The 57,671-nt window shown below is 70.3% G+C and carries 47 protein-coding genes and 2 pseudogenes (2 of these 49 running past the window's edge); 30 read left to right on the top strand and 19 right to left on the bottom strand.

The window, feature by feature from the left end; translation table 11 throughout:
* The 9 genes from C4B68_RS18615 to kynU all read left to right on the top strand — a co-directional run.
* Window positions 1–1,242, top strand: partial view of a polyamine aminopropyltransferase gene (locus C4B68_RS18615; RefSeq protein WP_099504857.1) — the 3' portion only. It extends 405 nt beyond the left edge of the window; the window shows 1,242 of its 1,647 coding nt (coding positions 406–1,647); its start codon lies off the left edge, out of view; its stop codon occupies window positions 1,240–1,242.
* A 67-nt stretch (window positions 1,243–1,309) separates the two neighbouring features.
* Entirely contained in the window at window positions 1,310–2,173 is an 864-nt protein-coding gene (locus C4B68_RS18610; RefSeq protein ID WP_099504856.1) for an SRPBCC family protein, read from the top strand.
* A gap of 231 nt (window positions 2,174–2,404) precedes the next feature.
* Window positions 2,405–3,193 (top strand): aldose epimerase family protein, encoded by a 789-nt coding sequence (locus C4B68_RS18605; RefSeq protein WP_099504855.1) that lies wholly within the window; start codon window positions 2,405–2,407, stop codon window positions 3,191–3,193.
* Window positions 3,194–3,477: 284 nt separating this feature from the next.
* Window positions 3,478–4,026: an orotate phosphoribosyltransferase gene (gene pyrE / locus C4B68_RS18600; protein ID WP_099504854.1), complete on the top strand. Its 549-nt coding sequence runs from the start codon at window positions 3,478–3,480 to the stop codon at window positions 4,024–4,026.
* Between the two features lie 185 nt (window positions 4,027–4,211).
* The gene (gene fbaA / locus C4B68_RS18595; RefSeq protein WP_099504853.1) at window positions 4,212–5,234 is read left to right on the top strand and encodes a class II fructose-bisphosphate aldolase; all 1,023 of its coding nucleotides are present in this window, start codon (window positions 4,212–4,214) and stop codon (window positions 5,232–5,234) included.
* Window positions 5,235–5,335: 101 nt separating this feature from the next.
* Entirely contained in the window at window positions 5,336–6,943 is a 1,608-nt protein-coding gene (locus tag C4B68_RS18590; RefSeq protein WP_099504852.1) for an MFS transporter, read from the top strand.
* A gap of 129 nt (window positions 6,944–7,072) precedes the next feature.
* Window positions 7,073–7,486, top strand: coding sequence for a DUF3151 domain-containing protein (locus C4B68_RS18585; protein ID WP_099504851.1), 414 nt, complete (start codon window positions 7,073–7,075; stop codon window positions 7,484–7,486).
* 154 nt (window positions 7,487–7,640) lie between these two features.
* Complete coding sequence (locus C4B68_RS18580; RefSeq protein ID WP_099504850.1) at window positions 7,641–8,513, top strand: tryptophan 2,3-dioxygenase family protein; 873 nt, start codon at window positions 7,641–7,643, stop codon at window positions 8,511–8,513.
* On the top strand, window positions 8,506–9,723 hold the full coding sequence (kynU, locus tag C4B68_RS18575) for a kynureninase (protein WP_099504849.1): 1,218 nt from the start codon (window positions 8,506–8,508) through the stop codon (window positions 9,721–9,723). Before C4B68_RS18580 ends, kynU begins: the two co-directional genes overlap by 8 nt.
* A 447-nt stretch (window positions 9,724–10,170) precedes the next feature.
* Here the strand turns inward: kynU and C4B68_RS18570 are convergent, their stop codons facing one another.
* Window positions 10,171–11,061 (bottom strand): alpha/beta hydrolase, encoded by an 891-nt coding sequence (locus C4B68_RS18570; RefSeq protein WP_099504848.1) that lies wholly within the window; start codon window positions 11,059–11,061, stop codon window positions 10,171–10,173.
* A gap of 185 nt (window positions 11,062–11,246) precedes the next feature.
* Between C4B68_RS18570 and C4B68_RS18565 the strand changes: the two genes are divergently transcribed.
* The 5 genes and pseudogenes from C4B68_RS18565 (at window position 11,247) to C4B68_RS18545 (ending at window position 15,602) form a co-directional block, all read left to right on the top strand.
* A complete protein-coding gene (locus C4B68_RS18565; protein WP_099504847.1) occupies window positions 11,247–11,852 on the top strand; it encodes a TetR/AcrR family transcriptional regulator in 606 nt (201 codons plus the stop codon).
* Window positions 11,853–12,624: 772 nt separating this feature from the next.
* Window positions 12,625–12,819: pseudogene (locus C4B68_RS18560) on the top strand (ATP-binding protein); the annotation flags it as partial.
* On the top strand, window positions 12,816–13,583 hold the full coding sequence (locus C4B68_RS18555) for a response regulator (RefSeq protein ID WP_257217460.1): 768 nt from the start codon (window positions 12,816–12,818) through the stop codon (window positions 13,581–13,583). The pseudogene C4B68_RS18560 and the gene C4B68_RS18555, both read left to right, overlap by 4 nt.
* Window positions 13,584–13,710: 127 nt before the next feature.
* The gene (locus C4B68_RS18550) at window positions 13,711–14,916 is read left to right on the top strand and encodes a cytochrome P450 (RefSeq protein ID WP_099504846.1); all 1,206 of its coding nucleotides are present in this window, start codon (window positions 13,711–13,713) and stop codon (window positions 14,914–14,916) included.
* An 89-nt stretch (window positions 14,917–15,005) separates the two neighbouring features.
* Window positions 15,006–15,602 carry a Uma2 family endonuclease gene (locus C4B68_RS18545; protein ID WP_099504845.1) on the top strand — a complete coding sequence of 199 codons (597 nt, stop codon included), beginning with the start codon at window positions 15,006–15,008 and terminating at the stop codon, window positions 15,600–15,602.
* Window positions 15,603–15,710: 108 nt separating this feature from the next.
* Here the strand turns inward: C4B68_RS18545 and C4B68_RS18540 are convergent.
* Together C4B68_RS18540 and C4B68_RS18535 are read right to left on the bottom strand one after the other, a co-directional pair.
* A pseudogene (locus C4B68_RS18540) lies at window positions 15,711–17,326 on the bottom strand (ABC transporter permease).
* Window positions 17,323–18,246 (bottom strand): ABC transporter ATP-binding protein, encoded by a 924-nt coding sequence (locus tag C4B68_RS18535; protein ID WP_099504844.1) that lies wholly within the window; start codon window positions 18,244–18,246, stop codon window positions 17,323–17,325. Before C4B68_RS18535 ends, C4B68_RS18540 begins: the two are co-directional and overlap by 4 nt.
* 104 nt (window positions 18,247–18,350) lie before the next feature.
* On the opposite strand from C4B68_RS18535, the gene C4B68_RS18530 reads away from it, so the two are divergent.
* Window positions 18,351–18,848, top strand: a complete 498-nt coding sequence (locus C4B68_RS18530; RefSeq protein ID WP_099504843.1) for a GbsR/MarR family transcriptional regulator — start codon at window positions 18,351–18,353, stop codon at window positions 18,846–18,848.
* Between the two features lie 131 nt (window positions 18,849–18,979).
* Here C4B68_RS18530 and C4B68_RS18525 read toward each other — a convergent pair whose 3' ends face one another.
* Complete coding sequence (locus C4B68_RS18525; protein WP_099504842.1) at window positions 18,980–19,816, bottom strand: diacylglycerol kinase family protein; 837 nt, start codon at window positions 19,814–19,816, stop codon at window positions 18,980–18,982.
* A gap of 191 nt (window positions 19,817–20,007) precedes the next feature.
* Between C4B68_RS18525 and C4B68_RS18520 the strand changes: the two genes are divergently transcribed.
* A complete protein-coding gene (locus C4B68_RS18520) occupies window positions 20,008–21,291 on the top strand; it encodes an adenylosuccinate synthase (RefSeq protein ID WP_099504841.1) in 1,284 nt (427 codons plus the stop codon).
* A gap of 150 nt (window positions 21,292–21,441) precedes the next feature.
* Here C4B68_RS18520 and C4B68_RS18515 read toward each other — a convergent pair whose 3' ends face one another.
* The 3 genes from C4B68_RS18515 to C4B68_RS18505 form a co-directional block, all read right to left on the bottom strand.
* Window positions 21,442–22,092, bottom strand: coding sequence for a hypothetical protein (locus C4B68_RS18515; protein WP_099504840.1), 651 nt, complete (start codon window positions 22,090–22,092; stop codon window positions 21,442–21,444).
* A 246-nt stretch (window positions 22,093–22,338) separates the two neighbouring features.
* The gene (locus tag C4B68_RS18510; protein ID WP_099504839.1) at window positions 22,339–23,034 is read right to left on the bottom strand and encodes a GntR family transcriptional regulator; all 696 of its coding nucleotides are present in this window, start codon (window positions 23,032–23,034) and stop codon (window positions 22,339–22,341) included.
* Window positions 23,035–23,234: 200 nt separating this feature from the next.
* Window positions 23,235–24,590: an aspartate aminotransferase family protein gene (locus tag C4B68_RS18505; protein WP_099504838.1), complete on the bottom strand. Its 1,356-nt coding sequence runs from the start codon at window positions 24,588–24,590 to the stop codon at window positions 23,235–23,237.
* Window positions 24,591–24,806: 216 nt separating this feature from the next.
* On the opposite strand from C4B68_RS18505, the gene C4B68_RS18500 reads away from it, so the two are divergent.
* Window positions 24,807–26,897 (top strand): serine/threonine-protein kinase, encoded by a 2,091-nt coding sequence (locus C4B68_RS18500; protein ID WP_099504837.1) that lies wholly within the window; start codon window positions 24,807–24,809, stop codon window positions 26,895–26,897.
* A gap of 142 nt (window positions 26,898–27,039) precedes the next feature.
* Window positions 27,040–28,572, top strand: coding sequence for a substrate-binding domain-containing protein (locus C4B68_RS18495; protein ID WP_099504836.1), 1,533 nt, complete (start codon window positions 27,040–27,042; stop codon window positions 28,570–28,572).
* Window positions 28,573–28,884: 312 nt separating this feature from the next.
* Here the strand turns inward: C4B68_RS18495 and C4B68_RS18490 are convergent, their stop codons facing one another.
* Complete coding sequence (locus C4B68_RS18490) at window positions 28,885–29,625, bottom strand: SLATT domain-containing protein (RefSeq protein ID WP_099504835.1); 741 nt, start codon at window positions 29,623–29,625, stop codon at window positions 28,885–28,887.
* Between the two features lie 289 nt (window positions 29,626–29,914).
* Between C4B68_RS18490 and C4B68_RS18485 the strand changes: the two genes are divergently transcribed.
* From C4B68_RS18485 to C4B68_RS18455, 7 genes are all read left to right on the top strand, one after another.
* Window positions 29,915–30,259: a YbaB/EbfC family nucleoid-associated protein gene (locus C4B68_RS18485; RefSeq protein WP_099504834.1), complete on the top strand. Its 345-nt coding sequence runs from the start codon at window positions 29,915–29,917 to the stop codon at window positions 30,257–30,259.
* Window positions 30,260–30,437: 178 nt separating this feature from the next.
* Window positions 30,438–31,037: a recombination mediator RecR gene (recR, locus tag C4B68_RS18480; RefSeq protein WP_099504833.1), complete on the top strand. Its 600-nt coding sequence runs from the start codon at window positions 30,438–30,440 to the stop codon at window positions 31,035–31,037.
* Window positions 31,030–31,689, top strand: a complete 660-nt coding sequence (locus C4B68_RS18475) for a DUF5063 domain-containing protein (protein ID WP_099504832.1) — start codon at window positions 31,030–31,032, stop codon at window positions 31,687–31,689. Before recR ends, C4B68_RS18475 begins: the two co-directional genes overlap by 8 nt.
* Window positions 31,690–31,968: 279 nt before the next feature.
* Window positions 31,969–33,243 carry an aspartate kinase gene (locus tag C4B68_RS18470; protein WP_099504831.1) on the top strand — a complete coding sequence of 425 codons (1,275 nt, stop codon included), beginning with the start codon at window positions 31,969–31,971 and terminating at the stop codon, window positions 33,241–33,243.
* Window positions 33,243–34,307, top strand: a complete 1,065-nt coding sequence (locus tag C4B68_RS18465; RefSeq protein ID WP_099504830.1) for an aspartate-semialdehyde dehydrogenase — start codon at window positions 33,243–33,245, stop codon at window positions 34,305–34,307. The genes C4B68_RS18470 and C4B68_RS18465 overlap by 1 nt, the downstream gene beginning before the upstream one ends.
* 462 nt (window positions 34,308–34,769) lie before the next feature.
* Entirely contained in the window at window positions 34,770–35,438 is a 669-nt protein-coding gene (locus tag C4B68_RS18460) for a SigE family RNA polymerase sigma factor (RefSeq protein WP_099504829.1), read from the top strand.
* Between the two features lie 83 nt (window positions 35,439–35,521).
* Window positions 35,522–36,568, top strand: a complete 1,047-nt coding sequence (locus C4B68_RS18455) for a hypothetical protein (RefSeq protein WP_099504828.1) — start codon at window positions 35,522–35,524, stop codon at window positions 36,566–36,568.
* A 181-nt stretch (window positions 36,569–36,749) separates the two neighbouring features.
* Here the strand turns inward: C4B68_RS18455 and C4B68_RS18450 are convergent, their stop codons facing one another.
* The 5 genes from C4B68_RS18450 to C4B68_RS18430 all read right to left on the bottom strand — a co-directional run bounded on the left by C4B68_RS18450 (window position 36,750) and on the right by C4B68_RS18430 (window position 45,750).
* Window positions 36,750–39,755: a glycoside hydrolase family 2 TIM barrel-domain containing protein gene (locus C4B68_RS18450; RefSeq protein WP_099504827.1), complete on the bottom strand. Its 3,006-nt coding sequence runs from the start codon at window positions 39,753–39,755 to the stop codon at window positions 36,750–36,752.
* 61 nt (window positions 39,756–39,816) lie between these two features.
* Complete coding sequence (locus C4B68_RS18445; RefSeq protein WP_099504826.1) at window positions 39,817–42,546, bottom strand: glycoside hydrolase family 38 N-terminal domain-containing protein; 2,730 nt, start codon at window positions 42,544–42,546, stop codon at window positions 39,817–39,819.
* Window positions 42,547–42,603: 57 nt separating this feature from the next.
* Complete coding sequence (locus C4B68_RS18440; protein ID WP_099504825.1) at window positions 42,604–43,461, bottom strand: carbohydrate ABC transporter permease; 858 nt, start codon at window positions 43,459–43,461, stop codon at window positions 42,604–42,606.
* Window positions 43,458–44,408, bottom strand: coding sequence for a carbohydrate ABC transporter permease (locus C4B68_RS18435; RefSeq protein ID WP_099504824.1), 951 nt, complete (start codon window positions 44,406–44,408; stop codon window positions 43,458–43,460). The genes C4B68_RS18440 and C4B68_RS18435 overlap by 4 nt, the downstream gene beginning before the upstream one ends.
* Before the next feature lie 7 nt (window positions 44,409–44,415).
* Complete coding sequence (locus C4B68_RS18430) at window positions 44,416–45,750, bottom strand: ABC transporter substrate-binding protein (protein ID WP_099504823.1); 1,335 nt, start codon at window positions 45,748–45,750, stop codon at window positions 44,416–44,418.
* Between the two features lie 323 nt (window positions 45,751–46,073).
* On the opposite strand from C4B68_RS18430, the gene C4B68_RS18425 reads away from it, so the two are divergent.
* Complete coding sequence (locus C4B68_RS18425; RefSeq protein WP_099504822.1) at window positions 46,074–47,075, top strand: LacI family DNA-binding transcriptional regulator; 1,002 nt, start codon at window positions 46,074–46,076, stop codon at window positions 47,073–47,075.
* A gap of 391 nt (window positions 47,076–47,466) precedes the next feature.
* On the opposite strand, the gene C4B68_RS18420 is transcribed toward C4B68_RS18425, so the two are convergent.
* Both C4B68_RS18420 and C4B68_RS18415 read right to left on the bottom strand, forming a co-directional pair.
* Window positions 47,467–48,288, bottom strand: a complete 822-nt coding sequence (locus tag C4B68_RS18420; protein WP_180289342.1) for an SURF1 family protein — start codon at window positions 48,286–48,288, stop codon at window positions 47,467–47,469.
* A 76-nt stretch (window positions 48,289–48,364) separates the two neighbouring features.
* Window positions 48,365–48,739, bottom strand: coding sequence for a nuclear transport factor 2 family protein (locus C4B68_RS18415; RefSeq protein ID WP_099504821.1), 375 nt, complete (start codon window positions 48,737–48,739; stop codon window positions 48,365–48,367).
* 129 nt (window positions 48,740–48,868) lie between these two features.
* Here C4B68_RS18415 and C4B68_RS18410 point away from each other — a divergent pair, with 129 nt between their 5' ends.
* The gene (locus C4B68_RS18410) at window positions 48,869–50,698 is read left to right on the top strand and encodes a S9 family peptidase (RefSeq protein WP_099504820.1); all 1,830 of its coding nucleotides are present in this window, start codon (window positions 48,869–48,871) and stop codon (window positions 50,696–50,698) included.
* A gap of 233 nt (window positions 50,699–50,931) precedes the next feature.
* Here the strand turns inward: C4B68_RS18410 and C4B68_RS18400 are convergent, their stop codons facing one another.
* Window positions 50,932–51,336: a hypothetical protein gene (locus C4B68_RS18400; protein WP_099504819.1), complete on the bottom strand. Its 405-nt coding sequence runs from the start codon at window positions 51,334–51,336 to the stop codon at window positions 50,932–50,934.
* Between the two features lie 531 nt (window positions 51,337–51,867).
* On the opposite strand from C4B68_RS18400, the gene C4B68_RS18395 reads away from it, so the two are divergent.
* Window positions 51,868–52,164 carry a hypothetical protein gene (locus C4B68_RS18395; RefSeq protein WP_099504818.1) on the top strand — a complete coding sequence of 99 codons (297 nt, stop codon included), beginning with the start codon at window positions 51,868–51,870 and terminating at the stop codon, window positions 52,162–52,164.
* 224 nt (window positions 52,165–52,388) lie between these two features.
* Here C4B68_RS18395 and C4B68_RS18390 read toward each other — a convergent pair whose 3' ends face one another.
* Window positions 52,389–54,299, bottom strand: a complete 1,911-nt coding sequence (locus C4B68_RS18390) for a potassium channel protein (protein ID WP_099504817.1) — start codon at window positions 54,297–54,299, stop codon at window positions 52,389–52,391.
* 389 nt (window positions 54,300–54,688) lie between these two features.
* Here C4B68_RS18390 and C4B68_RS18385 point away from each other — a divergent pair, with 389 nt between their 5' ends.
* A complete protein-coding gene (locus C4B68_RS18385; RefSeq protein WP_143674409.1) occupies window positions 54,689–55,189 on the top strand; it encodes a hypothetical protein in 501 nt (166 codons plus the stop codon).
* Between the two features lie 199 nt (window positions 55,190–55,388).
* Complete coding sequence (locus tag C4B68_RS18380; protein ID WP_099504815.1) at window positions 55,389–56,120, top strand: flavodoxin family protein; 732 nt, start codon at window positions 55,389–55,391, stop codon at window positions 56,118–56,120.
* Window positions 56,121–56,171: 51 nt separating this feature from the next.
* Here the strand turns inward: C4B68_RS18380 and C4B68_RS41925 are convergent, their stop codons facing one another.
* On the bottom strand, window positions 56,172–57,023 hold the full coding sequence (locus tag C4B68_RS41925) for an SCO2400 family protein (RefSeq protein WP_420824027.1): 852 nt from the start codon (window positions 57,021–57,023) through the stop codon (window positions 56,172–56,174).
* Window positions 57,024–57,377: 354 nt separating this feature from the next.
* Window positions 57,378–57,671: the 3' portion of a serine/threonine-protein kinase gene (locus C4B68_RS18370; protein ID WP_180289341.1), read on the bottom strand. Its footprint extends 1,017 nt past the window's final position; the window shows 294 of its 1,311 coding nt (coding positions 1,018–1,311); its start codon lies beyond the right edge, outside the window — the gene reads right to left on this strand; it ends in the stop codon at window positions 57,378–57,380.

Genomic DNA, 57,671 nt, shown 5'->3' with positions numbered 1-57,671 from the left:
CTGCTGGTGGCCTTCTCCCTCACCATCGGCCTGCTGATCGGCGCCGAAATCCCCCTCCTCATGGAACTGATACAGCGCATCCGCCGCCAGGACCCGGGTGGAGCGGTGGCGGACCTGTTCGCGGCGGACTACGTGGGCGCCCTGGTCGGAGGGCTGGCCTTCCCCTTCCTCCTGCTGCCGACTTTCGGCCAGCTGACGGGCGCGCTGCTCACCGGCGCGGTGAACGCGGTGGCGGGCGGCGCCCTCGTACTGGGCCTGTTCCGCCGGGACGTGACCCGCCGCGTCCGCTGGATCCTGCTCGTCGCCAATCTCCTCGTCCTCGGACTCCTCGCCTCGGCCGCGGTGCTGGTCGACGACTTCGAACGGGCCGCGCGGCGCGCGGTGTACGGGGCGGACGTACGGGTCGCGCTCCAGACCGAGGTCCAGGAGGTCGTCCTGACCGGCGGCACCCACGGCCGGCCGCTCAACCTCTTCCTCGACGGCCGCCTCCGGGTCAGCGGCCGCGACGAGGACCGCTACCACGAGGCGCTCGTGCACCCCGCGATGAACGGCCCCCACGCACGCGTGATCATCCTCGGCGGCGGCGACGGCCTCGCGGCGCGCGAGGTCCTGCGCTACCCCGGGGTGCGCAGTGTCGACGTGGTCGAACTGGACGCGGGCGTCGTGCGGTTGGCGCGCCGCGACCAGGCGCTGGCGGAGCTGAACGGCCATGCGTACGACGACCAACGCGTGCACGTCGTGACGTCCGACGCCTTCCGCTGGATGCGCGGCGCCCCGTCGACGTACGACGTGGTGATCTGCGATCTCCCCGACCCGGGCATCACCGCGAGCGCGAAGCTGTACTCGCAGGAGTTCTACGGCCTCGCGCTCCGTGCCCTCGCCCCCGACGGCCGTCTGGCCGTGCACGCGGGCCCGGTCTCCTCCCGGCCGCGGGTCTTCTGGACGGTGGACGCGACGATCCGGGCGGCCGGTCTGTTCACCGCCCCCTACCGCGCGGGCGGCCGGCACTCCGGCTTCGGGGCGGGCCCCGACCGCACGGCGGGCGGCGCGTCGAAGGCGCCGGGCGACTGGGGTTTCGTCCTGGCCTCGCGTACGGGCGTTCGCCTGGGCCTTCCGCCGCACGGACCGCGCCCGCGCACGCTGACCGCCGAGGCCCTGGCGGCGGCCGCCCGGGAGACCGCCCGCACCCGCGTTCCGGACCTTCCGCCCTCCACACTGGTGCATCCGCGGTACGCCGACTGAGGCGGAGGCGGGGGAATCCCGTGATACGAGGGTGCGGTTCGGGCCATGCTGGGTAGGCTCGGCAGACATGGAGCATGAGGTGTTCGTTCCGGTTCCGTCCGAGCGGCTGCGGGAGGCGCTGGCCGATCCTGTACGGGTGGCCCGGGCGGTTCCCGGCCTCCAGCAGGACGCGGGGACGCCGCCCGTCTCCGGACGCCTGAAGGTCCGCGTCGACGGCCATACGATCACCTACCGCGGCGCGCTCCACGTCACCGCCCAGGACGACGGCACCTACGCCGTCGAGGGCGACGCCACCGAGGCCCGCGGCGCCGGCTCCGTGAAACTCGCCCTCGCACTCCGCCTCCTCCCCGCCGACGGCGGCACCACCCTCACCTTCGGCGGCACGGCGTCCGGCGACGGGCGGGTGGCCGAACTGCCGACGGAGGCGGTGGCCTCGGCGGGGGCGCGGCTGCTGAGCCGGTTTGCGGAGAACTTGGGGGTGGGGGTGGTGGCGGAGCCTGGGGCTCCTCAGGAGGTGAAGTCCGTGTCTGAGACGGAGCCCGCCTCGGAAACCGAGCCCGCCTCGGAAACCGAGTCCGTCTCGGAGAGCGAGACCGAGTCCGAGACCGAGTCCGCGTCTGTGTTCGACGCCGAGGTGCCGCCTCCGTCGCTCGATCCGCTGGTGGATGACGAGCTCGTGCGGGAGGAGTTCGTGATGGAGGGGGAGCCGGACGGGGAGGATGCGATGGCTGAGGCGGCGCATGCGCGGCGGACGATGATCGGGCGCAGTGCGGAGGAGGTGGACCACGCTCCTCCGCGTGGCCGCTACGCTCCCGTGCCGCCGCCGGAGGCCACCGCCGCCCGGGCCACCCTGCGCTGGGCTGCGCCGGCGGCCGCCCTGGCCCTCGCGTCGGCCATCGCCCTGACGCGGGCCCTGCGTAAGCGCCGCTGAGTGTTTTCGCCCCCTCCGCCCCTACCCTCCCCCATTCTCGGCTTCTCCCCCAGTGCCTCAAGGGCCTGGGAGGTACCCCCAGAGCGGGGGGACCCCCATCGTGCCTGGGGGCTGCCGCCCCCAGACCTCCGCTGTCGCGCTGACGCGCTCGTCCTCAAACGCCGGACGGGCTGCAACTTTCCAGCCCCGGCCGGCGGAGCTCCAGGTGACCGCCGCAGTAGGGTCAACTCCGTGAGTAACGAAGAGATCACGCTGACCGCGGGCGACGCGGAGGCGACCGTGGCGCCGGCCAACGGCGGTCGGATCAGAAGTCTGCGCATCGGCGGCGTCGAACTGCTGCGGCAGGGCGTCAAGTTCGGCTGCTTCCCGATGGTCCCCTGGTGCGGAAGGATCCGCGACGGCCGGTTCCTCGACGGCGCCACCGTCCAGCAGATGCCGCTCAACTCCCCGCCGAACGCCATCCACGGCACGGCGAGGGACGGCGCCTGGAACACGGCCCGCGTCACCAAGGACGAGGCCGCGATCACGTACGACCTCGTGGCCCCCTGGCCCCACCCCGCCCGCGTCACCCAGGTCCTCACCCTCACCGAGGACGGCCTCACGCTCACGATGTCCGTGGAGACGTACGAGGACTCGTTCCCCGCCCAGATCGGCTGGCACCCCTGGTTCAACAGGAACCTGGGCGGCGAGGACGTGCGCGTCTCCTTCGACCCCGCCTGGCAGGAGGAACGCGGCGACGACCACCTGCCCACCGGGCGGCGCACCGAGCCGAAGCCCGGCCCCTGGGACGACTGCTTCGGCATGCCGGACGGCGTCGACGTGACGCTGACCTGGCCGGGGCAGCTCGAGCTGAAGGTGGCCAGCCGCGAGGAGTGGGTCGTCGTGTACGACGAGCAGGAGGCCGCCGTGTGCGTGGAGCCCCAGACCGGGCCGCCCAACGGACTGAACTCCCAGCCCCGCCTGGTCACCCCCATCGAGCCCCTGGAGGCATCCACGACCTGGAGCTGGCGGCGCATCTAGCTATAGCTAGGCCCTGTCGTCAAACTCCCTCCCCCACTGCCTTATGGGCGTGGGAGGTGCCCCCAGCCCCGCGACGCCCTGCACGCTCCCCCACTGCCTTGAGGGCGTGGGAGGTGCCCCCACTCGCCGCACCGGGCCCAGGCCCGAGTACATCCAGTACGAGGGCCAGGCCCGGCACGCCGAGAGCACGCACCTACAGCGACATCAGCCGCTCCGCGGCGGGCGCGAGGCCCGCCCTCCGGGCGGACGACGGGAGTGTGACGACAGGACCTAGGCTGGCTGACATGAGTGACGTACGTGGCGCGCTGCTGCAGCAGATCAAGGACAAGGCCGTGGTGCACGGCAAGGTGACCCTTTCCTCGGGTCTTGAGGCCGATTATTACGTGGACCTTCGCCGGATCACGCTGGACGGCGAGGCCGCTCCGCTCGTCGGGCAGGTACTGCTCGACCTCACGGACGAGCTGGACTTCGACGCGGTGGGCGGGCTGACCATGGGCGCCGACCCGGTGGCCGCGGCCATGCTGCACGCGGCCGCCGCGTGCGGACAGCGCCTCGACGCCTTCGTCGTCCGCAAGGCCGCCAAGGCGCACGGCCTGCAGCGTCGCGTCGAGGGTCCGGACATCAAGGGCCGGCGCGTCCTCGTCGTCGAGGACACCTCGACCACCGGCGGCTCCCCGCTCACCGCCGTGGAGGCGGTCCGCGAGGCCGGCGCGGAGGTCGTGGCCGTCGCGACGATCGTCGACCGTGCCACCGGCGCCGCCGAGAAGATCGAGGCGGGAGCCGGAGTGCCGTACCTCTTCGCGTACACGAAGGACGAGCTGGGACTCGACTGACGGCACCCTCCGGGACCCCGCCGGACACGGGGTCCCGTAACCCGGACACGGTGTCTGGAGCATCCGGCCAAGTCTGGAAAGATGGGGACGACGATGACGTCGCCCCCCTAGGTCAGGGCCGAAAGCACCAGTCCCGTCGTACCGCATGAGCGGTACGCAGACCCGCACATACAAGGAGCGGACAGATGCCCATCGCAACCCCCGAGGTCTACAACGAGATGCTCGACCGGGCGAAGGCAGGCAAGTTCGCCTACCCGGCCATCAACGTGACTTCGTCCCAGACCTTGAACGCTGCGCTGCGCGGCTTCGCGGAGGCCGAGAGCGACGGCATCATCCAGATCTCCACCGGTGGTGCGGAGTTCCTGGGCGGCCAGTACAACAAGGACATGGTGACCGGCGCCGTCGCCCTCGCCGAGTACGCGCACGTCATCGCCGCGAAGTACGACGTCACGGTCGCGCTGCACACCGACCACTGCCCCAAGGACAAGCTGGACGGCTACGTACGTCCGCTGCTCGACATCTCCGCCGAGCGCGTCGCCAAGGGCGAGAACCCGCTGTTCCAGTCGCACATGTGGGACGGCTCCGCCGAGACCCTCGCCGACAACCTGGAGATCGCCCAGGAGCTGCTCGCCAAGGCCGCCGCCGCGAAGATCATCCTCGAGGTGGAGATCACCCCGACGGGCGGCGAGGAGGACGGCGTCAGCCACGAGATCAACGACGAGCTGTACACCACCGTCGAGGACGCCCTGCGCACCGCCGAGGCCCTCGGCCTGGGCGACAAGGGCCGCTACCTGCTCGCCGCGTCCTTCGGCAACGTGCACGGCGTCTACAAGCCGGGCAACGTCGTGCTCCGCCCCGAGCTCCTCAAGGACCTCCAGGAGGGCGTCGCCGCCAAGTACGGCAAGGCGAACCCGTTCGACTTCGTCTTCCACGGCGGCTCCGGCTCCACGGCCCAGGAGATCGCCACCGCGCTGGAGAACGGCGTCGTGAAGATGAACCTCGACACCGACACGCAGTACGCCTTCACGCGTCCCGTCGCGGACCACATGTTCCGCCACTACGACGGCGTCCTGAAGGTCGACGGCGAGGTCGGCTCGAAGAAGATGTACGACCCGCGGACCTGGGGCAAGCTCGCCGAGGCGAGCATGGCCACGCGTGTGGCGGAGGCGTGCGCGGCGCTGCGTTCCACGGGCACCAAGCTCAAGTAGGAACCGCCCGAGCGGTCACCATCTGCGTGAGGGCCTGGCACCACGTGGTGCCAGGCCCTTTCCGTATGCTCCGGGATCCGTCCCTCCGTATGCTCCGAGGTATGGCTGCCGCTCCGCAGGAGACACCGCAGGAGAGACCAGGCGGGCAACCGGACGTACGGATCGCTTCGCGCAAGGGCAAGTGGATCCTGCTGACCACCGTCCTCGGCTCCAGCATGGCCCTGCTCGACTCGACGGTCGTCAACGTCGCGCTGCCGCGCATCGGCCGTGACCTGGACGCGAGCCTCGCGGCCCTCCAGTGGACCGTGAACGCGTACATGCTGACGCTGGCCGGTCTGATCCTGCTCGGCGGGTCGCTCGGCGACCGCTTCGGGCGGCGCAAGGTCTTCGTCGTGGGGGTCGTGTGGTTCGCCGCGGCCTCGCTGCTGTGCGGGCTCGCGCCGAACGGCGGTGTACTGATCGCGGCGCGCGCCCTGCAGGGCATCGGCGGCGCACTGCTCACACCCGGTTCGCTCGCGCTCATCCAGGCGTCCTTCCATCCCGACGACCGGGCACGGGGCGTCGGCCTGTGGTCGGGCTTCGGGGGCATCGGCGCGGCGGTCGGCCCGTTCCTGGGCGGCTGGCTGGTGGACGGCCCCGGCTGGCGCTGGGTCTTCCTGCTGAACATCCCGGTCGCGGCGCTGTGCGTCCCGATCGCGATCCGGCACGTCCCCGAGTCGGCGGAAGGGCGGGCGCACGGCCGGGGCTTCGACGTGCTCGGCGCGGTGCTCGGCGCGCTCTCGCTCGCGTTGGTGACGTACGCGCTGATCGAGGCGCCCAGCGGCTCGGTGCTCGTCTGGGTGACGGCGGTCGCGGGTGTCGCCGCGGGGGTCGCGTTCGTGTACGTCGAACGGCACCGGTCCGATCCGATGATGCCGCTCGACATCTTCGCGTCGCGCCAGTTCACGGTCGTGAACCTGGTGACCGTGTGCGTGTACGCGGCCTTCGGCGGGTTCTTCTTCCTGACCGCACTCCAGCTCCAGGTGGTCTCGGGCTATTCGGCTCTGGGGGCGGGTACGGCGCTGCTGCCCACGACGGTGTTGATGCTGCTGTTCTCCGCCCGCTCGGGCGCGCTCTCCCAGCGCATCGGGCCGCGCATCCCGCTCACGGTGGGCCCGCTGCTGTGCGCGGCGGCGATGCTGCTGATGCTGCGGGTGGGCCCGGACGCCTCGTACGTCATGGACGCCCTGCCCGCGATCGTGGTGATGGGGGCGGGCATGGTGACGCTGGTCGCGCCCCTGACCGCGACCGTCCTCGGCTCCGTGGACACCGCGCGGGCGGGCCTGGCCAGCGGGATCAACAACGCGGCGGCCCGCGCGGCCGGGCTCATCGCCGTGGCCGCGCTGCCGCTGCTCGCCGGGATGGGCCCGGAGGCGTACCGCTCGCCGGCCGCCTTCGGCTCCGCCTTCCATCGGGCGATGCTGTGGTGCGCGGGCATCCTGGTGATCGGAGCGGCGCTGGCCTTCGCGACGGTACGCCGTCTGCCACCGGACTGCCGGCGCCCCGAGTGCCGGATACACGGCTGCGTGACGGCGCCGCCGCTGGAGGGCGGCCGGCCGGCTGCGGCTTCCGGCGCGGGGCCGGGTTCTTCGGGCTCTGCAGGTTCTGGTTCCACGGGTTCCACGGGTTCTACGGGTTCTACGGCTTCCGGTGGTGGGCCGGCTTCGTGATCGTGCCGGTGCTGTCAGCTGCCGATGTCGCGGCCGACGCCGGCGGGGGCGCTGCCGCGGAACCGGTCGTTCCATGAGAGCCGCGGGCAACCGTTACCGATCACGCCCACTTGCAGCAGACTGGAACCCATGACGATTCACGAGAACCTCCTCGGGGGACCGCCCCCGACCCACCTGCCCGACGACCCGGAGCCACGCGAGCTCCTCGCGAACGGCACGGCGCCCGCCGATGTCGCCGCGAAGTACCCGACGTCCTCGCTGGCCTGGGCCCAGCTGGCCGACGACGCGTTCGAGCGGGGCGCGGCAGTGGAGTCGTACGCCTACGCCCGTACGGGCTACCACCGCGGCCTGGACGCCCTGCGCCGCAACGGTTGGAAGGGCCACGGCCCGGTGCCTTGGGAGCACGAGCCGAACCGCGGTTTCCTGCGCGCCCTGCACGCCCTCGCCCGCGCCGCGCAGGCGATCGGTGAGCAGGAAGAGTACGAGCGCTGCAGCCAGTTCCTGAAGGACTCCTCGCCCACGGCGGCCCAGACGCTGGGCTAGCTTTCGCGTGTGTCCGCGCAGGTCCGCTTGGTGTGACCAGGCGGACCTTGCGGTTTCAGGGGACGATGTAGAGGATGCCGGGTGGGGACCGGGGCCCCCGTGTCGGCATCGGCAGGGGCGGACCGCTACCCGGAGCACATTGCAGGAGACAGCGATGTCCCACCAGGCTCAGCCCGCATCGGCTCAGGAGCCCGAGACCCCGCATCTCGATCAAGGGCCCGAGACCCCGCATCTCGACTTCGCAGGTACGACGCCGTACGAGGACTACGTCCAGGCGGACGTCCTGACCCACCTCCAGCACACCCTCTCCGACGACCCCGGAGAGATGGTCTTCCTGGTGACCACCCAGGTCATGGAGCTGTGGTTCACCGTCATCGTGCACGAGTGGGAGACCGCGGCGCGCGCTCTGCGGGCGGACCGGGTGCCGGTCGCGATCGACGCGCTGAAGCGGTCCGTACGGGAGCTGGAGGCGCTGAACGCCTCCTGGAAGCCGCTCGGCCAGCTCACGCCGGCCCAGTTCAACTCGTACCGCTCCGCCCTCGGCGAGGGCTCCGGCTTCCAGTCGGCCATGTACCGCCGGATGGAGTTCCTGCTCGGCGAGAAGTCCGCGTCCATGCTGGTCCCGCACCGGGGCGCGCCGCGCGTGCACGCCGAGCTGGAGAAGGCCCTGCACGAACCGAGCCTGTACGACGAGGTGCTGCGGCTGCTCGCCCGGCGCGGGCACGCGATCCCGGAGTCCGTCCTCGGGCGTGACGTGTCCTTGCGCTATGAGCCGTCGGCGGAGGTCGAGGCGGTGTGGACCGCCCTCTACTCCGGTGACGCGAGCGATGAACTCGCCCGTCTCGGTGAGGCGTTGACCGACGTCGCCGAACTGGTCTGGCGCTGGCGCAACGATCATCTCGTCGCGACGCGTCGTGCGATGGGCGCGAAGGCGGGCACGGGTGGCTCCGCCGGGGTGGCCTGGCTGGAGAAGCGCGCGCAGAAGAACGTGTTCCCCGAGCTGTGGACGGCGAGGTCGCATGTCTGAGGTGGCGGTGAGTCCGTCCGCCAAGGCGGAGAAGCTGGACGCGGCCGATGAACTGGCCGCGCTGTGCTCGGAGTTCGTGCTTGACGATGTCGTGTACCTGGACGGGAACTCGCTCGGCGCGCTGCCGGTGGGGGTGCCCGGGCGGGTCGACGACGTGGTGCGCCACCAGTGGGGTGAGCTGCGGATCCGCTCCTGGGAGGAGAGCGGATGGTGGACGGCGCCGGAGCGGGTCGGCGACCGGATCGCGCCGTTGGTCGGTGCGGCGCCGGGGCAGATCGTGGTGGGCGACTCGACGAGTGTGAACGTCTTCAAGGCGCTGGTGGGGGCGGTACGGCTGGCCGGGGGCGGGGGCGGGGGCGGGGGCGGGGGCCGGGACGAGATCCTGGTGGATGCCACCACCTTCCCGACGGACGGGTATATCGCCGGGTCGGCGGCGCGGTTGACGGGGTGTGAGCTGCGGCCGGTGGCCCCGGCGGAGGTGCCGGGGGCGGTGGGTCCGCGTACGGCGGCGGTGCTGCTGAACCACGTCGACTACCGCACCGGGCGGCTGCACGATCTGCCGTCGCTGACGTCGGCGATTCATGCGGCGGGGGCGCTGTCGGTGTGGGACCTGTGCCATAGCGCGGGGGCGCTGCCGGTGGGGCTGGACGAGCACGGGGTCGACCTGGCGGTCGGCTGCACGTACAAGTACCTGAACGGCGGCCCGGGTTCACCGGCGTACCTGTACGTCCGCAGCGACCTGCAGGAACGCTTCGACTCGCCGCTTCCCGGCTGGAACTCGCACGCGGACCCCTTCGGTATGAGTCCGTCGTACGCTCCTGCTCCGGGCGCGCTGCGGGGGCGTGTGGGTACGCCGGACATTCTGTCGATGCTGGCCCTGGAAGCGGCGCTGGAGGTGTGGGAGGGCGTCTCGATCGACTCCGTCCGTAGGAAGTCCCTCGCCCTCACCGACTTCTTCCTGGAGTGCGTGTCCGCGTACGTCCCCGAGGGCCGGGTGGAGTCCCTGACGCCGGCTGCCCACGCGGAACGCGGGAGCCAGGTCGCGTTGCGCTGTGCTGACGCGGGCAGCGTGATGAAGCGCCTCATCGAGCGGGGGGTGGTGGGCGACTTCCGTCATCCTGACGTGCTGCGGTTTGGGTTCACTCCGTTGTATGTGGGGTTCGGGGATGTGGAGCGGGCTGCGAGGGTGCTGGGGGAGACGCTGGGGTAGTTCTCTCTGCCCGCGGTTCGCTGTCCGCCGGTGGGTGGGTCGGGGCCGTGCCGGTACATCCGCCCGTCGTGGCCGGTGGATCAGACGTTGGATTACAGGAGCCGTCTCCAGATCCGGACGGGGCGACGGGCATGTGATGTACCGGCACGGCCCCTCCCGTGCGCTGGCGACCGCGGGTGCGTGGGGGCGTGCCACCTCCAAACCCCGTCCGGCGAAGCCCCTCCACTCGTCCGGCGAAGCCCCTCCACTCGTCCGGCGAAGCCCCTCCACTCGTCCGGCGAAGCCCCTCCACCCGTCCGGCGAAGCCCCTCCACCCGTCCGGCGAAGCCCCTCCACCCGTCCGGCGAAGCCCCTCCACCCGTCCGGCGAAGCCTCTCCGCCCGTCCTGCATGCGAGGCGGCGGCAGCGGCGGATTCCCGCTCAGCACTGTCCAGCGCGGCTGATGGATCACCAGGCCAGCTGGGCGATCTCCTCGGCCACCACCGCGCACGCGTCCGCCGCCGGGTCGATCAGGGGGAAGTGGCCGACATCCTCCAGGAGCGTCAGGCCGACCACCTCACCCGCCTTGGCGGCGGCGTCGGCGTACGCCTCGGCGACCGCCTGCGGGACGACGATGTCGGTGCGGCCCTGTACAAGGGTGGTGGCGATGCCGGTGGGGAGGAGCTGAACCGGGTCGGCGTACGGCAGGCGCTCCGCGAACGCACCGTCCCCGCCCAGGAGTTGACGGGCCGCCCCGCTGCAGACGTCGAGCTTGTCCGCGAGCTGGAAGTCCGCGATGGGGGCGAGGGCGACGACGCCGCGCAGGAGGGCGGGCCGGTCGGTGCGCCAGGGGGCGTTGGCGGGCAGGACATGCCGGGCGGCGGCCCACAGGGCGAGGTGGCCGCCCGCCGAGTGGCCCGTGACCACCGTGCGGCGGGGGTCGGCCTGCGGGAGGCTCTCGCGTACGAGGGCGGGCAGCGCGTCGAGCGCGGCCGCGACGTCGTCGAAGGTGTCCGGCCAGCGGCCCGCGACCGGGCCCGCGCCGGTGTCCTCAGCGCCACGGCGGTACTCGACGTTCGCCACGGCGAAACCACGGCGGGCCAGGAAATCCGCGAACGGGGTGACGTGGCGGCGGTCGTACGGGGCACGCCAGGCGCCGCCGTGCAGGATGACTACGAGGGGGGCGAGGACCGCGGGGTCGGGCTCGCGCGGGGCGTAGAAGTCGATGATCTGGTCGGGGTGGTCGCCGTACGCGACGGTGACGTCGGGGTCGACGGGCGGGTGCGAGAAGGCTGACGCCTCTTCCGCCGCGTCGCGCTGTACGGCGTCGTCGTGCCGGGCTGCGGCGTCGTCCTGCATGCTCCAACCTCTCAGCGGTGAAACGGATTTGGCGGACCAGGGAAGAGTTCGGCCGTTGGCAGGGGACGGTATCAGGCCTGTGACGTGCGTCTACACGGGGTTGTCACGCTCGGTGAGGGTTAAACGGTTCTGTCGTCTCGTTACGCTGAAGGTAGCGTCCGCATACCCGGCCGAAGGAGGTCGTCATGTCCGCCGAACCCGGCACCGTACGTCCTGGGGGCCGTACTGCGCGTGTCCGTACGGCCGTGTTGCGGGCTGCCGGGGATGTGCTCGCCGAACAGGGGTTCGCGCATCTCGATCTGGCCGATGTGGCACGGCGGGCCGAGGTGGGGAAGACGACGGTGTACCGGCGGTGGGGGTCGGTGACGGGGCTGGTCGCCGATCTGCTCAGCGATATGGCCGAGCAGTCGGTTCCCCGTACGGAGACGGGGAGCGTGCTCGGGGATCTTCGGGCCAATGCCGCGCTGGTGCGGCGGACGCTGGCCGATCCTCGGCAGGGGGCCTTGTTCCGGGCGGTCATCGCCGCGGCGACGTCCGACTCTCGTACGGCGGAGGCCTTGCGGCGGTTCTATGAGGTGCGGGTCGCTGAGTGGGTGCCGTGTGTGGAACAGGGGGTCGCTCGCGGGGAGTTGCCGGTGGGGACCGATGCCGCGCTCGTCGTTCGGGCGGTTTCGGCTCCCCTCTACTACACCCTGCTCACCACCGGGGTGGCTCCGGATGCCGCCGCCGCCGACCGTGCGGCCGAGGCCGCCGTTGCCGCCGCGGCGGCTGGGGTGTACGTCGTCGGGTGACCCTGCGCGGCGGTATGGGCCAGCCGGGTTTTCGCCCCCTCCGCCCCTACCCTCCCCCACTCTCGGCTTCTCCCCCAGTGTCTTAAGGGCCTGGGAGGTACCCCCAGAGCGGGGGGGGACCCCCACCGTCCCTGGGGGCTGCCGCCCCCAGACCCCCGCTTCGGCCTGAACGGCCTCGTCCTCGAACGCCGGACGGGCTAAAGAAGACCACCTTCGCCGGCCAGGGTGGAGGCGCGGCGGGGTGGGCGGGAGAGGCGGAGGAGTCGGGGTGGGTGGGGGGTGCGGTTCGTCGTCTCGTCCTCGAACGCCGGAAGGGCTGAAAAACCACCTTCGCCGGCCGGGGTGGGTGGGGGCGCGGCTGGTTGCGCCGCCCGCGAACGCCGGACGGGCTAAAAGGTCTGGGCGCGCGCCCCTACGCACCCGCAGTCGCCAGCGCACGGGAGGGGCCGTGCCGGTACATCACATGCCCGTCGCCCCGTTCGGATCTGGAGACGGTTCCTGTAATCCCACGTCTGATCCACCGGCCACGACGGGCGGATGTACCGGCACGGCCCCGACCCACCCACCGGCGGACAGCGAAAGGACGCCCGCCCCCTACCCGTAGTACCTGAGACGGATCCACAAGGACCCTCCTCGCAGGTGACGACCAGGACCCCCACGACGCCCTACCTTCGTGAGCGTGACCGAGACGACCCAGACGCAGACCGCACCCCCGGGCGGGCGCTCCAAGCCGCGCAGCCCGGAGTACCGGCTCGCCGCAGACGCCCTGCGCGGTCTGCGCCAGGACAACGGCCCGGCGCCGGCGACGAGCCTGACGAAGTCCACGCACGGCGCGGGGCACGGCATCACGGGCATGCGTGAGCGGGTCACGATGCTGGACGGCGAGATGACGGCGGGCGAGACGGACGACGGGGGATACGAGGTGGCGGTCTTCCTGCCGGTACCGGCAGCGGAGGAGTCCGGATGACGAACGGCACGAACGGTACGACCGGCGGCTCGACGGACGGCACAACGGGCCGGACGACGGACGGGACAACGGACGGGACGACGGACGGGACAACGGACGCCACCATCCGCGTCCTGATCGCCGACGACCAGGTCATGGTCCGTGAGGGCTTCTCCGTACTGCTCGGCGCGATGCCGGACATCGAGGTTGTCGGCGAGGCGGTGAACGGCCGGGACGCGGTCGAGCGGATCCGCGAACTCGCCCCGGACGTCGTCCTGATGGACATCCGTATGCCGGAGATGAACGGGATCGAGGCGACCCGGGAGATCGTCGCCGCGGACGGTGCCGCGAAGGTGCTGGTGCTGACGACGTTCGACCTCGACGAGTACGTGTACCAGGCGCTGCGCGCGGGAGCCTCCGGCTTCCTGCTCAAGGATGCCTCGGCGCGCCAACTCGCCGACGGGGTCAGGGTGGTGGCGGCCGGCGAGGCGCTCCTCGCGCCCTCCGTCACCAGGCGACTGATCACCGAGTTCTCCAAGCTGGCGGACGCGCCCCGGCTCCCGGCCACGGCGCGGGCGGCGTACGGCGACCTGACCGAGCGGGAGACCGAGGTGCTGGTCCTCATCGCCCAGGGGCTGTCGAACGCGGAGATCGCGGGGCGTCTCGTCGTCGCCGAGTCCACGATCAAGACCCATGTGAGCCGCATCCTGGTGAAGCTGGGCCTGCGGGACCGCACGCAGGCGGCGGTGTTCGCGTACGAGGCGCGGCTGGTGACGCCGAGGTGACGGGGGAAGGGGACTCACGGTGAGACCCCCTGGCCGGACCCCCTGGCCGGACCCCCAGGCCGATGAAGGGGCAGTCGCGGTGAGACCCCCCTGGTCAGAGACGGGGACGCCGGGCTAGCGTCCCGGCATGGCAGCCTTCGACCCCTGGGACCCGGCGTTCGTCGCGGACCCCTACCCCGCTTACGGCGAGCTGCGCGGTCGCGGTCGCGTGCACTACTACGAGCCCAGCAACCAGTGGCTGGTCCCGCGCCACGCGGACGTCTCGGCGCTGCTGCGGGACCGCCGCCTCGGCCGGACGTACCAGCACCGCTTCGCGCACGAGGACTTCGGGCGCACGGCGCCGCCGCCCGAGCACGAGCCGTTCCACGTCCTGAACGACCACGGAATGCTCGACCTGGAGCCGCCCGACCACACCCGTATCCGGCGCTTGGTGTCGAAGGCGTTCACTCCGCGCACGGTGGAGCGGCTCAAGCCGTACGTGCACGGCCTGGCGGACGACCTGGTGTCGGCTCTGGTGGAGGCGGGCGGCGGCGATCTGCTCACGGACGTGGCGGAGCCGCTCCCGGTGGCGGTGATCGCGGAGATGCTCGGCATCCCGGAGACGGACCGCGATCAGCTCCGCCCCTGGTCGGCGGACATCTGCGGGATGTACGAGCTGAACCCGTCGGAGGAGACGGCGGCGAAGGCGGTGCGTGCGTCGGTCGGGTTCACGGAGTATCTGCGGGAGCTGATCGCGGCCCGCCGTACGGCACCCGGTGACGACCTGATCTCCGGTCTGATCGCGGCGTACGACGAGGGCGACCGGCTGACGGAGCAGGAGATGATCTCGACCTGCGTGCTGCTGCTGAACGCGGGGCACGAGGCGACGGTGAACGCGACGGTGAACGGCTGGTGGGCGCTGTTCCGCCACCCCGAGCAGCTGGCGGCCCTGCGTGCGGACCACTCCCTGATCCCCAGGGCTGTCGAAGAGCTGATGCGCTACGACACGCCCCTCCAGCTCTTCGAGCGCTGGGTCCTGGAGGAGATCGAGATCGACGGTACGACCATCCCCCGGGGCGCGGAGATCGCCCTGCTCTTCGGCTCCGCCAACCACGACCCGGAGGTCTTCGCCGAGCCGGGGCAGCTGGATCTGACGCGCGAGGACAACCCGCACATCTCCTTCAGCGCCGGCATCCACTACTGCATCGGCGCGCCGCTGGCCCGGATCGAGCTGGCGGCGTCGATGGCGGCGTTGCTTGAGAGGGCGCCGACGCTGCGGCTGGTCGCGGAGCCGAAGCGGAAGCCGAACTTCGTCATCCGGGGGTTGGAGGGGGTGAGCGTGGAGGTGGGGTGATCAGCCGTTCGGCTGATCGCCGAGCGATTCCGACCGATCGTCGCGAGTGGCTTGCCAAGCTGGTGCCTGCCTGTGATGGGGGGGGCACCATGACGGTTATGGCAGAGCGCACGTCGTCTCAGATGTCCGTGGCAATGTTCGAGCGGATCGCCGAATTCGCCGCCCATGAGGACGAGACCGTCAGTTTCGAGTTCATCGGCGGACGGATCGGGGTCAAGAAGGTGACGAATGGCAACCACGGCGAGATCGCGATGTGGTTGGTCTTCCAGTGCAAGCAGGCGCGGCCCGAGCTCACCCTCAACACGACGAATCAGGGGCTGAAGGTCGAGGCGTACCGCAGGGGGCGCGCCCGGCCCGACGCCCTGCTCGCACCAGTGGGTCACTTCGGTGGACAGGGCGACTGGGCCGACGCCAAGGGCGTGCTGATGGCGGTCGAGATCACGTCGTACGACGCGGACACCCACAACCGCGACCGGCTGGAGAAGCCCCGGACCTACGCGGAGGCAGGCATCCCGGTCTACTTGCTGATCGACCGCGACAACCTCTCGATCCTCGTGCACAGCGACCCCGACATGGAAGACGGATACCGGGACATCCACGTGGTCCGGCTCGGCGGCAAGGTGACTCTCCCCGACCCTGTCGGCATCGAACTCGACACCGAGGACCTCAAGCAGTACGTCGACTGAACTCCGACGGCGGCCTGCGCGCGTTGTCCCATGGTGGGAGCTGACCCGCACAGGGCGCCGGGAGGGTTCCCTCCAGATGGTGATGACGACATTGTCCGGGCGGTGATGTCAGCCGGTGGTGATGTCCCGCCGCCGCAGTCCCGCGAGCCCCGCGGCCGTCAGCGCGACGGCGATGGCCGTCAGAACCACCACCGGCATCCACGCCATCTCGCCGCCCGGCAGCTTGGGAAGGTGACCGAAGGGCGAGAGGTTCATGACGGTCTGGGGGACGTTGAGGGCGGGGCCGATTTCCAGCCGAGGAGGAGGGCGAGGCCCGCCGCGGCCCAGGAAGCGGGGGCGAGCTGAGGGGAGACCCCGTACAGCAGTAGCGCCAGCGCGCCCAGCGCCCAGATCGCCGGCAGCTGGACGAGGCAGGCGCCGAGGATGGCCCCGAAGTCGTCGCCGTAGCCGAGGGCCAGACCGAGGCCGCCGAGCAGCATGATGAGGACGGTGCCGCCGAAGGCGATGGCGAGATGCCCGGAGGCCCAGCTCAGCCGGCCGACCGCGTTCGCCAGGACGGGTTCGGCCCGCTGGGAGGTCTCCTCGCCGTGCAGCCGCAGCACGGAGGACACCACGTACAGCGCGGCGACCATGCCCAGCATCCCCACCATCGTGGCGAGGAAGGCGTCCGTGACCCCGGACTGCCCGCCCATCCGCTCGATGATCTCGCGGGTCTTGTCGTTGTCCCCGACCAGGTCCGAGGCCCCCTTCGTCATCCCGCCGAACGCGGCCCCGGCGGCAAGGAACCCGAGGCTCCAGCCGAGCACGGCACCCCGTTGCAGCCGCCAGGCCAGCGCCCCGGCCGTACCGAGCCGCCCGGCGGCGGGTCCCGGCCGGGTCGGCAGGAAGCTCATGCCGATATCGCGCCGCCCGGCGAGCTCGTAGGCGGCCGCGCCCTGCACGGCGACCGCCGCGATGAACAGGAGCAGCACCCACCAGCGTTCGTCGGCGAAGGACCGCATCTCCTCCAGCCATCCCACCGGGGAGATCCAGGTCAGGGGCGACGATCCGTCGGTCGTCGCGGAGTCGCCGACCGCCTTCAGGACGAAGGCCGCGCCGAGCAGCCCGCCCGTCAGCCCCTTCGCGAGCCGCGCGCTCTCCGTCAGCTGGGCGACGATCGCCGCCATCGTGGCGAAGACCATGCCGACCCCGGCGGTGGCGAGACCAAGCGCCAGTGCCCCGGAACCGCCCTGCCCGGCGAGCCCGCCCGCGATCAGCAGCGCGAGGGCGCCGTTCGCGACGAACGCCGCCAGCAGCGCGGCCGTCAGCGGGGCCCGGCGTCCCACCATGGCCGACGAGATGAGTTCCTGCCGCCCGCTCTCCTCCTCGTCCCGGGTGTGCCGTACGACGATGAGCAGGCTCATGATCGCGGCGAACACCCCGGCGTAGGCGCCGATGCGCCAGGCGGTGAGTCCGCCGAGCGAGTCGCTGAACACCGGTCCGTACATGGCGCGCAGGGAGCTGTTGCCGAGCATCTGCTGTGCCACGTCGGCGCGTTCGGCCGGGGTGCTGTAGATGGTCTCCAGCGAGTTCGGCATGGAGACCACCATCAGGCCGATCACGCCGGCCCAGAGCGGCATCATCAGGCGGTCGCGCCGCAGCGCGAACCTCAAGAGCGTCCCGGTTCCGGCCAGTTGGCGGGATCCCCGGGGCTCCGCCCGTACGGCCGAGGTCGCGGCGGTCATCGGGCCATCGCCCCTTCCGAGGGGGCCGCGGCCCGTACGTCCTCCTGGTAGTGCCGCAGGAAAAGCTCATCCAGCGTCGGCGGCGTCGAGGTCAGCGACCGTACGCCCGACTCGGTGAGGGAGCGCAGTACGGCGTCCAGCTTGTCCGTGTCGACCTGCAGCCGCACCCGCTGTCCCCGTACGTCGAGGTCGTGCACGCCGGGCAGCGACGCCAGCCCGTTGGGCGGGCCCTCAAGTTCGGCGGTGACGCTCGTACGGGTCAGGTGGCGCAGGTCGGCCAGGGAGCCCGTCTCCACCGTGACGCCCTTGCGGATGATGCTCACGCGGTCGCAGAGTTCCTCGACCTCGCTCAGGATGTGGCTCGACAGCAGGATCGTGCGGCCGCGCTGCCGCTCCTCCTCCACGCACCGCTGGAAGACCTCCTCCATCAGCGGGTCGAGGCCCGAGGTGGGCTCGTCGAGGATGAGCAGGTCGACGTCCGACGCGAAGGCGGCGACGAGGGCGACCTTCTGGCGGTTGCCCTTCGAGTACGTGCGCCCCTTCTTGGTGGGGTCGAGCTCGAAGCGTTCGATCAGGTCGGCGCGCCGGGCCTTGTCCAGGCCCCCGCGCAGACGGCCGTACAGGTCGATGACCTCGCCTCCGGAGAGGTTGCGCCACAAGGTCACGTCACCGGGGACGTAGGCGACCCGGCGATGCAGTTCCACCGCGTCCGCCCACGGGTCCCGGCCCAGCAGTTGCGCCGCGCCCGAGTCGGCGCGCAGCAGGCCCAGCAGGACCCGGATGGTGGTGGACTTCCCGGCGCCGTTCGGGCCGAGGAAGCCGTGGACCTCGCCGGTCTCGACGTCCAGGTCGAGACCGTCCAGAGCGTGCGTCTTGCCGAACGACTTGTGCAGTCCGGAGACGGTGATTGCCTTCGTCATGGTTCAGAACGTACGTTACGTTCAGAAATTTGTGAAGTTAAGGAAGCATATAAAAGCAGGGATAGACTTGAGAACGGCGTACGACCAGGGGAGATGATCGAGGGATGGCAGAGCCGACGGCGGCGGGGCGGGACGCGGAAGCGGTCTCGCGGTTCGTCGAGCACTTCGCGGCGCAGATGGTCGAGGCCGGGATGCCACGGATGGCGTCCCGGGTCTTCGGGGCGCTGCTCGCCTCCGACACGGGCGCCCTGACCTCGGTCGAGCTCGGCGAACAGCTGCAGATCAGCCCGGCGGCGGTCTCCGGCGCGGTGCGCTATCTGGCACAGGTGCACATGGTGTCGCGCGAGCGGGAGCCCGGTTCGCGCCGGGAGCGGTACCGCGTGCACAGCGACCAGTGGTACGAGGCGCTCACCAACCGCGAGGCGATCATGAAACGCTGGGAGGACGCGCTGCGCGAGGGGGTCGCCAGCCTGGGCGCGGACACCCCGGCGGGCGCCCGGATCGCGGAGACCCTCGCCTTCTTCGAGTTCATGGAGGGGGAGGTCGAGGCCATGATGGAGCGCTGGCGGGCGCACCGCGCGGAGACATTCGGGGGGAACTGAAGGGGTTTCAGCCCGTCCGGCGTTTGAGGACGAGTGCGAAGCGCGACAGGGGGTCTGGGGGCGGCAGCCCCCAGATACGGGACGGGCAGGGGCGGAGGGGGCGAAAACCCGCGGCGCTCACCCCCCGCCGCTCACCCCGCCGGCAGCGTCAGCCCCCACGCCCCCTCCCGCACCGTCCACGTCCGCGTCCGTACGGGCCCGCCCACCACCGCATCCGCCCGGTACCGGAAGTCCGCCCCGGACACGGTGACCCGCCGCCCCACGACCCGCAGGGGCGCGGCCTCGGCCCCCACGGACACCGGCCGGACCTCCACGTCCGCCGCCCCCGACACCCCGGGCGCCACGGACACCCCCGCGACCGGCTGATCCAGGTCCACCACCAGCACCCCGTCCACCTCCACCCGCAGCCGCGCGGGCCCGGGCCCCGGCACGGAGGCCAGGCGGGCGGGACGCGCGGCGAGGGTGCGGACCAGGGTCTGGCACGTGCGCAGCCAGGGGTTGGCCGACGCCGCGGCAGGCGCCGCTGGGGACGGTGCCGACGGGATGCGGAGCGCGCGCAGCACCACCCCGTCGCTGTCGTCCACGAGCAGGTCGAGCCGCCGCTCGGCCCCGTCGAGGACGGCCCGGGCCGCCGCCACGGCCCCCGTCGGCACGCCGAGGGAACGGGCAAGGGACAGCACACCCCCCACCGGCACCAGCGACAGCGCGCACGCGGCGAGCTCCCGCTGCCGGTGGAGGAGCGACACCGCGCGCAGCAGGGCCCGGTCGTCGCCGACCACGACCGGTCGGCGGGACCCTCTTCGGGTCAGCGCCCGGGCGAATTCCTCGGGCCCGTCCGGCAGGCACACTTTCGTCGCCGCACCCGCGCTGAGCACGTCTTTCGCGATCCGTACAGACTCGCCGTCCGTCCGTCGGGCGACCGGGTCGATGACCACCAGGAGCTGGTCGGAAGCCGCCACCTCGGTCATGCCTCGCTTCCTCGGGTAGCATCTTTGTGCAAGAGCCCCTTGCGCTATTGCGCCAGGGGCTTCGTCTATTCCGGGGCATCCGGTGGGACGGTCGCGGCCAAAGGAGGTCGCCGGCGTACGCAGCCGTATCGAAAACCAGCCGCGTACGTCCCCGACCTTGGACATGCCCCGCCCGGAAGGGGTGTACGCCTGTGCCCGCACTTGTGCTGCTCGGTGCTCAGTGGGGTGACGAAGGCAAGGGAAAGGCCACCGACCTGCTCGGTGGATCCGTGGACTATGTGGTGCGCTACCAGGGCGGCAACAACGCCGGCCACACGGTAGTCGTGGGCGACCAGAAGTACGCCCTCCACCTCCTCCCTTCCGGGATCCTCACTCCGGAGTGCACTCCGGTGATCGGAAACGGAGTCGTCGTCGACCCGTCGGTCCTGTTCTCCGAGCTGAACGGACTGGGCGAGCGCGGCGTCGACACCTCCAAGCTTCTGATCAGCGGAAACGCGCACATCATCACGCCGTACAACGTGACGGTGGACAAGGTCACCGAGCGCTTCCTCGGCAAGCGCAAGATCGGTACGACCGGGCGCGGCATCGGTCCGACGTACGCGGACAAGATCAACCGCGTCGGCATCCGCATCCAGGACCTGTACGACGAGTCGATCCTGACGCAGAAGGTCGAAGCGGCCCTCGACGTCAAGAACCAGCTGCTCACCAAGCTCTACAACCGTCGCGCCATCGAGGCGGGCCAGGTCGTCGAGGAGCTGCTGACCTACGCGGACCGGCTGAAGCCGTACGTCGCCGACACCACCCTGATCCTCAACGACGCGCTCGACGACGACAAGGTCGTGCTCTTCGAGGGCGGTCAGGGCACGCTGCTGGACATCGACCACGGTACGTATCCGTTCGTCACGTCCAGCAACCCGACCGCCGGTGGTGCCTGCACCGGCGCGGGCGTCGGCCCGACGAAGATCAGCCGGGTCATCGGCATCCTCAAGGCGTACACGACCCGCGTCGGCGCGGGCCCGTTCCCGACGGAGCTGTTCGACGAGGACGGTGAGGCGCTGCGCCGCATCGGCGGCGAGCGGGGCGTGACGACCGGCCGTGACCGCCGCTGTGGCTGGTTCGACGCGGTGATCGCCCGCTATGCGACCCGCGTGAACGGTCTGACCGACTTCTTCCTCACCAAGCTGGACGTGCTGACCGGCTGGGAGGAGATCCCGGTCTGCGTGGCGTACGAGATCGACGGCAAGCGCGTCGAGGAACTCCCGTACTCCCAGACCGACTTCCACCACGCGAAGCCGGTCTACGAGAACCTCCCCGGCTGGTCCGAGGACATCACCAAGGCCAAGACCTTCGAGGACCTTCCGAAGAACGCCCAGGCGTACGTCAAGGCGCTCGAGGACATGTCCGGCGCGCCGATCTCGGCGATCGGGGTCGGCCCGGGGCGTGACGAGACGATCGAGATCAACTCGTTCATCTAGTCAACCCGGCCGTCTGATACGGCGGTTCAGCACCTCCTCGCATGAGTACGCCCCCGGAGACATCCGGGGGCGTACTCATATCCGGGGATACGGCCTCCGTCCCATGATCGGTGCCGTTGCTTCTCTGCGACCTGATCCGCCGGACAGGCCCTAGCTGAAGATGATCATCGAGCCCTGGGCGAGGCTCCGGGTCGCCGCCGCGTGGAGGCCCAGCCAGACATGGCGTTCGCGGGCGAAGGGGCTGGCGTCGTAGGGAGCGGGGGCGGCCGGTTCCTCCAGCTCCGTGGGTGCCATGGGAGGGTGCGGGGCAGCCGGGGGGTTGGCCGGATCGATGCCGATCGACGGGGCGACGAACTCGAGTTCGCGCAGCAGGGTCTGGGAGGAGCCCAAGGGGCCGCCGCCCGCGAGGAGTTCGTCGTTGGCGAGCGGGTGCGGGAAGTCGACGGGGACGTACGCGCCCGCGTGGTCGTAGTGCCAGACCAGGTGCGACTTCTGGGCGTTCGACTCGAACATCTCGAGAAGCTGCTCGTAGTCGCCGCCCAGTTCGTCCACCGGCGTCACCGCGAGCCCGCACATCTGGAGCAGATACGCGCGGCGCAGGAAGTGCAGCGCGTCGTAGTCGAACCCGGCGACCGGGGCCACGTCGCCCGACAGCCCCGGCATGTACGCGTACACCGGGACCGGTGGGAGTCCGGCCTCGCCCAGCACCTTGTCGTAGAGCGCGAGTTCCTCGGCGAAGGGGTTGTCGGGGGTGTGGCACAGCACGTCGACGAGTGGGACCAACCACAGGTCACAGGCCAACAGACGGCTCCTCTGGCTCCTTGGGGTGCAGGGTGGTCAGGGCAGCGTAGTGCGCGCGGCGGTCTTGGGAAGGCTCGGTGCGCAACTCTCGGTTCCCGGTGGCCGGGGGTGTGGGTGCCGCCTCCGGGGCTCCGCCCCCGAACCCCCCGATCGCCCGAAAGGCTCGTCCTCAAACGCCGGACGGGCTGAGGCCCTGCCCCACCGGCTGAAAACGCGCGGCCCTCACTCGGTGGCCACGTGCCGCCCTCACTCCGCGGCCAGGCGCTCGATGAGGGCCAGTGCGTGGGCGTTGTACTCCGCGACGATCGCGCGGGCCGCCGCATGGTCGCGGAGGGCGAGGACATCCACGAGTTCCGTGTGGCCCGACCACAGGTAGCCCTTCAGGTCGTCGACCTGGCGCAGGTGCTGGACCGTGCAGACCCAGGTCTGGACGCGCAGCCGGTGCAGGAAGTCGGTGAGGTAGGGGTTGTCGAAGAGCCCGCTGAGCTCGCGCCAGAAGCGGAGGTCGTAGCCGATGAGGATGTTCAGCTCGCCGGCGGTGGCGGCGCGCTGGGCCTCCTCGCCCCGGCGGCGGACGGCCGCGAGGGCCGCGGCGGCGCGGGGGGCGCTGAGCTGCTTCATGCCGCTCGCGGCGAGGCTGTGGAACATGCCGTCCGTGACCAGGCCGCGGGCCTCGATCATGCCGCGGTAGTCGGCGGGGGAGTACTCGTGCACGCGGAAGCCGCGGTGCTGGTCCGCCTCCAGCAGGCCCTGCGCCGACAGGTCGACCAGGGCCTCGCGGACGGGGGTCGCGGAGACGCCGTACTGCTCGGCGATCTCCTTCACCGTGAACTCCTGGCCCGGCTGGAGACGGCCTGCGAGCACCTCGTCGCGGAGCGCGTCCGCGATCTGCTGCCGCAGGGTGCTGCGGGTCACCACCCCATTGCCGCCGCTGCCGGACATGGCGTCTCGCTTTCCCCATTCCGTGGGTACATGGTCCTGCTCGCGTATCTCTCCGAGCAGGCCACCATACGCGGTGGGGGGAGAATTCAGCCCGTCCGGCGTTTGAGGACGAGCGCGCAGCGCGATACGGGGGGTCTGGGGGGCGGAGCCCTCCAGGTACGGGACGGGTAGGGGCGGAGGGGGCGAAACCCCCTCCGGCCTCACGCCACGTACTCGTCCGCCACGGACAGCGCCGCGTCCAGAGCCGCCAGGCCTTCCTTCAGCTCGGTCTCGGACACATTGCACGGCGGCACCACATGGGTCCGGTTCATGTTGATGAACGGCCACAGACCGTGCGCCTTCGCGGCAGCCCCGAACGCGGCCATCGGCGCGTTCGCCTCACCGGCCGCGTTGTAGGGCACCAGCGGCTCCCGGGTCTCCCGGTCCTTCACCAGCTCCAGCGCCCAGAAGACCCCCGTACCGCGCACCTCACCCACACTCGGGTGCCGCGCGGCGAGCTCCCGCAGCCCGGGCCCGAGCACGGTCTCACCGATGCGCGCGGCGTTCTCGACGACGCCCTCCTCCGCCATGACGTTGATCGTCGCGACGGCGGCGGCACAGGCCAGCGGATGCCCGGAGTACGTCAGCCCGCCCGGGTACGGCCGCTTCCCGAAGGTCTCCGCGATCTCCCCGGAGATGGCGACACCGCCCAGCGGCACGTACCCGGAGTTCACACCCTTCGCGAAGGTCATCAGGTCCGGCACCACGCCGAACAGATCCGCCGCGAACCACTCACCGGTCCGCCCGAACCCGGCCATGACCTCGTCGAGGATGAACACGATCCCGTACTTGTCGCACAGCTCACGCACCCCGGCCAGATAGCCCGGCGGCGGCACCATGATCCCCGCGGTTCCCGGAATGGTCTCCAGGATGATCGCGGCGACGGTCGACGGCCCCTCGAAGGCGATGGTCGTCTCCAGGTGCTCAAGGGCGCGCGCGCACTCCTGTTCCTCGGTCTCGGCGTAGAACCGCGACCGGTACAGGTACGGCGCCCAGAAGTGCACGACGCCGGCGGTGGCGCTGTCGGAGGCCCAGCGGCGCGGGTCGCCGGTGATGTTGACGGCCTGCTGCGTACCACCGTGGTACGAGCGGTACGCCGACAGCACCTTCGGGCGGCCCGTGTGCAGCCGCGCCATGCGCACGGCGTGCTCCACGGCGTCGGCGCCGCCGTTGGTGAAGAAGATCTTGTCCAGGTCGCCGGGCGTCCGCTCGGCGATCAGCCGGGCCGCCTCCGAGCGCGCCTCGACGGCGAAGGCGGGCGCGAACGTGGTCAGGGTCGCGGCCTGCTCCTGGATCGCGGCGACGACCTTCGGGTGCTGGTATCCGATGTTGGTGAAGACGAGCCCGCTGGAGAAGTCCAGATACCGCTTGCCTTCGTAGTCCCAGAAGTACGACCCCTCCGCGCCGGCGACGGCGAGCGGGTCGACGAGCTCCTGCGCGGACCAGGAGTGGAACACATGCGCACGGTCCGCGGCCTTCACGGCGGCGCCGACCTGAGGGTTGGGCTGAGGGGTCATGGGCCGCAGCGTAAATGTCCACGGAGCGGACGCGACATGGGCGTCCTGTCTGTGGACAGGTGGTTTCCGCGACAGTCTGTCGTGCTTACCCGCCGTGCTTACGCGCGCGGAGCGCGGCACACCCGTTGCTGAACTGTGCAGAACTCCCGGTTCCACCGTCGTGACCGCGCACTATTCTCGATCTGTTGCACACGTACGGGGGAGGGTGGTGCAGCCATGGAGAAGCTGGGGTCCGGGGATCCACAGAGGATCGGGGCGTATCGGCTGTTGGCACGCCTGGGTGCCGGCGGGATGGGGCAGGTGTATCTCGCACGGTCCGACCGGGGGCGTACCGTCGCCGTCAAGCTGGTGCGCGAGGAGCTCGCCGCGCAGGAGGAGTTCCGGGCCCGCTTCCGGCAGGAGGTGCAGGCCGCGCGGCGGGTCGGCGGGTACTGGACCGCGCCCGTCCTCGACGCGGACACGGAGGCCCGGATCCCGTGGGTGGCCACCGGTTACGTCGCCGGACCGTCCCTGCAGACGGTCGTCGGCCACGACCACGGCGCGCTCCCCGAGCGTTCCGTCCGCATCCTCGCCGCCGGGCTCGCGCACGCGCTCCAGGACATCCACGTCGCGGGGCTCATCCACCGCGACCTCAAGCCCTCGAACGTGCTCGTCACCATCGACGGCCCGCGCGTCATCGACTTCGGGATCGCGCGCGCCCTGGAGACGGTGACCGACGGCGGCCTCACGCGCACCGGCGCGCTCGTGGGCTCGCCCGGTTTCATGGCCCCCGAGCAGGTCCGCGGCGACCGCATCACGCCCGCGTGCGACGTCTTCTGCCTCGGCTCGGTCCTGTCGTACGCCGCCACGGGCGCCCTTCCCTTCGGGACGGCCAACAGCGGTGTGCACGCGATGATGTTCCGCATCGCGCAGGAGGAACCCGACCTGGAGGGCCTGCCCGAGGGCCTCGCCGACCTCGTACGCGACTGTCTGCGTAAGGTCCCCGCCGCCCGGCCCAGCCTCGCCGAGATCCTGGAGCGCACCGGCGCGGAGGACACCGTCCTGGACGGGCGCACGCGTGATCCATGGCTGCCGAGCACACTGGTGGCCCAACTCGGGCGGCACGCGGTGCAGTTGCTGGACACGGAGGACCCTGACGAGACGCCGGGCATGACTCCTGCGCCGCCGGCCGTTCCCGCGCCGGGTGGTGCCGCTGGGCCTGCGCCGGGTGTCGCTCCCGCGCCGGGTGCCGCCGCTGTTCCCGCGCCGGGCATTCCCGCCGTGCCGCCGGCCCCGGCCGGACCGCCCGCCGTACCCCCGGCCCTGGCCGCCACGCCGAACCTCTCCAAGCCCCCTGCCGCACCTGCCCCGACCGATCCCCCCACCCCCGAAGCCTCCCCCGAACACGCTCCCGCCTCGGTCGAGGACAGCCCCGCCCCGCCCGCACCCGGGCAGCCCGCCCCCCTCAACCACCTCCCCACGATGATCGCGGGAGCGGGCGCGGGCCAGACGCCCCCTCCGGCCGCCCCGCCCGCCGCGTACGGCTATCCCCAACACCACGCGCAACAGCACCCCCAGCCCGGCGCCCCGGGCGCGGCCCACCCCGCCTACGGCTACCCCCAGCAGGGCGGCTGGGGCGCGCAGCAGCCGCCGTACGGCTCGACACCCCCGTACGGCCCGACACCCCCGTACGGCCCCGGAGTCGCCCCGCTCCCCCCGCAAGCCGAACCCCCGCGGCGAAGCGGCCGCTCCACCGCTCTTCTGGTCGTCGTGGCCCTGGTCGTCGCGCTCGCCGCGGGCGGCAGTGTGTACACGCTGATGAAGGGCAGCGGGAGCGACGACAAGAAGAACGCCGGTGCGTCCACGTCGCCCAGCGCGTCCACGCCACCGGGCGCGAGCGCGAGTACGCCGGAGCCATCCCCGACCTCCGAGTCGCCGAGCCCGCAGACGTCCCAGGCCGGCGCGATCCCGGAGGAGTTCCTCGGTACCTGGAACACCAGCATCGACAACGCGACGGGCCACAACACCCGCCAACTGACCATCCAGCAGGGCGAGGTGGGCGACACCGTCCTCTCGCTCGTCGCGGACGGACCGGCGGGCAGCGGCACCTACCACTGCGTCTTCAAGGCCGAGCTGGCCGGGGCCCCGGTCGCCGGCGGCCCCCTGGAGATCGGCCCCTCCAAGGTCACCGTCGGCGAACCGGCCTCCTCCTGCTCCCCGGGCGCCGCCTCCGAGGTCACCGTCCTCCCGGACGGCAGCCTGCGCCGCGTGAACACGGACTCGGGCGAGGCACTGACGTACACGAGGGGGAGCACGGACCCGCAGTGACAAGGCGGTAGCCGCCCGGGAGAGGTAGCTGACGAGACGTCAATTACCGTGAAAGGCTGATGGATTTCACCCGGCGTACGCGGGGCGTTCCCGTCCCGGGCCGTACGGTGACCCCCCACCGTAGGGCTCGGGGGAGTGCCAAGTGGAATGGCTCAGCGCAGAGAACGTCGTGGCCGTCGGGACCGCTGTGATCGGTATCGTCGCGTCCGCCGTGATGGTCTGGTACGAGCGCCGGGTGCCACGGCGCAAGCGGATCGGGTACCGCGTACAGATGGACAACCCGATCGGTGAGAACGTGAGTTCCGGGCGGGCCAATGTGCGGCTCGGCTGGTTCGACGAGGCGCCGGGCATGGCGGACGCCACCTTCGTGCTGCTGCGGATCGAGAACGACGGATCGCAGAGCATCGCGGACAACGACTACACGGGACGTGAACTCCACGGCCTGACCGCCGTGTTCGCGGGCCGCACGATCCGCGGTGTCTCGGTGACCCAGCCGACCGGCACCGACCACCTCATGGACCACTTCACCCCGTCCGCGGGCCTCGACTACGACGACGGCACCCTGCGCATCCCGCGCGTCCCGCTCAACCGGGGCGAGCACTTCAAGCTGCTCGTGCTGCTGTCGGGCGGCCATGTGGGCAGCGAGGTACGGCTCATAGGCGGCATCCGGGACGGTGAGGTCAGCCCCAACCGCAGTACGACACCGGACGAACAGCCGCCGCTGTTCAGCCGGGCGGCCCGGCTGATCACCGTGATGCTGACCGTGTGCGTCGTCACGCTCGCGCTGATCGTCGTGCTGCGCGACGATGCCCGGCCCCCGATCGGCTGCCAGAAGGGCGAGTTGAAGGTCATCGGCTCGACGGCTTTCGCGCCCGTCGTGCGGGAGCTGGCCGACAAGTACGAGAAGGACTGCGAGGGCGCCACCATCACGGTGGACGCGCACGGCAGCACGGCCGGTGTGCGTGAACTGCGCACCTCCGGAGGCGCGTCCAAGAAGGGCTCCCCGCCCGTCGTCGCGCTGTCCGACGGGCCCAAGCCGGGCGGCTTCCCGGAGCTGCGCGAAAGCCGGGTCGCCGTCTCGGTCTTCACGCTGGTCGTCAACAACAAGAACCCCGTCTACAACCTCTCGCTCGAAGACGTGCGCCGTATCTACCGCGGCGAGATCAGGAACTGGAAGCAGCTCGGCGGCCCCGACCTGCCCGTCCTGCTGGTCAGCCGGGACGCCAACTCCGGTACCCGGCAGGTCTTCCAGCGGGAAGTCCTGGGCCGCGGCGAGATAGCGAACTCCTCGCTGGACTGCATCCACAAGGACGACCCCACGGCGCCCGTGGTGCGCTGCGAACTCGACTCCACCGACCAGGTGCTGGCCACGGTGGCCAAGCTGCCGGGCGCGATCGGCTACAGCGAACTCAACCTCGCCACCGGCAACAAGGGGCTGCACCGGCTCACCCTCGACGGCCACGAGCCGTCGGTCGAGCAGCTCGAACACGGCGTGGCCGACTATCCGTACCGGGAGATCGAGTACGCCTACACCTACGGCGACCCGCCCGCCGACTCCCTCGCCTCCAGTTTCCTCACCTACGTCAGCCGGGGCAGCGGCCAGCAAGTGATCCGCACGCACGGACATCTGCCGTGCGGGACGCCGGTGGGCCTGAAGATCTGCGGTGAGGGCTGAGCCTCATCTCCAGCAGGGCGGGCCCTGCGCTTCCTTCAGTGTTGCGCTCTTGCCCATGGGTTGTCGCGTACACAACCATTGCTGGAGTCTTCGACGTGTCCAAGGACAACGTGTTCTTCGGGGTACGAGCGGTGAAGAGGTCGGGGGAGCGAAGCCCGGTGGCGTTTCCGGTGCCGGCGCGGTGAAATGTCCAGCCCCTCCGGCGTTTGAAATGTCCAGCCCCTCCGGCGTTTGAGGAGCGAGGTCTGGGGCGGAGCCCCAGGTACGGGACGGGTAGGGGCGGAGGGGGCGAAAAAGACGCACGCGAACCCCCTACCGGGGCTCAGGCGGCCGCTGCCGGGGCATGTTCGGCCGCGCCCCCGGCGGCAGCGCCGCCCGCCCGGGCGGCATCCCCTCCCCCCGAGGAGGGGAGGACAGCGACGACTGAATCCCCAATGGCGCGGCCCCGGTCCGGAACTCCACCATCCAGTCCACGGTCTCGGCCCGCACCAACTCCGTCACGTCCTCGGAGAAGCGCCGCAGCAGCCCAAGGCAGCGCTCAGCCGCCTCACTGGCCGTCCCCTCCGCAGGCCCCAGAACATCCCGCACACTCTCCGATGCCCAGTCGAACTGCAGCACCAGCAGCCGCCGCTGCACAGCCTGGGCGGTGGCCACATCCCTTATCCACCCCGAGGTCACCCCGAAGAACCGGTCCCCGGCCACACAGGCGACCCCGAGCAGCAACGCCAGATATCCCCAGGGAGCGACCCCGCCCACCACCCCGGTGAGGTCGAGCAACGGAAGCGCGGCCCCGCACACGGCCCCCACCGCCGCCCCGCCCCGCAGCGCCCGCGACCCCCACCGCTTCCCCACCCGGTCGGCGAGATACCAGGCCGCCGTGTCGAGTGCCCCCCGCTCCACCCACCGGTACAGCTCATGGAGCCGCTCCGCGGGCTCCCCCCAGTCGCCGAGCGGGAACGGCCGACCGGTCAGGTCACCCGGTCGCAGCCCCGCCGCCCCGTCGCTCCGCCCGTCCTGGGGCGGCCCCTCGGGCTGCATCTCCGGCTGGGTCACCCGGCACTCCCTAACTGACGACAGTGATGACGCTGATGACATGGCAGGTGGCATTGCGTGACGCCGTGTGACGCGTGGTGCGAAAGCGCCGCTCCCTTCCTACCGCCCAATGGGTGGCGATGGCCCGGGTTTCCATGCTTTTCCACCTGGAAAGGGGTCTTGATCAGGTATAGGCGCCTCTTGGGTCTCACTCGAAAGAGTGCTTGGGCGACGGGCCCGCCAACCACGTAGGCTCGAGCTGGACAGGAAAAACGGTCTACACAGCCGTACTCGAAACCAGGAGCTGATCGTGATTCCCGGTGGTGGCCAGCCCAACATGCAGCAGCTGCTCCAGCAGGCCCAGAAGATGCAGCAGGACCTCGCGAACGCGCAGGAGGAGCTGGCGCGGACGGAGGTCGACGGCCAGGCGGGCGGCGGTCTCGTGAAGGCGACCGTGACGGGCTCCGGAGAGCTCCGCGCCCTGGTGATCGACCCGAAGGCGGTCGACCCCGAGGACACGGAAACCCTCGCCGACCTGATCGTCGCGGCGGTCCAGGCGGCGAACGAGAACGCGCAGACGCTCCAGCAGCAGAAGCTCGGTCCGCTCGCCCAGGGCCTCGGCGGCGGCAGCGGCATCCCCGGCCTGCCGTTCTGAGACTCGGCCCTCGCGTTCCGCCGGTCCGGGACGCGGCCTGTAGATCCGAGGTTCGGCCTGCAGTTCTGAGGCCTGTAGTTCTGATGCCTGTAGTTCTGAGGCCCTGCCTGCCTTTCTAAGACGGGCGGCGGCCAACTACCGTACGAGCTGAAAGCTTCCAGAAAGGGCGGGCAGTCCGTTGTACGAAGGCGTGGTCCAGGACCTCATCGACGAACTGGGGCGGCTGCCCGGCGTCGGTCCCAAGAGCGCGCAGCGGATCGCCTTCCACATCCTGCAGGCCGAGCCGACGGACGTCCGCCGTCTCGCGCAGGCGCTCATCGAGGTCAAGGCGAAGGTCCGCTTCTGCGCGACCTGCGGCAATGTCGCGCAGGAGGAGCTGTGCAACATCTGCCGGGACCCGCGCCGCGACGTCTCGGTGATCTGCGCGGTGGAGGAGCCCAAGGACGTCGTCGCGATCGAACGCACCCGGGAGTTCCGCGGCAAGTACCACGTACTGGGCGGGGCGATCAGCCCGATCGAGGGCGTGGGCCCGGACGACCTGCGCATACGGGAACTGCTCGCCCGCCTGGCCGACGGCACGGTCACGGAACTGATCCTGGCCACGGATCCGAATCTCGAAGGCGAGGCCACGGCCACGTACCTCGCCCGCATGATCAAGCCCATGGGCCTCAAGGTCACCCGCCTGGCCAGCGGCCTCCCGGTGGGTGGCGACCTGGAATACGCGGACGAGGTCACGCTCGGCCGCGCCTTCGAGGGGAGACGACTCCTAGATGTCTGACGCCACGCTGCACGCGACCAGCCAGGACCCGGACGACTTCGTGGTCCAGATCGCGGACCAGGTAGAGAGCTTCCTGGTCGCCGTCACCGAGGTGGCCAAGGGCGACGAGCCGGACTCGGCCGTGCCCTTCCTCCTTCTGGAGGTCTCCCAGCTCCTCCTGGCCGGCGGCCGCCTCGGCGCCCACGAGGACATCGTCCCCGACGAGCGCTACGAGCCGGACCTGGGCCCGGAACCGGACGTGGACGAACTCCGTGAACGCCTCGCGGTGATGCTGGACCCGGTCGACGTGTACTCGGAGGTCTTCGACCCGTACGAGCCCCGCAGGGCCCCGGTGGCCTGCCGTATCTCCGACGACCTCGCCGACGTCATCACCGACCTTCGCCACGGCATGGCCCACTACCGCGCCGGCCGCACCACGGAAGCCCTCTGGTGGTGGCAGTTCTCCTACTTCTCCAACTGGGGCCCCACAGCCTCGGCGGCCCTCCGCGCCCTCCAGTCCCTGGTCGCCCACGTGAGGCTGAACCAGCCCCTCGACGACCTGAACGGCCTGGACACCGACCAGGACATCGGCGAGGAAGTCCTCGCGGAGGAGGCGGGCAGGGTGATGGCGGAGGAGATCGCGGGGCCGTTGGGGCTGCGGAAGGTGAAGTAGGCGGTCGGTGCGGTGTGGTGGCCGTACGCCGCCCGCGGGCCGGCGGGAGAAGTGAGGCGCGGTGGCCCCGTGTGACACGGCGCACTTTCCCGAGTGGCCGGGGCTTCGGCGGGCAGGTGCCGTTCTGGAGCGGGCCGGAATTCCCGCAGAAAAACCGAGTGATCGCGCCGTGAGCGGGACATCTCACGATGTGGTATTTGGGAAGGGAATTCCGGCCGCTCGTTAGACTGAGCCGACCGCAGTTGTGCGGTACAGAGACAGATTGAGCGAGGAGCGCACGTGGGCCTTGTCGTGCAGAAGTACGGAGGCTCCTCCGTAGCCGATGCCGAGGGCATCAAGCGCGTCGCCAAGCGGATCGTGGAAGCGAAGAAGAACGGCCACCAGGTGGTCGTGGTCGTTTCCGCGATGGGCGACACGACGGACGAGCTGATCGATCTCGCCGAGCAGGTATCCCCGATTCCTGCCGGGCGTGAGTTCGACATGCTGCTGACCGCCGGAGAGCGGATCTCCATGGCTCTGCTGGCGATGGCGATCAAAAACCTGGGTCACGAGGCCCAGAGCTTCACCGGTAGCCAAGCGGGTGTCATCACCGACTCGGTCCACAACAAAGCGCGGATCATCGACGTCACGCCCGGTCGTATTCGTACGGCGCTGGACGAGGGCAACATCGCCATCGTCGCCGGGTTCCAGGGCGTCTCGGCGGACTCCAAGGACATCACCACCCTCGGGCGCGGCGGCTCCGACACCACGGCGGTGGCCCTCGCGGCGGCGCTGGACGCCGAGGTGTGCGAGATCTACACCGACGTGGACGGCGTGTTCACCGCCGACCCGCGCGTGGTGAAGAAGGCCCGGAAGATCGACTGGATCTCCTCCGAGGACATGCTGGAGCTGGCCGCCTCCGGCTCCAAGGTGCTGCTGCACCGCTGTGTGGAGTACGCGCGCCGATACAACATCCCGATCCACGTCCGCTCGTCCTTCTCCGGACTGCGCGGCACCTGGGTCAGCAACGAGAAGCCTCAAGGGGACGAGCAGGTGGAGCACGCCATCATCTCCGGAGTCGCCCACGACGTCTCCGAAGCCAAGGTCACGGTCGTCGGCGTTCCGGACAAGCCGGGTGAGGCCGCGGCGATCTTCCGCGCCATCGCGGACGCCGAGATCAACATCGACATGATCGTGCAGAACGTCTCGGCCGCCTCCACGGGCCTGACGGACATCTCCTTCACCCTCCCCAAGACCGAGGGCGCCAAGGCCATCGACGCCCTGGAGAAGGCGAAGGCCTCGATCGGCTTCGAGTCCCTGCGCTACGACGACCAGATCGGCAAGATCTCCCTGGTCGGCGCGGGCATGAAGACCAACCCGGGCGTCACCGCGGCCTTCTTCCAAGCGCTGTCCGACGCGGGCGTGAACATCGAGCTGATCTCGACCTCCGAGATCCGTATCTCGGTGGTCACCCGCCAGGACGACGTCAACGAAGCCGTCCGCGCGGTCCACACCGCCTTCGGACTCGACTCCGACAGCGACGAGGCCGTCGTCTACGGAGGCACTGGCCGCTGATGGCCAAGTCCGTGGGACCGACGCTCGCGGTCGTGGGAGCGACCGGAGCCGTCGGCACGGTCATGCTCCAGATCCTGTCCCAGCACGCGGACATCTGGGGCGAGATCCGTCTGATCGCCTCCCCGCGCTCGGCCGGCCGCAAGCTGGCCGTGCGCGGCGAGGAGGTCGAGGTCGTGGCCCTGTCGGAGGATGCCTTCGACGGGGTCGACATCGCCATGTTCGACGTACCGGACGAGGTGGCTCTGGAATGGGCGCCGGTCGCGGCCACCAAGGGCGTGGTCGTCGTCGACAACTCCGGCGCCTTCCGGATGGACCCGGACGTGCCCCTCGTCGTCCCCGAGGTCAATCCGCACGCGGCGCGCGTCCGCCCGCGCGGGATCATCTCCAGCCCGAACTGCACGACCCTCTCCATGATCGTGGCCCTCGGCGCGCTGCACGCCGAGTTCGGGCTGCGCGAGCTGGTGGTGTCCTCGTACCAAGCCGTCAGCGGCGCGGGCCGCGGGGGCGTCGACACCCTGCGCCAGCAGCTGTCCCTCGTCGCCGGTACGGAACTGGGGACCAAGCCCGGTGACGTACGACGTGCCGTGGGCGACAACACGGGACCGTTCCCGGAGCCGGTGGCCCTGAACGTGGTGCCGTGGGCCGGGTCCCTCGCCGAGGACGGCTGGTCCTCGGAGGAGATGAAGGTACGGAACGAGTCCCGCAAGATCCTCGGGCTGCCCGAGCTGAAGGTCGCCGTGACGTGCGTACGCGTCCCCGTCGTCACCACGCACTCCCTGACCGTCCACGCCCGCTTCGAGGGCGAGGTCACCGTCGCCAAGGCGCGCGAGATCCTCGCCACCGCGCCGGGAGTCGTGCTGTTCGACGACCCCGCCGCCGGTGAATTCCCCACGCCCGCCGATGTGGTGGGCACCGACCCGACCTGGGTGGGCCGGGTGCGCCGGGCGCTCGACGACCCGACGGCACTCGAACTGTTCGTGTGCGGGGACAATCTGCGCAAGGGTGCCGCGCTGAACACCGCCCAGATCGCGGAGATGGTGGCGGCGGAGATCACCGGGGCGTAGGTTCCCCGGCCCGGGGTGCCGGTTCCGGAAGGGGATTCTCCGGTCCGGCGGTCCGGCAGCAGGAATCTCGCTGGCCATCGGGGGATTCGTTTGTAGGATCTGTGTGAGTCGTGTGGCCGAGGTGATAGTTCGGGTCACTTGAAACAGACCTCGTCGGCGTTCGAAGATTCTCCTCCCCGCTCTCCGCAACCGCGCGGAGGGCGGGGAGCGTCTTGTCGGTCGCCATTCAGGGTCGTCGGGGGCGGAACGGCATATGGGCATAGGGGAAGAGCTGGTACGCATGAGGGCATTTGATGCACTGTCAGGTACGGGGCCTGGCACGCTGACGGGCGTTCCAGCGGGTGCTCCGGAGGGCGGTCCCGTGGCAGCTCCGGGGGGTGGCCTTTCGGCCGGCGTGCCGTCTGACACGAATGTGGCGGCTGTCGCGTACAACCCTGCCGGGGGGACGCGTGTCCAACTGGCGTGGCAGAGGTACTCGAATTCACCGCGGTCCAGACGAGGGGCACGGCCCCGCGTCCACCCCGCCGACTCCGCAGCCCCGGCGCGCCCGGCGGCATGCCGGTGATCGCGCCCATGCCCGCAGCGCGGCCCGCCCGCATACCGAACCAGCGCGACGGCTCCGACGAGACGATGGCCGCGGGCACTACCGTCGACCATCTGACCGAGACCTACCGCGCCCACTACCGGTCGCTCCTCGGCCTCGCGGCGCTCCTGCTCGACGACACCGCGTCCTGCGAGGACGTCGTCCAGGAGGCCTTCATCCGGGTGCACTCGGCGCGCAAACGCGTCCGCGACCCCGAGAAGACGCTCGCGTATCTGCGCCAGACCGTCGTGAACCTCTCGCGCTCCGCCCTGCGCCGGCGCATCCTCGGCCTCAAGCTCCTCTCGAAGCCGATGCCCGACATGGCGAGCGCCGAGGAAGGCGCGTACGACCAGTTGGAGCGGGACGCGCTGATCAAGGCGATGAAGGGACTCCAGCGCCGCCAGCGCGAGGTCCTGGTCCTGCGCTACTTCGCGGACATGACCGAGGCCCAGGTCGCCGAGACGCTCGGCATATCGCTGGGATCGGTGAAGGCGTACGGTTCACGCGGCATCGCGGCACTCCGCATCGCCATGGAGGCCCCGGCATGAGCGGGCACGACGAGCGGCGACGCCCCGAGGACGATCGGCGCCCAGAGCACGAGCACAAGCAATCGCACGCTGGGAACGAAACTGTGAGCCACGGCCCCAACGGACAGCCCGACGGACAGGGACCCGAAGGGCCCGACGGTCTCGACGTGCTCGGTTCGGACGAGCTGGCGCTGCGCCGGCTGCTGCACCAGGCCGTCCAGGAGATCGAACCCGCCGACGGCACCCTGGACCACCTGCGCCGCGCGGTACCGGCCAGACGGGCCCGCAAGCGCCAGGCCATGGTCGGCATGGCGGCCGCCGCGCTCTTCATCGGCACGGCCGTCCCGGCCCTCGTGCACGTCTCGAACTCGACGGGCTCGAACCCCGACCCGTCCATAGCGGGCAGCAGCTCGCACGCGCAGGGCGGCCAGGGCGAGGGCAAGAGCCCGGACGGCGGCGACGGGAAGGCCGCGGGCGGTTCCTCCGGCGCGTCCAACGGCAAGGGCAAGGACGACCAGAAGGACACCCCGGACCAGGGCAAGGGCAATGACAAGGGCAGCGGGGCGGCCACGGGCGGCGGAACCGACCCGACGCCTTCGGCCGAGACCGCCACCGCGTGTACGGCGGCGCAGCTCGGCGGTGCCACCAGCGCCATCGCCGATCCGGACTCCACCGGCGCGGTCTACGGCTCCTTCACCGTCTCCAATGTCTCCACGGTCACCTGTACGGTCACGAGTGCCGGCACGGTGGGCGCCACCGCGCAGGGCGCGGCGGACCCCGCCAAGATCGGCGTGGCGACCCATGTGCCGGGCGACGCGGCCACCGGACTGCCCGACCCCTCCACGGAGGTCACCTCGATGGTGCTCCAGCCGGGCGCCTCGTACGTGGTGAAGTTCGCCTGGGTGCCCTCGGAGACCTGCCCGACCGTCTCGGAGCCCTCGCCGGACCCGTCCCCCACGGAGGGCACCGGGGACGGCACCACCAGCGAACCGGAGGGCACCACGCCGCAGCTCGCCACGGAGGAGGGTGTGGCCGACGGCAGCGTGGTCGTCTCGAACACGGCGGAGACGGGCTCGGCCACGGCGACGGCGACGGTGTCCAACGCGTGCGCGGGCACGGTGTATCACACGGGGATCCTGGCGGCTTCCTGAGCGGAGGCACAGTGCCTTGGGCGTGGCGGTTTCCTGAGCGGAGGCGCAGTGCCTTGGTCTTGTCGGCCAGCCAGGGGCGAGGTAACGCTGCGAGCGTCGGCATGCGCAGCGTCGCCTGACGTCAGGCGCTCGGGCGTCACCGTGTACCCTGCGCCACCGAAAATGCCCCGCATATCCGCGGTCAATGCGCTCGGCCCGCTGTCATGCGAAGCCTGATGGTGCGTGCTTCGGGGCGAAGCGCGAACTCGGGCGACACATCCGGGCCGCAGGCCCGTGAGCCGAGGCCGTGCTGGGCCGCATCAATGATCAGGTGACTTGTTGCTGTGCCGGGAAGCTCGAAGGGATGCTTGGCTTGTGCGAGCTGCTGAGGGGTGTGCCGGCTGAGGGTGAAACCGGGGCGACGGCCGTGAATGTCGGGGATGGCTACGACGTGAAGCACATCGGTGTCCCTGCCCGTCAGCGTCAGCCATCGCAGTTGGGAGCGGTGCCCGGTCTCCTGGGGGCGTGCGTAGTCGACCGAGAGTCCGCCGATGGTGGAGGAGAAGCGGCCGGCGCGGGCCGCTCGCAAGCTGTCCGGGTAGGACTCGAGGGGGCCAAGACCGAACCACTCGGCGCCGTCGACTGGAGCCGCGTCATCAGGCAGCTCGAAGTGGATTCCGATCCGGGGCCACACCGTCCGCCAGCCACTGGAAGGCTCGATCTCCACACGCAGTTCCAGATCGCCGTCTTCGAGCGACCAGACGGACTCAACCGTCACTGACAAGGCGGAGTCTGCCGCGGAGACCCTGTCGACGGAGCGCAGGGCGCCCGCGGCCTGTTCAACCGAAATGCGCCTGGTGATCAGCCGGTCGAGACCGTCGCGACGCCACAGCTCGGCGTCGGACGCCCCTGCAATATCGGCCTCGCTGTTCTCGCCTCCCTCCGAGGGACTCTCGTCGTTGTCGGTCGGCGCGCGGAACAGCTGCAGCCGTGGTCCTGTGACGGCGCGGCCGGCCAGCCGGACCAGAGATCCATCGATGAATTCGGCGATGCCGAGCGTCAGCGGTCCGTCGCCCGGCCGCCAGTCGCTTCGGGGCCGGACGGCTGGAACCACACGATGTGTTGAGCAGTCCTGCTGGGCAGTTGCGATCACATGCCCATCGGGCGCCCACTTGGTTGCGGCTGCCAGCACGGCGTCGACGGTGAGCCAGGTTTCGGCGTCAGGGGCCACCACGATCCGCGGCAGCGGCACCCTTCCTGACTCGCCCGCCGTGAGGACGGGAACTTCCAGTTCCCCGGAATCCACGAGTGTTCCGTCGTGTTCGACGCGCCATGGGAAGCGCAGGTCGGATGTGTCCGCCGAGTGCCGCAGGTTGGTGATGGTGACGCCGTCGGTGTCGAAGCCGAAACGGACCGGCTCTACGACCGCCTTGAACTCGTAGAGGCTGGGCGTCGGGACATCGCTGCTCAACAGCATGCCGTCCATCACGAAGTTGCCGTCATGCACGACCTCTCCGAAGTCGCCGCCATAGGCGTAGTACGGCGTGCCGTCCGGGGCCGTGGCCAGGATGCCGTGGTCGCGCCACTCCCAGACGAAACCGCCGTGCAGCCGCGGATGCGCATGGACCAGGGCTTCGTACTGGTCGAGCGCTCCTGGGCCGTTGCCCATCGCGTGGGCGTACTCGCAGAGCAGGAACGGCTTGGAGCGCTGCCGGACGCTCTGTGCGGGGGTGCAGTTGAGCAGCGCGGAACGTGCGCCGTCGGTGCCGATCTGCTCGGTCTCCGGCACCGAGGCGTACATGCGCGAGTAGATGTCGGTGTACTCGCCGGTGTAGTCACCTTCGTAGTGCACGGGGCGTTCGGCGTCGCGGGCGTGGACCCATGCCGACATGGCGGCGAGGTTGCTGCCTGTTCCCGCTTCGTTGCCGAGTGACCAGATCACGATGCTGGGATGGTTCTTGTCGCGTTCGACGGTGCGCTGGACGCGGTCGAGATATGCCGCACGCCACGCCGGGTCGTCGCTCGGATTGCCGACCCAGTCGACTTTGTCGAAGCCGTGCGTTTCGAGATCGCATTCGAGGATGACCCAGAAGCCGAGTTCGTCGGCGAGGTCGAGCAGCCGCGGATGCGGTGGGTAGTGGCTGGTGCGGATCGCGTTGACGTTGAACCGCTTCATACGGGCCAGGTCCTCGCGGGCGTGTTCCTCGTCGAAGACGCGGCCGCGCTGGGGATGCGTCTCGTGGCGGTTGACTCCGTGGAACACGACGCGGCGGCCGTTCACCAGAAATCGATCGCCGCGGATCTCGACCGTGCGGAAGCCCACACGCAGGGAGATGCTCTCCGCGGCCGTCGACACGGTGGCGTCGTACAGGCGAGGCCGCTCGGCCGACCAGGGCTCCACCTCGGCGACGTCCAGGGGGGCGACGTCGTTCGCCGTGGCCCAGACCTGCTCGATGCCCAGTTCGGGGATGCGCAGGGTGAGGGGGAACGCCGCCGCGTCGGCGGTGACCTCCGGGACGATGCGCCCGCGGCCGTCGTCGAAACCGGTCCGCAGCCAGACGTCCTCGATACCCGCGGCCGGCCGGGCGAGCAGGGTGACGTCGCGGAAGATGCCCGGCAGCCACCACTGGTCCTGGTCCTCGACATAACTGGCCGCCGACCACTGGTGCACCCGCACGGCGACGACATTGTCGCCCGTGCGTACCGCGGACGTGAGGTCGAATTCGTGAGCGAGCCGGCTGCCACTGGCACTGCCGATCTCGACACCGTTGACCCACACCTTGAAGAGTGATTCGACACCGTCGAACCGCAGCACGATGCGCTCGGTGTCCGACCAGCCGGCGGGGATGTCGAAGTGACGGCGGTAGTCGCCGGTGGGGTTCTCGTCCGGGACGTGGGGCGGGTCGATCGGGAACGGGAACCGAATGTTCGTGTAGATCGGCCGGCCGTAGGCTCCGTCACCCTGGAGCACCCAGTGCGAGGGCACCGGAATGCTGTCCCAGCCGCGGTCGTCGAAGTCTTCGGCCGCGAAGTCCTCCGCCATCGAAGCCACGGGTGAGTGACGAAAAAGCCAGGGCCCGTTCAGTGAACGTGCGGGTGCGTCGGAGTGCAGCCACGAGCGCGCCGGGCGCAGCGCACCACGTCCGGGTGTGGTGTCCGAAACGTACGCGGTCGTAGACGAAACATACGCGGAAAGCTCGGATGACAAGGAGTCACAACTTTCGTGGTTGCAAGGAGGGAAGGTCGTTCTGCCCGTGCGGGGAAGGGTGCTACCGGAGCACGACGGTTCGGATCTCCCACGGACCGAGGACGAGGTCGAGCCCGTCCCGCACGGCCGTCAGGGACAGTGGCCGGCCGAGCAGGTCGACCGTGGTGGCTTCGGTGAACGCGCCGGTCACGCGGACGGTCGACGTGGTATCGCTCATCGCGACCATGCGGACCTCGGTGCTGGCGTCGCGATCGTCGTCGGCGACACGGCGGATGCTCGAGACGAGGACGTTGTCGCCGTCCACCCGCACTCCAGTCGCGTCGGGCGGCAACTGGCCCGCTGTGGGCGCCTTTCCTCGGGCGACGAGTACGCCATTGCGGAACTCCTCGGCAAGAGCGACCGCGTTGCCCCCCTGCCAGTCGGCTGCCGACGGCACGACAGCGAAACGGTTCTCGATCCGCATGCCGAGATCCTGCGCCCCCGGTGCGGGGATCTCGCTCGCCGCGGGCTCGTCACGGAGAGGGTGGATGTTGACGCTGATCGATCCGATCGCGCGCAGAAGCGTGATGGCGAGTGCGGAGCCCTCCTCGACGAGTTCGTACTCGCTGGAGTGGTCGAGCAGGACGTTGGCGGCGCCGGCCGACACGAACGAACTCGCGGGGAAGGTCGGGATCGGGTACTCGCCCCAGCCGCCCTCGGCGGTGAGCCCACGCTCGGTGACGGCGAACTGCCCCGCGGACGCCGACTTGGCGACGGGCTCGGGCAGTGGCACGTGGAAGCGCAGCCGGTGATCGGCGCACTGGTTCAGGAACGATGTGGAGATCCGGACGAACGGCTCGCCCGCGCGTACTTCCACCAGCATGTCCACCGGCGTCGGCACGGTCTGGCCGCTGCGCAGGTCACGGTCGTCGGAGAGTGCGGCGGGCCACTCGTAGACGCGGGTGACGCGCAGTCTGGAACGCAGCGGTCCGCTCTCAAGGAGTTCGACGGTGACCTGTGTCGGTTCCGATACGAGCACGTCCAGAGCCGGGGGAGCGTAGTTGTAGCTGTCGCCGCGGTCACCGCCGTCGACGAGACGGCCGACTCCACGCAGTGCGGTGCCGTCGGCGCCTGTCACGTCGAGGGTCCCGTCGGCGGCGACCGCGACCGCGACCACGCCGTTCGACAGCGCGCCGGCCGTCGCCGTCGCGGGTGTGAGCCGCGTCGCAGGGGCCGCGCGCCGGTCGTTCGCTTCCACCCGGAAACTCGTCAGCCCGCAGGCAGGGACGTGCACCGGCACCAGCGCGGTGGCCCGGGCCTCCGCCAGCGTCCGTACCTGCCATTCACCCGGATGTGCGGCGGACGCGGCGGCGACCTCGCGGCGCAGGATCAGCAGATCGAAGGGTCCGCCGCTCGGAACCTCGGCGAGGTGGAAGACCAGTGAGCCGGGGGTGAGTTCGTAGTGGTCGATCAGAAGGCCGAAGAGCTCACGGCGGTGGATGCGGCGCAGCACCCGCTCGAGCTGCGATGCGTCCATGCGCTCGTCGCTGAGCACGGTCGGGGCCTGGGAGATCAGCTGCACGGGTAGCGCCGAGCCGTCGGAAGCGGTCGCGACCAGCGTGGTTCCCTCCGGTGGGGCGACGACATCCACCTCGACCAGGGCGGTACGTGCCGAGGGCAGCGGGTTGGCGACCAGGTAGCCGTCGCTCGGCACGAGGGCGGCGGGCTCGGCAAGCGCGGCGTCCCGGACGGCTCGTGCCGCCTGCGCGGCTTCGGCGAGCCGGGCCTCGACCTGGTCGCAGGTCTCGTCGGTGCCCGAGCCGACCACCGAATCATGCGCCGTCGACTCGATGATCTTGTGCCATGCCAACGCGAGGAACGGCGAGTCGTCGCGCTGGGACCACAGGGCGTTGACCCGTTCTGCGTGGTCGATGGTGCGCTCGGCGACGGCCATCCGCTGCTTGAGCCCGAGCCGCACGGACAGCACGCCCGGGAGGATGTTGCCGCGCACATGGCTGCGCAGCTCACCGGTGACGACGGCGGCCACCTCGTCACGTACGTGCTGGCGAATGTACTCGTCGAGCGTCGCGATGGTGATGGCGCGCTCCTCGCCGGCCGCCCGCCGCAGCCAGGCCGCCAGCTGTGGGTTGGGCGCGTTGTGGTCGGTGCCGGCCATGGCCAGCAGCGGATCGCCACCCCACCGCCCGGCCGTCATCTCGGCGTACTCGCCGAGCGCGCGGCCGATCTGGTCGGGCACCAGCAGGACGTCGAGGCCGTTGTCGTAGCCGTCGAAGAGGAACTCGGTGCGCACCTCGGAGCCGTCAGGAGCGCGCCAGCGGAAGGCGTGACCGTCGACGGAGCCAGGCACACCACGCCACAGCGCCGCATGCTCGATTCCGGCGCGTGCCAGGATCTGCGGCATCTGCGCGACATGGCCGAACATGTCGGGCAGATAGCCGATGGGCATCGCACCACCGAGGGCCTCCGCTGCCGCCCAGCCCATCTGCAGATTGCGCACGATGGTCTCACCGGAGCAGAGGAACTCGTCGAGCAGGATCAGCCATGGCCCGATGGCGAGTCTGCCCTCGCGGACCAGGGCCACGACACGATCGCGGTTCTCCGGCCGCATCTCCAGGTAGTCCTCGATCGCGGCCATCTGCCCGTCGACGGTGAACCGGAAGTCCCGGTTCGTCTCGGCCGTCTCCAGCACGGTGTCGAGGGCGGCGACGAGCCGGTGCCGGAACACCTGGAACGGCTCGTACCACTCCCGGTCCCAGTGGAAATGGGGCACGAAGACGGCGGAGTTCTTCATAGCGAGAGGGACCTTCCGTGCTGGCGGGAGGATGGAGAACGCAGAGCGCGAGCGCGGTCACTTGAGGGATCCGGCGGCGAGCCCGGTGCGCCAGAACCGCTGAAGGAGGATGAACACGATGATCACAGGCACGATCGACACCAGCGAGCCGGTGATCACGGACTGCTGCAGGAGCGGGGCGCGGGCGGTCTGACCGTTCCACTGGTACAGGCCGAGCGTGATCGGGAAGAGTGACTCCTTCTGGAGCATCACCATCGGCAGGAAGAAGTTGTTCCAGATGGCGACGAACTGGAACAGGAAGATGGTCACCAGCGCCGGCGTCATCAGCTTGAACGCCACCGAGAAGAACGTCCGGAACTCGCCCGCGCCGTCCAGACGTGCCGACTCGACGAGCTCTTGAGGGACGGAGGCGTTGGCGAAGATACGCGCGAGATAGACGCCGAACGGGCTGACGATGCTGGGCAGGAACACCGCGAGGTAGGTGTTGACGAGCCCGGTCGCAGAGAACAGCAGGAACAGCGGTAGCGCGAGTGCGGTGGTGGGAACAAGGACACCGCCGAGGATGACCGAGAAGAGGAACTCGCGGCCCCTGAAGTGGAATTTGGCGAGTGCGTATCCGCACAGCGCGCTGATCAGGGTGCCGACGGCCGCGCCCAGCACCGCGTAGAAGACGGTGTTCATGGCCCACAGCCCGAAGATGCCGTCGCTACGGGTGAACAGGACGCGCAGATTCTCGAACAGGTTGAAGTCCGAGAACGCCAGCCCGTTGGTGGAGGCGAGGTCACCCTGTGGCTTCGTCGCCGCGACGATCAGGAAGTAGACCGGGAGCAGGAAGTAGATGGCCAGCAGGAACATCAGAGCCATGACGGCCGTGCGGCTGACGCGGCTTTCGCGGATCGCGGGTTGGCTGCTCATAGCCCCGCCTTCTTCGAGGTCAGTCGCATGAACCCGAAGCTCAGGACGAAGGTGATGACGGCGATGACCACGGAAATCGCCGCGGCCTGCTGGTAGTTGTTCCCCGAGGCCACCGCGTACGCAAGCATGTTGGGTGTGAACGTGCTGGAGATGTTCGAGGAGATCTGGCGCAGCACGGCCGGCTCGGCGTAGAGCTGCAGGGTGCCGATGATGGAGAACACCGTGGTAAGGACGATCGACGGAGCGATGATCGGAACCTTGATCCGCCACGCGATCGTCCAGTTGCTCGCGCCGTCGATCTTGGCTGCCTCGTAGAGCTCCTGCGGTATCGACTGCAGCGCCGCGTACATGATCAGCATGTTGTAGCCGGTCCACAGCCACGTGGAGACGTTCGCCGCCGACCACAACACGGCGCCGGGGCCGAGGAAGTCAGGCTCCAGGCCGATGCCCTTCAACAGGTCGACAATGGGGCTGAGCTGCGGCGAGTAGAGATACGACCACATGATCGCCGCGATGACTCCGGGCACGGCGTACGGCATGAACGCCGTGATCCGGAAGAAGGACTTGAGCCTCAGCAGCGGAGTGTCCAGGAGCAGCGCCATGATCAGCGCGACGAACAGCATGACCGGAACCTGCACGACGCCGAACAGTCCGATGCGCCCGATGCTCGCCCAGAACTCGCTGTTCTGGAAGACCTCCGCGTACTGCTCGAAACCCCCGAAGGTCGTGTACGACGTCCCGTACTGGCCGCCGGTACGGCGTACGACGCGGACGCTCTGCCAGAGCGCGTAGCCCACCGGCACCAGGTAGAACAGCACGAACGGGAGGAAGAAGGGAATCAGGAACGCGATGACGGTGCCCGCCCGGGGGCCGCCGCCGTTGAGACGACGGCGACGGCCCTCGGACGACGCCACCGCGCGGGTCGCGCGGGTTGCGATGCCGGTCATGCTGCGGTCACTTGCCCGCCGCGGCCGGGATCGCCTGGTCCTGCATCGACTTCAGCGCTGCCTCCTGGGCGGCCGCGAGGGCGTCGGCGAGTGCGCCGTCACCGGCAGCCGCCTTGGCCATGGCGTCCTGCAGCGCCAGGTTCACCGTCTTCTGCGTGGGACCCCAGGTGAAGCTGGTGTCGACCTTCTTGGACGACTCGGCGAAGACGTCGAAGATCTTCTGGTTGTTGTAGTACGGCACGCCCTTGGAGAGCGCCGGAAGCTCCAACCCCGCGGTGGCCGCCGGGTAGAGGCCGCCCAGCTCGTTCTCCAGCGCCAGCGCCTCCGGGTCGGTGTTCAGCCACGTGTTGAACTTGACCGACTCGTACAGGTGCTTGCTGTCCTTCATGAACGCGACCGTCGATCCGCCCCAGTTGCCGGACGTGCCGTTCGCGCCCCAGGCCGGCATCGGGACGATCGTCCACTTGCCGGCCTGCTTCGGAAGGTTGTCGCGGAACATGCTGTAGCCCCAGGCGGCGCCGATGTAGCTGGCGATCTGGTCCTTCTGATAGGCGGCGTACATCTGGGTGGAGCCGTGGGCGAGGTCGGTGCGCACGGCGTCGTCGGAGATCAGCTCCTGCCAGTAGTTCGCGACCTGCTTGCTCTGGTCCGACTCGACCGTCACGTGCCACTTGTCGTCGGAGTAGCCGTACATGTTGGCGTTGTTCTGCCAGAGCAGCCCGTTGAACCACTCGGCGTTGTTCGGGTCGAAATACGTGATGGTCAGGTCGGAGTCCGCCTTGTGCAGCTTCTCCGCGGCATCCGCGTACTCGTCCCAGGTCGTGGGGATCGCGACGTCGTACTTCTTGAAGATGTCGCTGCGCACGTACAGGGCCATCGGGCCGGTGTCCTGTGGGAGGGCGAACACGCCGGTGTCGCCGAAGCTGGACTGCGACCACGTCCAGGGAACGAACTTGGACTTGGCCGCGGTGGCTTCCGCGCAGGCCGATGCGTCGACGAACGCGTCCTGGGTGCGCAGGTTGGGGAGCTGGTCGTAGCCGACCTGCGCGAGGTCCGGTGCCTTGCCCGCCTTGAGCGCGTTGCCGATGGCACCGTACTGGTCGTTGGAGATGTTCTTCGTCTCGACCTGGATGTTCGGATTCTTCTTGTTCCACAGGTCGACAACCTTGTCCATGCCCGGAACGGTGTTCCAGTACTGGAGCGTGACCTTGCCCTTCGCGGGCTCGCAGGAACCCGCGGCCGCATTGTCGGACGAGGCGGGCGAGGAGCACCCGGCGAGTACGGTGATGCTTGCTGCCGCGGCGACGACGGCGAGGCGCGTGTGCGTGACTTTCCTGCTCATATCTTCCGTTCCAGAGAGCGACTAGCGGCGAGTGCTAGGCGGGTCGACGTTGACACCTGAGGCGGATGCCTTCTGGTTGGAATCAGGGTCCGTGAGCGGTAACGTGAGCGCTCACGGGAGCGGTAACGGGAGCGGTAACGGGGGATACTGTCGAGAAGTGATTGGGAGTGTGGTCTTCGGTGCAGCCGGTGTCAAGGAATCGTCGCGGCCGTCTGATGCGCGGCCGACGATCGCCAGGCCCCGTTGAACGATCATGACTTCGGCCCGGGGCACTCGGGTGCCCCTGCGACGCGCATGCGTCGGCAACAACGCGGAGGTGAGTGATGGCCTCGTCGGGGACCGGCCCCCGCAGGGTGACGATCGACGATGTGGCCCGGAGCGCCGGAGTGTCCCGGCAGACCGTGTCACGGGCGCTCAACGACAAGAACGAGATCGGAGAATCCACCAAGCAGCGCGTCCTCGACGCCGCCCTCGAGCTGGGATACCGGCCGAGCCGGTTCGCCAGGGGACTCGTCCGGCAGGACACGATCAGTGTCGGACTCGTGATCCCCGATCTGCTCAACCCGTTCTTCACCGAAGTCGCCGCTGCCGCGCTGGACGCGGCGCGGGCGCGCGGCTGGCACGTCGTCGTGTACGACACCGGTGACCGCGTCGAGGAAGAGCGGGGCACGCTTGCGGTGATCGCCTCGCAGGTGGACGCCGTCGTGGGGTACCTGAGTCAGCCGGAGGACGAGATCGACAAGCTGACCCGGGGGCTCCCCGTGGTGCTCATCGACCGCGAGCACCACGCCGAGCGGTTCAGTGCGATCCGCATTGACGGCAAGGAAGGCGTCCACGCCGCGATCTCGTACCTGGTCGAGTCGGGACACCGGCGCATCGGCATGCTTGATCACGCAGGCCGGTCCGAGCCGAGCATCCGGCACGACTGGTTCGCGGGCGCGATGACTGCCTGCGGACTGGATGCCGGACCGGTGAGCCGCGCAGACCAGAGCGTCGAGGGCGGGGAGAACGCGCTGAAGGAGCTCCTCGCTGCTCATCCCGACGTGACCGCCGTGTTCACGTTCAACGACATCATCGCCATCGGCGCACTGCGTGCCGCACGCCGGCTCGGACGAACGGTTCCCCAGGACCTCGCCGTGATCGGCTTCGACGGACTCCGGCTCGGAGAGCTGGTCGAACCGCCCCTGTCGACCGTGGCCCTGGACACGCGTCACCTCGGTGCGCTCGCGGTGGAACAGACGGCCCGGCTGCTGACCAGGAGCGGTCCGCTCAGTCGCGACGAACTTGTGGTGAGAGCGGAACTGCGGCGGCGCGAATCGGCATAGGCGTCAGGATGCCGAGGTCTTGCCCGCGCCAGGCGAACCGGCCAAGGTCACCTCCGGCACGTTGGCCAAGGACGCGCACACCCGTGTGTCTTCGTCCGCGACGCGCTCAGCGTCCGCGCGGAGTGGCACGGAACCGACTGACGGCCCATCGAATCCGGCCCCGTCCACCCGCCCATTCCCTCCGGGACGTGCCCTGTCGGTCCGCCGGCCCGGACGAACCGTTACTCCACCGGACTCGCCGTGCTGGCCGGCTGACCAGTCAGGGAGTCCCCCACCGCCCCCGGAGGCCCCGGCCGCCAGCCCCCAGTCGCCGACCAAGCGGACAAACGCCTGCCTCGCCGACACCGGGCTCGCTTCGGTCAGGCCAGTTCCTCGTCACCGACCCACGCTCCTAGGCGGTGGCCGACGGTGACGCGGGGGCGTTGTCGTCCCCGGTCCGCTCCTCCGGTTCTTCCGGGGCCAGGCCCAGCTGTGCGTCGCGTGCGAACTCCACCTCGCGGCGCAGCAGCCGGAACCACATGAAGACGACGAAGCCCGCGAAGACGAACCACTCACCGGTGTAGCCGAGGTTCTGGAACGCCTTGAGGTCCAGGCCGGTGCCCTGCGGGGCGGTCGCGGGCACCGCCTTCATCCCGCTGTCGGCGCGGTCGAGGGTGATCCACGCGTTGTACACCTTCTCGTACGACACCAGGTTCACCAGCGACGCCGAGCTGATCGCGCCGGTCTGCCCCTCGGGAAGTCCGCGGGCCGCGCTGACGCCGTTCGCACCCGGGTTCTCGGACGCCTGCAGCGCACCCGTCACCGTGACCTCGCCGGTGGGCGCGGCCGGTGCCTTCGCCGGGTCCGCGTCACCGGGCAGCCAGCCCCGGACGACGGGCAGCGCCTCGCCGCCGTCGGTCCGCAGCATCGTCAGCACGTAGAACCCGCGCTTGCCGTCCAGCTCACGGTCGGGCACGAGGAGCTGCTTGCCGTACCGGCCGGTGGCGGTGGCCCGGTCGCCGGAGGTGTTCTTGTCCACGGGCAGCAGCTCGGTGAGCGGACGGGCCGCCTCCGTCTTGGCCGACGCGGCCTGCTCGCCCGCCGCCCGGTGGTCCTCCACCCGGTCCTCGAACCGCCCCAACTGCCATGACCCCATGAAGACGCAGAACGGGATGGCCAACAGCACGAAGACGTTGATCCCCCACCAGCGGGGCGTCAGCAGGAACCGGTACACGCCCTCCACGGTACGGGGCCGCCGCACGGGGCCGGGCCGCGGGGTGGCTCCGGTCCAGCGCGGCTGGACGCCCGGCTCAGTACCGCTCGACGAGGTGCTCGCGGCCGGCCGGGGGCTCGTACGGCTCCGGCCAGAAGTCGGTGACAGAGGCTATGCGCCCGGATCCGTCCCCCGTGAAGAACGTGATCGCGTGCATCTCCTCCAGCCCCACGGTGAAGTGGGTCCAGGTGACGGCCTGGCCGGGCTCGGCTATGACGCGCTCGATCCGGACGTGCCAGTCGCCCGGATACTCGCGGTTGAACTGGACGTACTTTTCCCTGCCGCTGATGCGCTCCCGCGTCTGCGGCAGCGTGTACACGACGTCCTCGGCCAGCGTGTCCGAGAACCCGGCCCAGTCCCGGGCCTCGGCGGCGGCCCAGAACCTCTCGACTGTCTCGCGCAGATCGGTCATGCGGAGAAGTCTGCACCCGGCCACTGACAACGGGCCCCGACCGATGTCGGCGCGCAGATGGCCGTGAAGTTATCCACAGGCTGAGGACCACGCCAGCGGATGGCCGGGCGGGCCAGGCACTATGGGGCCATGACTGAGAGCAACAGGTCCATCGAGCAGCAGCAGGCGGCCATGCCCGACTGGGAGCAGCGCTTCAGGGCGCCGCGGGTGTCGCTGCCGGACTGGGCGGACGACGCCCCGCACCGCTCCCTGTTCGTCTCGAACGCGACGGGGACGTACGAGCTGTACGCGTGGGACCGCGCGACGGGCGAGCAGCGCCAGGTCACGCACCGGGCGAACGGCACGACGGACGGCGTGCTCTCGCCGGACGGCGAATGGATCTGGTGGTTCGACGACAAGGACGGCGACGAGTTCGGCATCTGGCGCCGCCGGCGCTTCACCGAGGACGTCTCGGAAGGGGACGCCGACGCCCCCGCGGTCCCCGGCCTCGACCCCTCCTACCCGGCAGGCCTGGCCATCGGACGGGACGGGCGTACGGCGGTCGTGGGCCGCTCGACCGACGACGAGGGCTCGACGATCCATGTGGCCGGCACCGGCGAGGCCCCCGTGGAGATCTACCGGCACCGCGAGTCGGCGGGCGTCGGAGACCTCTCCCACGACGGTTCTCTGATCGCCATCGAGCACACGGAGCACGGCGACGCGATGCACTCGGCGCTGCGCGTCCTGCGCCCCGACGGTACGACGGTGGCCGAGCTGGACGACACCAAGGGCGGCACGGTCGAGCTGGGCCTGGAGGTGCTGGGCTTCGCCCCGGTCGACGGCGACACCCGCCTCCTCATCGGCCACCAGCGCCGCGGCCGCTGGGAGCCCCTGGTGTGGAACGTGGCGACGGGCGAGGAGTCGGACCTGGGCCTCGACCTCCCCGGCGACGTGGCCGCCGAGTGGTACCCCGACGGTTCCGCGCTCCTCATCGCCCACAGCTTCGAGGCCCGCAGCGACCTGTGGCGCTACGACCTCACGTCCCGCGAGCTGAGCAAGGTCCCCACACCGCCCGGCACGGTATCCGGGGCGACCGCCCGCCCGGACGGCACCGTCGAGTACCTGTGGTCCTCGGCGGCGGAGCCGTCCGCGGTCCGCTCGACCACCGACGAAATCGTCCTCGATCCCCCCGGCTTGAAGTCCCCGGGCTCGGTCCCCGTGGAGGACGTCTGGGTCGAGGGCCCCGGCGGCCGCATCCACGCCCTCGTCCAGAAGCCGGCGGGCACCACGGGCCCGCTCCCCACGGTCTTCGACATCCACGGCGGCCCGACCTGGCACGACAGCGACTCGTTCGCGGCGGGCCCGGCAGCCTGGGTGGACCACGGCTACGCGGTCGTGCGGGTCAATTACCGCGGCTCCACGGGCTACGGCCGCGCATGGACGGACGCCCTCAAGCACCGCGTCGGCCTGATCGAGCTGGAGGACATCGCGGCGGTCCGCGCGTGGGCGGTGGCATCCGGCCTGGCCGACCCCAAGCGCCTCATCCTGACCGGCGGCTCCTGGGGCGGCTACCTCACCCTCCTCGGCCTCGGCACCCAACCCGACGCTTGGGCCCTCGGCATCGCCGCGGTCCCGGTCGCCGACTACGTCACGGCGTACCACGACGAGATGGAAGCCCTGAAGGCCATGGACCGCACCCTCCTCGGCGGCACGCCGGAGGAGGTCCCCGAACGCTTCGAGGCGTCCTCCCCCCTCACCTACGTCGACGCGGTCAAAGCCCCCGTCTACATCTCGGCGGGCGTCAACGACCCCCGCTGCCCCATCCGCCAGATCGACAACTACGTAGCCCGCCTCGCCGCCCGCGACGCCACCCACGAGGTGTACCGCTACGACGCGGGCCACGGCTCCCTGGTAGTCGACGAACGCATCAAGCAGGTCCGCCTGGAACTCGACTTCGCGGAGAGGCACCTGCCGAAGTAGCCGACGTTACTGACACCTGACACCTGACACCTGGCGCCGCGGCGCCGGGGCGAAGCCTCAACAGGGGCACGAGAGGGCGCAGAGGCCGAGCCCTGCCGGGTCCGGGCGGCAGCCGCCGTCTCGTCGCCTCTGGCGAATCTCTCGGCCGCTTCCCTGCGCAACCGCTTCCGGAAAGCCCGGCGTTCCGGAGTCAGTCCGCCACCCCGGTGCGGTCAGGGGCAGCGCGGCTTACCTCAAGCTCCGGTCCGTCGTCCGCCTCGTTGCGCATAGACGATAACGGCGGAAACGACGCCGGTCACGACGAGGCTCCCCAGCATGACCAGCCCCACGCCGACCATGAAGAGGCCGCTGGAGTCGTCCGACCAGTCGTAAGCGGCAGCAACAGTCAGGCCCACCGTGGGGCCAAGCACAGCGGCTGCGACGTGACGCCGGGATGCCGCCCAGCACACCGGTACCAGCAGCGTCAGCACCAGCCCGATCACTTGCCACGCTTCGTATGGACCGGTCGTCGTGCCATCAGGATGTACGTCGCGGTGCTGGTCCCAGCCCAGCCAGGCCGCCCACGCCGCTAGAGCCACCCCAGCCGGCACAAGGATCGGCCACTGCTGGAGAACGGGTTTCAGGAGTCCTTTGCGCATGGCTCAAGCGTTTCGGCTCTCTCCGTCACCGGCCAGAGCGCGTGTACTCAACTCTGCCCGAGTACGTCAACCATGGCACGGTGGGCCATCGAGCAACGCGTGCGCGGCCTGCTCGCCGAACTCGGCATTCCGACGGCCTGATCGCGGCCAAAGGCGCCTGTGTCGCGGAGGAAAGCTGACGCGTAGGCTCCTTGGGCCCCGGGTGCCGGCAAGCTCGGGGCATTGACCGGTGACCGCGCCCACCTGACGTCTACCCGACGCGGGGTCCGTCTCATGGCGGGCGGTCGCCGGTGGTGTTTCTTGTGGCGGACCGCAAGTGAGCGGCCTCGCAGAAAGGCACGTCGTATGAGGTGGTCCGAGGTCACCGTTGCCGCGACGGGGTGCTGCCCTCGTGCGGTGACGTGGGCCGGGGCGGAGCAAACCGCGCCGCCAGGTGACGCTTTGCTCCGCCTTCGCCCACACCTGTACGGGGCATAGGCTTCAGAAAGGGGCGTACGTGGAAGCTCGGCCACGAGTCCAGGAGCGACAGCCATGGCGACACTGCGTGAGCGCAAGACCTACCGGAAGGCGGTTCTCCAGACTCTTTACGGGGCCGTCGAACGCAATCGTTCCGAAACCAGCGGAGCGACACTCCGCGAGGAGCTCGGGCTGCCCGACGAAGACCTTGCCGCCGCCTGCGCCTACCTGGCCGGTGAGGGGTTGATCACCGTCGAGTGGACCTCGCACAAGACGCCCGCCATCGTCTCGCTGTCACACGAGGGCATCCGGTTCATGGAGGAGAAGGAAGAGGAGCTGGAGGCGGCCAGTCAGGGTGACTGGACAATCTGAGCTGCTTCTCCTGCCCCGTCCTCCTCCCGAGGAGGGTCGTCAGGTCGAGGTGGTCCATCACGGCGTCGGTGGCGCGGGTGGCGGCGGCTGCCTGGATGGCCGGCTCGGACAGGGGCGCAGGGGACGGAGTACCCGCCGGGGTCTGGAGCGGGTCCCCAGGGCAAGGGGCACTTCGCATCCGACGGAGTCGGGCGGGTGGGTGGGGGAGAGTCCAGGGACGGAGCTTATGGCGGGGTCTGGGGCGGGGCCCCAGGGGAGGGGCTCTCACCCGGCCGAGTCGGGTGGGTGGGGACGACCCGTCGGCGACCCGACAACTCCGCCAACCCCCGCCGAGTAGCAGCCAGCACCACCCGATCCCCACCCCCCAGCACATACGTGGAGGGAATGTTCCAGACCAGCCCCGACGGCCCCCCGGTATCCAACGCCAGCACCCGCCAAGCCCCCGCCCGAAACGCCTCCCCCACCGTCCGCCCCTCCAACTGCGGATACCCACCCACATCCACCGCGGCGAACAGCAACACCCGTCGCTCAACAGGAATCGCCCCAAGAATCTGCCGCCCCATCATGGCCCCGGCAAACGCGGGCGCGGCCAGATGGGACACACTCCGGCTCCGGGTCAGGGCCCCGGGGTAGGCGGCACGCAACGTGCGGTACACCGCCGTCGCGAAGTCGTCGTCGTACAACCGCAGCACGACCCGCAGATCGGGCCGCACGGTCCGCGCGTACAGCGCGGCCTCCAGATTGGTCGTGTCGGCGCTCGTCAACGCCAACAACGCATGCGCCCGATGAATCTTGGCGGCCTCCAGCACACCTTCCTGAGTCACATCCCCCAGCACCACCGGCACCCGAAGCCGCCGCGCAAGCGCCAGCCCCCGCGCCTCGGGATCGGCCTCGACGCACACCACGGGAATGTTCAGCTCCCGCAACCGCGCCAGCACGCGCGTACCGATCTTGCCGACCCCGAGCAGCACCACATGCCCGGACAGCCCCCGCGGCGGCTTCCGCAACGCGGACCCGCTGCGGAACGTACCGAGCGCCTCAAGGACGGCGGCCAGCAGCACAGGCAGCAGCAGCAACCCGACCAGCCCCGAGAACAACTGAAGAACCTGCCGCCCGGCAGGCTGCCCGATGGCGGGTTCGTTGATGGCGAAGAGATCGAGGAGCGTCAAGTAAGTGGCCCGCAAGGGATGTTCACCCGTCACCACCATCGAGGCGACCGCAAGCCCGATCACACACCCCACAAGCCCCGCGAACGACCACCGCAGCCGCCGTGACAGCAACGACCCGAAGGGCACGACACTGCGCCCGGCGGACAGGGCGGGACCGGAGTACGAGACATTCTCCAGGACGACGGTGCCGCGCCCGGTCGCGGCGGCCACCGCCCGTTCGTCGGGCAGGAGTTGGGGCGCCTGCTCCCCACTGCTCTCGGACCCGTCGGCACCGGCGGGATCGTTGGTCGTGGCGGACAGCAGCGCCAACGTGCACAGGCCCGGATCGGCGACCTGCCCCGGCCCCGGCGGCGGCCGCTCGACCGCGCGCAGCATCAGCCCGTCGGTCTGGACGACCTTGCTGGTACCGGTCAAGGCGGTCGCGGCCAGCGCGGGCGCGGCGGTGTCGGCGTCGGACAGCACGGTGGTGGACGCGTCGAACGCCCCGATGCCGGGCACGGCCCCCGCTCCGGCCAAGGCCGAAGCCTGGTCGAGCAGCGCCTCGATGTGCTGCCCGAGCCGCCGGTTGTAGAGCCGCAGAACCAGCCGGATCCGCGGGTTGAGCCGCCGTGCGGTGAGCGCGGCCCGGATGTTGGTCTCGTCGTCGTCGTACACGAGCGCGAGCGCGGCGGCCCGCTCTGCACCGGCGTCGGCGAGTACGGCCTCGGTGAGTTCGGCAGCCTCCACCATGCGCTCGGAGCCGGGGGGTTCGGCGGTCCGTGCGGCTCCCGAGTCACCGTTCCCGGAGGCCCGGTTCACCGCCGCGGTCACCCGGTCGAACAGGGCCGTGGCCCGCGTCCGCCCCACCACGGGCGGCCGCACGCTCCGCTGGGCGGGCGGTACGACGAGGGTCACCTGCTCGCCGTACACCCCGCGCAGTTCGGCGGCCAGCCGGTGCGCCAGGGCGTCGTCGCCGGCCACCACCATGGGTGCGGTGGCGTCGGTTGAGGCGCTCTGAGACGGAAGGTTCCCCACGGGAGAAAGACTGTCACGCTCCGAACCGCTCACGCACGCGGTCGGTGATGTGGACCCTGAGACATGGACGATGGGGACTCTGAAGATCTGGACGATGGTGACTCTGAGATCTGGACGGTGTGGACCCTGGATGCGGGCCCTGAGGTGTGACCGCGCACCGTACCGGCACCGCGGCACCACGGGGGCGCATCGGGGCAACTGGCCCCAGATGAACGGAAGATGGTACATCGGATTCGCAGAAGGCTCGCCCACGTCATGATCCGTTGCGGATGTCGCCCACTCTTTATCCCCTCCTGCAGCGGCCACCTCAGGTGGGTTATCCCAGGTGGTACCGCGACCTGTTGCGCGATCGCGCCCGGGTGGAGGTCGACGAGGCCTACGCCCAGAACCGGACCGCCGCCACCCGCGCGCGGGCCGCGTACGCACGCCTCGATCTCCTCATCAAGGACGCCGCACCGACCGCCGCCAAGCACCTGACGCGATTCCTGTCCGAGGCGATGAACGTCCGCCAGTGGCGCCTGATGGTCACCCTGGCCAACGCGGGCATGGAGGGCATCGCGCTCGCCGGCACCTCCCGCTACGCACCGGCCGACGACGTACGGGCCCTGCAGATCCGCCAGTACGTCGCGCTCCTCCAGCGCGGCGACCAGGCCTACCTCGCCCCCACCGAGAACGGCATCGCCACGGTCCGCGCGAACTACCCCCGCTACGGGCGGCTCTACCCCCGCGTACCGGCCCCCACCCTGGTCCACTACTCGGCACAGCGCCGTCAGCCTCGTATCGCCGTACGTCCCCGCTTCGGAAGACCGCCGAGCGAAGGCGGCCCGACGGCGCTGGTGTGAGTCACGCGCCCGCGTGGCGTCGCTCTCCCCGCACCGGTGCGGCGTACGGCGACGTGCCGGGCGCCGCCATTGAGTGACACTCAGCCGGTGAGTGACGAAGGGCAAGTCACGGTCCGTGCGAGACGCTGCTGTCGAGCCACGACACGGACCGGTTGGACACCCCGCCCCGGCGGTCCCGAGTGAAGGAACTGGAGCCCGCATGACCACATCGCCCTCGACCGACGACACGTACCGCTTCGACGACCTGCGTGCCCTGTTCATCAACTGCACGCTCAAGCCCTCACCGGAGCTCAGCAACACCCAGGGGCTGATCGACAAGAGCCGGGCCATCATGGACAGCCGCGGCGTGACCACGGACGTCATCCGGGCCGTCGACCACGACATCGCCCCCGGCGTCTACCCCGACATGACCGAGCACGGCTTCCCGACGGACGCCTGGCCGGCCCTGTACGAGCGGGTGATGGCGGCCGACATCCTGGTGCTGGCCGGCCCGATCTGGCTGGGCGACAACAGCTCGGTCACCAAGAAGGTCATCGAGCGGCTCTACGGCTGTTCCGGCCTGCTCAACTCCGCGGGCCAGTACGCCTATTACGGCCGCGTCGGCGGCTGCCTGATCACCGGCAACGAGGACGGCGTGAAGCACTGCGCGATGAACGTCCTCTACAGCCTCCAGCACCTGGGCTACACGATCCCGCCGCAGGCCGACGCGGGCTGGGTCGGCCCGGCGGGACCGGGACCCTCGTACCTGGACCCGGGTTCGGGCGGCCCGGAGAACGACTTCACGAATCGCAACACCACGTTCATGACCTGGAACCTGATGCACGTGGGCGCCCTGCTGAAGCGCGCCAACGGCATCCCCGCCCACGGCAACCAACGCTCCGCGTGGGAAGCGGGCTGCCGTTTGGACGCGCCTAACCCTGACTATCGCTGAGAACTGGACCCTGGCTACCGCTGAGAACTGGTCCGGTCACGCGCACGGTGGTCAGCCGAGGCAAATCACCAGCAGGCAGAGCTGCGGCGGCGATGACGGTGTCGCCGACGGTGCGGGCTGTGACGTACCCGGCGCCGGGGCACCGGCGGCCGGGGGCGCGGACGGCTGTTCCGCCGACGCATGGTCGCGGTCCGGGGTCGTCACAATCGGGGACGGGGCCGTGGTCTGCGGTGGCTGGGCCGACGTGGTCGACGGTCGGGCAGCGGCCGCGGCGTCGGACTGGACGAGCGGCAGCGTCCTGCGGGGTGTGACCGTGGGGGACTGCTGCCGCGGGGTGTTGGCCGTCGGCGTCTGTGCCGGGGCAGTGGTGCGTGACGACTGGTGCGTGGCGGGGGGCGTCGTCGTGCGGCGGGTGGGCTCTGTGCGGCCGGTGGGCTCTGTCGACTCTGCCGCCGGCTGGTCCGCGGAGCCCATGGTCCGGTCGTCCGGAGCCGAGGCCGCCTGTGCCTGGTCGCCGGAGTTCCGGTCCATCGAGGCGACGGTCAGGCCGCCGCCTATGAGTGCGACGGCGGTCGCGACCACGGCACGGCGCTGGTTCTTCTTCCACCGGGCCAGCTGGCGACGCCGCGCTGCCCGTCCTTGCGGCGCGGGCGGTACACCTTCAATGTCCTCGATGGCGCCGGACGGGCCGGTGTTCGCGAGCACCGCCTCGCTGCGCGGGTGGCCGTCGTACGGCGTGTATGGGGCCGTGGACTCTGCGACGTCCATCGCCGCCGGGGCGGCGGCCCAGGCCGTTCCGGCGCGGATGGTGCTGGGCGGAGCGATGTCCGGTGCGTAGGCGCCGCATCCGGGACACATCAGGGCACCGTTGAGATGCCGACGACACGAGGAGCAGTAGTCCATCTGCGGTCTTCCTGGTTTGGCTGCGCCGTCGGTCCGCCTGGGCCGGGGCCTGACCACGTTCGCACGTGGGATCGAGCGGGCAGCAACGCTAACGAGGGTTTCGAAAGGCTGGGTGCAGCCCGTGTGACGCTCCTGCGCAGATTCTCCGGACTTCGCGCGCCAAAGAGTCGCATCGCCGAAGACGTTGTCAAGGCCTGATTCTGGACGCACTGGACGACTGACCCAGCACGGTGCTGACCCGCCCGGACCCTCGTCGCGGTCACCGCCGTACCTACGGCTTTCCTCCTCACCGCCGCCGGTCCACGGAGGCTGCCGATGTGCCGACGGGTGCGTGAAGCTTCGGCCGTAGGCCGCTCAGTCGTCCTCGTCCTCGTTATCGCTCTTGTCCTCGTCCCTCCTGTGCTCCCCGCGCTCCTTCTCCTCGTTCTCGTCCCTACGGTCTGCCGTGCTGGCCGGGAGGGATGCGACGGGCGAACGGTCGGGTGTGGCGGCCGGTTCCGGCGTCGTAACGGGGCTCGTGGTGCCGGGCGTATCGGTGTGCGGGCTCTCCGCGGCACTGCGGCCCGGTGAGAACCAGAGGATTCCGGCGAGCATCGCGGCCAGGAAGACCACCGCCCCGGCGGCCACGCCCGCGACCCGCGGCCGATG

Source organism: Streptomyces dengpaensis (assembly GCF_002946835.1).
In the GTDB taxonomy this organism is placed as follows: Bacteria; Actinomycetota; Actinomycetes; order Streptomycetales; family Streptomycetaceae; genus Streptomyces; species Streptomyces dengpaensis.
The sequence above is the reverse complement of the archived record's forward strand: the minus strand, read 5'-3'. Positions and strand labels throughout refer to the sequence as shown.

Coding starts and splice junctions, on each gene's coding strand:
- C4B68_RS18610 (WP_099504856.1), top strand. CDS start 1,310: ATGGAGCATGAGGTGTTCGTTCCGGTTCCGTCCGAGCGGCTGCGGGAG.
- pyrE (WP_099504854.1), top strand. CDS start 3,478: ATGAGTGACGTACGTGGCGCGCTGCTGCAGCAGATCAAGGACAAGGCC.
- fbaA (WP_099504853.1), top strand. CDS start 4,212: ATGCCCATCGCAACCCCCGAGGTCTACAACGAGATGCTCGACCGGGCG.
- C4B68_RS18590 (WP_099504852.1), top strand. CDS start 5,336: ATGGCTGCCGCTCCGCAGGAGACACCGCAGGAGAGACCAGGCGGGCAA.
- C4B68_RS18585 (WP_099504851.1), top strand. CDS start 7,073: ATGACGATTCACGAGAACCTCCTCGGGGGACCGCCCCCGACCCACCTG.
- C4B68_RS18580 (WP_099504850.1), top strand. CDS start 7,641: ATGTCCCACCAGGCTCAGCCCGCATCGGCTCAGGAGCCCGAGACCCCG.
- kynU (WP_099504849.1), top strand. CDS start 8,506: ATGTCTGAGGTGGCGGTGAGTCCGTCCGCCAAGGCGGAGAAGCTGGAC.
- C4B68_RS18570 (WP_099504848.1), bottom strand. CDS start 11,061: ATGCAGGACGACGCCGCAGCCCGGCACGACGACGCCGTACAGCGCGAC.
- C4B68_RS18565 (WP_099504847.1), top strand. CDS start 11,247: ATGTCCGCCGAACCCGGCACCGTACGTCCTGGGGGCCGTACTGCGCGT.
- C4B68_RS18555 (WP_257217460.1), top strand. CDS start 12,816: ATGACGAACGGCACGAACGGTACGACCGGCGGCTCGACGGACGGCACA.
- C4B68_RS18550 (WP_099504846.1), top strand. CDS start 13,711: ATGGCAGCCTTCGACCCCTGGGACCCGGCGTTCGTCGCGGACCCCTAC.
- C4B68_RS18545 (WP_099504845.1), top strand. CDS start 15,006: ATGACGGTTATGGCAGAGCGCACGTCGTCTCAGATGTCCGTGGCAATG.
- C4B68_RS18535 (WP_099504844.1), bottom strand. CDS start 18,246: ATGACGAAGGCAATCACCGTCTCCGGACTGCACAAGTCGTTCGGCAAG.
- C4B68_RS18530 (WP_099504843.1), top strand. CDS start 18,351: ATGGCAGAGCCGACGGCGGCGGGGCGGGACGCGGAAGCGGTCTCGCGG.
- C4B68_RS18525 (WP_099504842.1), bottom strand. CDS start 19,816: ATGACCGAGGTGGCGGCTTCCGACCAGCTCCTGGTGGTCATCGACCCG.
- C4B68_RS18510 (WP_099504839.1), bottom strand. CDS start 23,034: ATGTCCGGCAGCGGCGGCAATGGGGTGGTGACCCGCAGCACCCTGCGG.
- C4B68_RS18505 (WP_099504838.1), bottom strand. CDS start 24,590: ATGACCCCTCAGCCCAACCCTCAGGTCGGCGCCGCCGTGAAGGCCGCG.
- C4B68_RS18500 (WP_099504837.1), top strand. CDS start 24,807: ATGGAGAAGCTGGGGTCCGGGGATCCACAGAGGATCGGGGCGTATCGG.
- C4B68_RS18475 (WP_099504832.1), top strand. CDS start 31,030: ATGTCTGACGCCACGCTGCACGCGACCAGCCAGGACCCGGACGACTTC.
- C4B68_RS18465 (WP_099504830.1), top strand. CDS start 33,243: ATGGCCAAGTCCGTGGGACCGACGCTCGCGGTCGTGGGAGCGACCGGA.
- C4B68_RS18445 (WP_099504826.1), bottom strand. CDS start 42,546: ATGAAGAACTCCGCCGTCTTCGTGCCCCATTTCCACTGGGACCGGGAG.
- C4B68_RS18440 (WP_099504825.1), bottom strand. CDS start 43,461: ATGAGCAGCCAACCCGCGATCCGCGAAAGCCGCGTCAGCCGCACGGCC.
- C4B68_RS18435 (WP_099504824.1), bottom strand. CDS start 44,408: ATGACCGGCATCGCAACCCGCGCGACCCGCGCGGTGGCGTCGTCCGAG.
- C4B68_RS18430 (WP_099504823.1), bottom strand. CDS start 45,750: ATGAGCAGGAAAGTCACGCACACGCGCCTCGCCGTCGTCGCCGCGGCA.
- C4B68_RS18425 (WP_099504822.1), top strand. CDS start 46,074: ATGGCCTCGTCGGGGACCGGCCCCCGCAGGGTGACGATCGACGATGTG.
- C4B68_RS18415 (WP_099504821.1), bottom strand. CDS start 48,739: ATGACCGATCTGCGCGAGACAGTCGAGAGGTTCTGGGCCGCCGCCGAG.
- C4B68_RS18410 (WP_099504820.1), top strand. CDS start 48,869: ATGACTGAGAGCAACAGGTCCATCGAGCAGCAGCAGGCGGCCATGCCC.
- C4B68_RS18400 (WP_099504819.1), bottom strand. CDS start 51,336: ATGCGCAAAGGACTCCTGAAACCCGTTCTCCAGCAGTGGCCGATCCTT.
- C4B68_RS18395 (WP_099504818.1), top strand. CDS start 51,868: ATGGCGACACTGCGTGAGCGCAAGACCTACCGGAAGGCGGTTCTCCAG.
- C4B68_RS18390 (WP_099504817.1), bottom strand. CDS start 54,299: ATGGTGGTGGCCGGCGACGACGCCCTGGCGCACCGGCTGGCCGCCGAA.
- C4B68_RS18380 (WP_099504815.1), top strand. CDS start 55,389: ATGACCACATCGCCCTCGACCGACGACACGTACCGCTTCGACGACCTG.
- C4B68_RS41925 (WP_420824027.1), bottom strand. CDS start 57,023: ATGGACTACTGCTCCTCGTGTCGTCGGCATCTCAACGGTGCCCTGATG.